This is a genomic window from Sphingomonas sp. (assembly GCF_965200135.1).
Classification (GTDB): Bacteria; Pseudomonadota; Alphaproteobacteria; order Sphingomonadales; family Sphingomonadaceae; genus Sphingomonas.
Genome location: NZ_CBDATK010000002.1, coordinates 1 through 56,037, shown reverse-complemented (window position 1 = coordinate 56,037; position 56,037 = coordinate 1). Strand labels below are relative to the sequence as shown.

General features: G+C 69.9%; 52 protein-coding genes, 1 tRNA gene and 1 riboswitch (1 of these 54 only partly in view). Of the genes, 24 read left to right on the top strand and 29 right to left on the bottom strand.

Annotated features, from left to right (window positions below; genetic code table 11):
• On the bottom strand, positions 1-135 hold the start of the coding sequence (locus ACOFKS_RS00745; protein WP_419807336.1) for a Tim44/TimA family putative adaptor protein. The gene continues 516 nt to the left of window position 1, outside the view; the window shows 135 of its 651 coding nt (coding positions 1-135); its start codon is at positions 133-135; the stop codon falls past the left edge of the window.
• 144 nt (positions 136-279) lie between these two features.
• On the opposite strand from ACOFKS_RS00745, the gene secB reads away from it, so the two are divergent.
• The 4 genes from secB (at position 280) to ACOFKS_RS00725 (ending at position 4,615) form a co-directional block, all read left to right on the top strand.
• Entirely contained in the window at positions 280-795 is a 516-nt protein-coding gene (gene secB / locus ACOFKS_RS00740) for a protein-export chaperone SecB (RefSeq protein ID WP_419807335.1), read from the top strand.
• 57 nt (positions 796-852) lie between these two features.
• Complete coding sequence (murJ, locus tag ACOFKS_RS00735; RefSeq protein WP_419807334.1) at positions 853-2,451, top strand: murein biosynthesis integral membrane protein MurJ; 1,599 nt, start codon at positions 853-855, stop codon at positions 2,449-2,451.
• Positions 2,452-2,453: 2 nt separating this feature from the next.
• On the top strand, positions 2,454-3,461 hold the full coding sequence (gene trpS, locus ACOFKS_RS00730; protein ID WP_419807527.1) for a tryptophan--tRNA ligase: 1,008 nt from the start codon (positions 2,454-2,456) through the stop codon (positions 3,459-3,461).
• A 104-nt stretch (positions 3,462-3,565) separates the two neighbouring features.
• The gene (locus ACOFKS_RS00725; RefSeq protein ID WP_419807333.1) at positions 3,566-4,615 is read left to right on the top strand and encodes a CAP domain-containing protein; all 1,050 of its coding nucleotides are present in this window, start codon (positions 3,566-3,568) and stop codon (positions 4,613-4,615) included.
• Between the two features lie 17 nt (positions 4,616-4,632).
• On the opposite strand, the gene dnaA is transcribed toward ACOFKS_RS00725, so the two are convergent.
• The 3 genes from dnaA to mutM all read right to left on the bottom strand — a co-directional run bounded on the left by dnaA (position 4,633) and on the right by mutM (position 7,623).
• Positions 4,633-6,003, bottom strand: coding sequence for a chromosomal replication initiator protein DnaA (gene dnaA / locus ACOFKS_RS00720; protein WP_419807526.1), 1,371 nt, complete (start codon positions 6,001-6,003; stop codon positions 4,633-4,635).
• Between the two features lie 434 nt (positions 6,004-6,437).
• The gene (gene rpsT / locus ACOFKS_RS00715; RefSeq protein WP_419807332.1) at positions 6,438-6,701 is read right to left on the bottom strand and encodes a 30S ribosomal protein S20; all 264 of its coding nucleotides are present in this window, start codon (positions 6,699-6,701) and stop codon (positions 6,438-6,440) included.
• A 106-nt stretch (positions 6,702-6,807) separates the two neighbouring features.
• Complete coding sequence (gene mutM, locus ACOFKS_RS00710; protein WP_419807331.1) at positions 6,808-7,623, bottom strand: bifunctional DNA-formamidopyrimidine glycosylase/DNA-(apurinic or apyrimidinic site) lyase; 816 nt, start codon at positions 7,621-7,623, stop codon at positions 6,808-6,810.
• A gap of 65 nt (positions 7,624-7,688) precedes the next feature.
• Here mutM and ACOFKS_RS00705 point away from each other — a divergent pair, with 65 nt between their 5' ends.
• The 6 genes from ACOFKS_RS00705 to ACOFKS_RS00680 are packed head-to-tail and all read left to right on the top strand — an operon-like array spanning position 7,689 to position 13,451.
• Positions 7,689-8,420, top strand: coding sequence for a class I SAM-dependent methyltransferase (locus tag ACOFKS_RS00705; protein ID WP_419807330.1), 732 nt, complete (start codon positions 7,689-7,691; stop codon positions 8,418-8,420).
• Positions 8,421-8,427: 7 nt separating this feature from the next.
• A complete protein-coding gene (gene ubiB, locus ACOFKS_RS00700) occupies positions 8,428-9,963 on the top strand; it encodes a 2-polyprenylphenol 6-hydroxylase (RefSeq protein ID WP_419807329.1) in 1,536 nt (511 codons plus the stop codon).
• Positions 9,964-9,977: 14 nt separating this feature from the next.
• Complete coding sequence (locus ACOFKS_RS00695) at positions 9,978-11,081, top strand: hypothetical protein (RefSeq protein ID WP_419807328.1); 1,104 nt, start codon at positions 9,978-9,980, stop codon at positions 11,079-11,081.
• Positions 11,078-12,253, top strand: a complete 1,176-nt coding sequence (coaBC, locus tag ACOFKS_RS00690) for a bifunctional phosphopantothenoylcysteine decarboxylase/phosphopantothenate--cysteine ligase CoaBC (RefSeq protein ID WP_419807327.1) — start codon at positions 11,078-11,080, stop codon at positions 12,251-12,253. The genes ACOFKS_RS00695 and coaBC overlap by 4 nt, the downstream gene beginning before the upstream one ends.
• Entirely contained in the window at positions 12,250-12,687 is a 438-nt protein-coding gene (dut, locus tag ACOFKS_RS00685) for a dUTP diphosphatase (protein ID WP_419807326.1), read from the top strand. The genes coaBC and dut overlap by 4 nt, the downstream gene beginning before the upstream one ends.
• Positions 12,684-13,451 carry a HesA/MoeB/ThiF family protein gene (locus ACOFKS_RS00680; protein ID WP_419807325.1) on the top strand — a complete coding sequence of 256 codons (768 nt, stop codon included), beginning with the start codon at positions 12,684-12,686 and terminating at the stop codon, positions 13,449-13,451. Before dut ends, ACOFKS_RS00680 begins: the two co-directional genes overlap by 4 nt.
• Positions 13,452-13,463: 12 nt before the next feature.
• On the opposite strand, the gene galU is transcribed toward ACOFKS_RS00680, so the two are convergent.
• The gene (gene galU / locus ACOFKS_RS00675) at positions 13,464-14,330 is read right to left on the bottom strand and encodes a UTP--glucose-1-phosphate uridylyltransferase GalU (protein ID WP_419807324.1); all 867 of its coding nucleotides are present in this window, start codon (positions 14,328-14,330) and stop codon (positions 13,464-13,466) included.
• 108 nt (positions 14,331-14,438) lie between these two features.
• On the opposite strand from galU, the gene wecB reads away from it, so the two are divergent.
• The 4 genes from wecB to ACOFKS_RS00655 all read left to right on the top strand — a co-directional run bounded on the left by wecB (position 14,439) and on the right by ACOFKS_RS00655 (position 18,028).
• Positions 14,439-15,563, top strand: a complete 1,125-nt coding sequence (gene wecB, locus ACOFKS_RS00670) for a non-hydrolyzing UDP-N-acetylglucosamine 2-epimerase (RefSeq protein ID WP_419807323.1) — start codon at positions 14,439-14,441, stop codon at positions 15,561-15,563.
• Positions 15,547-16,839 carry a UDP-N-acetyl-D-mannosamine dehydrogenase gene (wecC, locus tag ACOFKS_RS00665; RefSeq protein WP_419807322.1) on the top strand — a complete coding sequence of 431 codons (1,293 nt, stop codon included), beginning with the start codon at positions 15,547-15,549 and terminating at the stop codon, positions 16,837-16,839. Before wecB ends, wecC begins: the two co-directional genes overlap by 17 nt.
• A 44-nt stretch (positions 16,840-16,883) precedes the next feature.
• Positions 16,884-17,642: a metallophosphoesterase family protein gene (locus tag ACOFKS_RS00660; protein WP_419807321.1), complete on the top strand. Its 759-nt coding sequence runs from the start codon at positions 16,884-16,886 to the stop codon at positions 17,640-17,642.
• A 161-nt stretch (positions 17,643-17,803) separates the two neighbouring features.
• The gene (locus tag ACOFKS_RS00655) at positions 17,804-18,028 is read left to right on the top strand and encodes a hypothetical protein (protein WP_419807320.1); all 225 of its coding nucleotides are present in this window, start codon (positions 17,804-17,806) and stop codon (positions 18,026-18,028) included.
• A 793-nt stretch (positions 18,029-18,821) separates the two neighbouring features.
• Here ACOFKS_RS00655 and ACOFKS_RS00650 read toward each other — a convergent pair.
• Together ACOFKS_RS00650 and rpsU are read right to left on the bottom strand one after the other, a co-directional pair.
• The gene (locus ACOFKS_RS00650) at positions 18,822-19,418 is read right to left on the bottom strand and encodes an FKBP-type peptidyl-prolyl cis-trans isomerase (protein ID WP_419807319.1); all 597 of its coding nucleotides are present in this window, start codon (positions 19,416-19,418) and stop codon (positions 18,822-18,824) included.
• 84 nt (positions 19,419-19,502) lie between these two features.
• Complete coding sequence (rpsU, locus tag ACOFKS_RS00645) at positions 19,503-19,709, bottom strand: 30S ribosomal protein S21 (RefSeq protein WP_007404630.1); 207 nt, start codon at positions 19,707-19,709, stop codon at positions 19,503-19,505.
• A 233-nt stretch (positions 19,710-19,942) separates the two neighbouring features.
• On the opposite strand from rpsU, the gene ACOFKS_RS00640 reads away from it, so the two are divergent.
• On the top strand, positions 19,943-20,080 hold the full coding sequence (locus ACOFKS_RS00640) for an LPXTG cell wall anchor domain-containing protein (RefSeq protein WP_419807318.1): 138 nt from the start codon (positions 19,943-19,945) through the stop codon (positions 20,078-20,080).
• A 365-nt stretch (positions 20,081-20,445) separates the two neighbouring features.
• Positions 20,446-21,879, top strand: coding sequence for a cysteine--tRNA ligase (gene cysS, locus ACOFKS_RS00635; RefSeq protein WP_419807317.1), 1,434 nt, complete (start codon positions 20,446-20,448; stop codon positions 21,877-21,879).
• 34 nt (positions 21,880-21,913) lie between these two features.
• On the opposite strand, the gene ACOFKS_RS00630 is transcribed toward cysS, so the two are convergent.
• Complete coding sequence (locus ACOFKS_RS00630; protein ID WP_419807316.1) at positions 21,914-22,888, bottom strand: M48 family metalloprotease; 975 nt, start codon at positions 22,886-22,888, stop codon at positions 21,914-21,916.
• Between the two features lie 62 nt (positions 22,889-22,950).
• On the opposite strand from ACOFKS_RS00630, the gene ACOFKS_RS00625 reads away from it, so the two are divergent.
• The gene (locus ACOFKS_RS00625; protein WP_419807315.1) at positions 22,951-23,889 is read left to right on the top strand and encodes a D-2-hydroxyacid dehydrogenase; all 939 of its coding nucleotides are present in this window, start codon (positions 22,951-22,953) and stop codon (positions 23,887-23,889) included.
• A gap of 12 nt (positions 23,890-23,901) precedes the next feature.
• Here the strand turns inward: ACOFKS_RS00625 and ACOFKS_RS00620 are convergent, their stop codons facing one another.
• Positions 23,902-24,927, bottom strand: a complete 1,026-nt coding sequence (locus ACOFKS_RS00620; RefSeq protein ID WP_419807314.1) for a UDP-glucuronic acid decarboxylase family protein — start codon at positions 24,925-24,927, stop codon at positions 23,902-23,904.
• Positions 24,928-25,069: 142 nt separating this feature from the next.
• Between ACOFKS_RS00620 and ACOFKS_RS00615 the strand changes: the two genes are divergently transcribed.
• Together ACOFKS_RS00615 and ACOFKS_RS00610 are read left to right on the top strand one after the other, a co-directional pair.
• Entirely contained in the window at positions 25,070-26,440 is a 1,371-nt protein-coding gene (locus tag ACOFKS_RS00615; protein WP_419807313.1) for a class II 3-deoxy-7-phosphoheptulonate synthase, read from the top strand.
• A gap of 41 nt (positions 26,441-26,481) precedes the next feature.
• A tRNA-Glu gene (locus tag ACOFKS_RS00610) sits at positions 26,482-26,556 on the top strand.
• A gap of 15 nt (positions 26,557-26,571) precedes the next feature.
• Here the strand turns inward: ACOFKS_RS00610 and ACOFKS_RS00605 are convergent.
• The 4 genes from ACOFKS_RS00605 to ACOFKS_RS00590 form a co-directional block, all read right to left on the bottom strand.
• Positions 26,572-27,522: a phage major capsid protein gene (locus tag ACOFKS_RS00605; protein ID WP_419807525.1), complete on the bottom strand. Its 951-nt coding sequence runs from the start codon at positions 27,520-27,522 to the stop codon at positions 26,572-26,574.
• A gap of 18 nt (positions 27,523-27,540) precedes the next feature.
• Positions 27,541-27,825 (bottom strand): hypothetical protein, encoded by a 285-nt coding sequence (locus tag ACOFKS_RS00600; RefSeq protein WP_419807312.1) that lies wholly within the window; start codon positions 27,823-27,825, stop codon positions 27,541-27,543.
• 83 nt (positions 27,826-27,908) lie between these two features.
• Positions 27,909-28,313, bottom strand: a complete 405-nt coding sequence (locus ACOFKS_RS00595; RefSeq protein WP_419807311.1) for an ATP-dependent Clp protease proteolytic subunit — start codon at positions 28,311-28,313, stop codon at positions 27,909-27,911.
• Positions 28,314-28,693: 380 nt separating this feature from the next.
• A complete protein-coding gene (locus ACOFKS_RS00590) occupies positions 28,694-29,749 on the bottom strand; it encodes a GNAT family N-acetyltransferase (protein ID WP_419807310.1) in 1,056 nt (351 codons plus the stop codon).
• 44 nt (positions 29,750-29,793) lie between these two features.
• Here ACOFKS_RS00590 and ACOFKS_RS00585 point away from each other — a divergent pair, with 44 nt between their 5' ends.
• Both ACOFKS_RS00585 and ACOFKS_RS00580 read left to right on the top strand, forming a co-directional pair.
• Positions 29,794-30,279, top strand: a complete 486-nt coding sequence (locus ACOFKS_RS00585) for a DUF2721 domain-containing protein (RefSeq protein WP_419807309.1) — start codon at positions 29,794-29,796, stop codon at positions 30,277-30,279.
• On the top strand, positions 30,276-30,668 hold the full coding sequence (locus tag ACOFKS_RS00580) for a DUF4345 domain-containing protein (protein WP_419807308.1): 393 nt from the start codon (positions 30,276-30,278) through the stop codon (positions 30,666-30,668). The genes ACOFKS_RS00585 and ACOFKS_RS00580 overlap by 4 nt, the downstream gene beginning before the upstream one ends.
• A 106-nt stretch (positions 30,669-30,774) precedes the next feature.
• Here the strand turns inward: ACOFKS_RS00580 and ACOFKS_RS00575 are convergent, their stop codons facing one another.
• The gene (locus ACOFKS_RS00575; protein ID WP_419807307.1) at positions 30,775-32,367 is read right to left on the bottom strand and encodes an amidase; all 1,593 of its coding nucleotides are present in this window, start codon (positions 32,365-32,367) and stop codon (positions 30,775-30,777) included.
• Positions 32,368-32,519: 152 nt separating this feature from the next.
• Between ACOFKS_RS00575 and ACOFKS_RS00570 the strand changes: the two genes are divergently transcribed.
• Positions 32,520-33,689 carry an MBL fold metallo-hydrolase gene (locus tag ACOFKS_RS00570; protein ID WP_419807306.1) on the top strand — a complete coding sequence of 390 codons (1,170 nt, stop codon included), beginning with the start codon at positions 32,520-32,522 and terminating at the stop codon, positions 33,687-33,689.
• 8 nt (positions 33,690-33,697) lie between these two features.
• Here ACOFKS_RS00570 and ACOFKS_RS00565 read toward each other — a convergent pair whose 3' ends face one another.
• A complete protein-coding gene (locus tag ACOFKS_RS00565) occupies positions 33,698-35,065 on the bottom strand; it encodes an MFS transporter (RefSeq protein ID WP_419807305.1) in 1,368 nt (455 codons plus the stop codon).
• Between the two features lie 322 nt (positions 35,066-35,387).
• Here ACOFKS_RS00565 and ACOFKS_RS00560 point away from each other — a divergent pair, with 322 nt between their 5' ends.
• Positions 35,388-36,545 carry a sterol desaturase family protein gene (locus ACOFKS_RS00560; protein ID WP_419807304.1) on the top strand — a complete coding sequence of 386 codons (1,158 nt, stop codon included), beginning with the start codon at positions 35,388-35,390 and terminating at the stop codon, positions 36,543-36,545.
• A gap of 44 nt (positions 36,546-36,589) precedes the next feature.
• Here the strand turns inward: ACOFKS_RS00560 and ACOFKS_RS00555 are convergent, their stop codons facing one another.
• From ACOFKS_RS00555 to ACOFKS_RS00495, 13 genes are all read right to left on the bottom strand, one after another.
• Positions 36,590-37,039 carry a hypothetical protein gene (locus ACOFKS_RS00555; RefSeq protein WP_419807303.1) on the bottom strand — a complete coding sequence of 150 codons (450 nt, stop codon included), beginning with the start codon at positions 37,037-37,039 and terminating at the stop codon, positions 36,590-36,592.
• Entirely contained in the window at positions 37,036-37,893 is an 858-nt protein-coding gene (locus ACOFKS_RS00550) for a glycoside hydrolase family 19 protein (protein WP_419807302.1), read from the bottom strand. The genes ACOFKS_RS00555 and ACOFKS_RS00550 overlap by 4 nt, the downstream gene beginning before the upstream one ends.
• Before the next feature lie 222 nt (positions 37,894-38,115).
• A complete protein-coding gene (gene mmsB, locus ACOFKS_RS00545; RefSeq protein ID WP_419807301.1) occupies positions 38,116-38,988 on the bottom strand; it encodes a 3-hydroxyisobutyrate dehydrogenase in 873 nt (290 codons plus the stop codon).
• Positions 38,989-39,080: 92 nt separating this feature from the next.
• Positions 39,081-39,854: an enoyl-CoA hydratase gene (locus ACOFKS_RS00540; RefSeq protein ID WP_419807300.1), complete on the bottom strand. Its 774-nt coding sequence runs from the start codon at positions 39,852-39,854 to the stop codon at positions 39,081-39,083.
• A gap of 10 nt (positions 39,855-39,864) precedes the next feature.
• Entirely contained in the window at positions 39,865-41,391 is a 1,527-nt protein-coding gene (locus ACOFKS_RS00535; RefSeq protein ID WP_419807299.1) for a CoA-acylating methylmalonate-semialdehyde dehydrogenase, read from the bottom strand.
• A 379-nt stretch (positions 41,392-41,770) separates the two neighbouring features.
• A complete protein-coding gene (locus tag ACOFKS_RS00530; RefSeq protein ID WP_419807298.1) occupies positions 41,771-42,826 on the bottom strand; it encodes an enoyl-CoA hydratase/isomerase family protein in 1,056 nt (351 codons plus the stop codon).
• A 52-nt stretch (positions 42,827-42,878) separates the two neighbouring features.
• Positions 42,879-44,033 carry an acyl-CoA dehydrogenase family protein gene (locus tag ACOFKS_RS00525; RefSeq protein ID WP_419807297.1) on the bottom strand — a complete coding sequence of 385 codons (1,155 nt, stop codon included), beginning with the start codon at positions 44,031-44,033 and terminating at the stop codon, positions 42,879-42,881.
• A 31-nt stretch (positions 44,034-44,064) separates the two neighbouring features.
• Positions 44,065-47,172: a DEAD/DEAH box helicase gene (locus ACOFKS_RS00520; RefSeq protein WP_419807524.1), complete on the bottom strand. Its 3,108-nt coding sequence runs from the start codon at positions 47,170-47,172 to the stop codon at positions 44,065-44,067.
• Between the two features lie 117 nt (positions 47,173-47,289).
• A complete protein-coding gene (locus ACOFKS_RS00515) occupies positions 47,290-48,042 on the bottom strand; it encodes an ABC transporter ATP-binding protein (protein ID WP_419807296.1) in 753 nt (250 codons plus the stop codon).
• A complete protein-coding gene (locus tag ACOFKS_RS00510; protein ID WP_419807295.1) occupies positions 48,033-48,989 on the bottom strand; it encodes a FecCD family ABC transporter permease in 957 nt (318 codons plus the stop codon). Before ACOFKS_RS00510 ends, ACOFKS_RS00515 begins: the two co-directional genes overlap by 10 nt.
• Entirely contained in the window at positions 48,986-49,858 is an 873-nt protein-coding gene (locus ACOFKS_RS00505; RefSeq protein ID WP_419807294.1) for an ABC transporter substrate-binding protein, read from the bottom strand. The genes ACOFKS_RS00510 and ACOFKS_RS00505 overlap by 4 nt, the downstream gene beginning before the upstream one ends.
• On the bottom strand, positions 49,855-51,855 hold the full coding sequence (locus tag ACOFKS_RS00500; RefSeq protein ID WP_419807293.1) for a TonB-dependent receptor plug domain-containing protein: 2,001 nt from the start codon (positions 51,853-51,855) through the stop codon (positions 49,855-49,857). Before ACOFKS_RS00500 ends, ACOFKS_RS00505 begins: the two co-directional genes overlap by 4 nt.
• Positions 51,856-51,951: 96 nt before the next feature.
• A riboswitch (cobalamin riboswitch) is annotated at positions 51,952-52,148 on the bottom strand.
• A 4-nt stretch (positions 52,149-52,152) separates the two neighbouring features.
• Complete coding sequence (locus ACOFKS_RS00495) at positions 52,153-54,138, bottom strand: TonB-dependent receptor (protein WP_419807523.1); 1,986 nt, start codon at positions 54,136-54,138, stop codon at positions 52,153-52,155.
• A gap of 141 nt (positions 54,139-54,279) precedes the next feature.
• On the opposite strand from ACOFKS_RS00495, the gene ACOFKS_RS00490 reads away from it, so the two are divergent.
• Positions 54,280-54,708: a DUF3597 family protein gene (locus tag ACOFKS_RS00490; RefSeq protein WP_419807292.1), complete on the top strand. Its 429-nt coding sequence runs from the start codon at positions 54,280-54,282 to the stop codon at positions 54,706-54,708.
• A gap of 33 nt (positions 54,709-54,741) precedes the next feature.
• On the opposite strand, the gene ACOFKS_RS00485 is transcribed toward ACOFKS_RS00490, so the two are convergent.
• Positions 54,742-55,968 carry an NAD(P)/FAD-dependent oxidoreductase gene (locus ACOFKS_RS00485; RefSeq protein ID WP_419807291.1) on the bottom strand — a complete coding sequence of 409 codons (1,227 nt, stop codon included), beginning with the start codon at positions 55,966-55,968 and terminating at the stop codon, positions 54,742-54,744.
• Between the last annotated feature and the right edge of the window lie 69 nt (positions 55,969-56,037).

Here is a 56,037-nt window from a genome sequence, read left to right as displayed (position 1 = left end):
CAGCGGCAGCGACCGATCGTCGGCGGCGCGCGCCAGCGGGCGCTGCTCGTGCCCCGTGCGCTTGCCGAGCACGCTATAGAGCCGGAGCGCCGTGAAGCCGGCGACCATGGCGAGGATCACGATGAAGAAGGTCATACAAGGCCGATATAGGCGAAGCGCGCGCGGTTTCAAAGCGCCGGCCGTTGAAACCTGCCCGCCCCCCTGCTAGCGGCGGCGCTTTCCGGGTAGCGGCTCGTTTCGACGCGCCCGCAGCCCCTTGCACGAAGGACCGATGATCCCATGGCAGACGAAGGCCAGATGCCCGGCGACCAGCCGTTCGGCCAGCCGCTCGCGAACGGTGCCGACACCGCGCCGTCGGCGGGGATGATCTCTCAGTACGTCAAGGACCTGTCCTTCGAGAACCCGAACGCGCCCAAGATCTTTCAGTCGCAGGAGCCGCCGGCGATCGACGTCCAGTTCAACATCGGCGCGGGCCAGGTCGGCGAGGACGTCCACGAGGTGTCGCTGAAGATCGAGGCGCGCGCCGAGGTGCAGGGCGAAGCCGCGTTCGTGGTCGAGCTGACCTATGCCGGGCTGTTCGGGTTCCGCAACGTTCCCGCCGAGCAGATCCAGCCCTTCCTGCTGGGCGAGGCGCCCCGCCTGCTGTTCCCCTTCGCCCGGCGGGTGCTGGCGGACGCGGTGCGCGACGGCGGCTTTCCGCCGCTGCTGCTGGAGCCGATCGATTTCGGCCAGCTCTTCCTGCAACAGCAGCAGGCGCAGGAGCAGGCTCAGGCCGGCACGATGGGGACGTCGTAGCGGCAATCCTCCCCGTTCCGGGGAGGAGCTGATAGACGAGCCTGTGAGCATTTTTCCTTGAACCTCGCGCGCGCGCTCGGCTCCGTCGGTGGCCTAACGCTCGCCAGCCGCGCGCTGGCGCTCGTCCGCGACACGCTGTCGGCGAGCTATATCGGCGCGGGCTTTGCCTCCGACGCCTTCTTCGTCGCGTTCCGGCTGCCCAACATGTTCCGCTCGCTGTTCGCGGAAGGCGCGTTTTCGGCCGCGTTCATCCCGATGTTCAACCGCAAGGTGGCCGATGGCGGGCCGGACGCGGGCATGGCCGCCGGGGTCGATTTCGCCGAGCGCGCGCTGTCGGTACTATTCCCGGTGCTGGTGCTGTTCACCGTCGCCATGCTGATCGCGGCCTATCCGCTGACCTGGGCGCTGTCGGGGGGGTTCGAGCGGCAGCACCCCACGCCCGCGCAGTTCGATTTTGCGGTGTCGCTGTCGCGCTGGACCATCCCGTACCTGTCGCTGATCTCGCTGGTCTCGCTGCTCGGCGGCATCCTCAACTCGCTCAACCGCTTCTGGGTCAACGCCGCCGCGCCGATCCTGCTGAACGTCGCGATGGTGGGGATGCTGCTCTTCTTCCACGGGCCGGACCCGTATGCGACGGCGCGGACGCAATCGATCGCGGTCACGGTCGGTGGGGTCTTGCAGCTGGTGTGGCTGTTCTGGGCGTGTCGGCAGGCAGGCGTGAACCTGAAGTTGCGGATGCCGCGCCTCGATGCCGACATCAAGCGGCTGCTGTCGCTGATCGTCCCCGCCGCCGCCGGGGCCGGCGCGGCGCAGATCAACCTCGCCATCTCCACCGCGCTCGCCGGTGGGCTGCTGTCCGCCGGGTCGATCTCCGCGATCTATTACGCCGACCGCCTGAACCAGCTGCCGCTCGGGATGATCGGGATCGGCCTCGGCACCATCCTGCTCCCCGTCGTGTCACGGCTGCTGAGCGAGGGGCGCGAGGCGGAGGCGATGGAGACGCAGAACCGCGGGCTGGAGCTGGCGCTGTTCCTGACGCTGCCCGCCACCGCCGCCTTCGTTTTCGCCGCCGAGCCGATCGTGCGCGGGCTGTTCCAGCACGGCCAGTTCACCAGCGCGGACTCGCGCCGCGCCGCGCTGGCGCTCGCCGCCTTTTCGATCGGTCTGCCTAGTTACGTGCTGGTCAAGGTGCTGACGCCCGGCTTCTACGCGCGCGCCGATACGCGCACGCCGGTGCGACTGGCGCTGTGGTCGGTGGCGCTGAACCTCGTCGGCAACGTCGCGCTGATCCCGTTGCTGGGGCGGTGGGGCGTCGGGCAGGTCGGGCCGCCGCTCGCCACCGCGCTGGCGTCGACGGTCAACGTCGCCAGCCTCTATATCGTGCTCGCGCGGCGGGGGCATTTCACGATCGACGCGCAATTGCGGCGCAAGGTGCCACGCCTGGCGATCGCGGCGCTGCTGATGGGTGCGGCGCTGCTGCTGGTGAAGCCGCTGTTCGAGCCGTATCTGCTCGGCTCCTTTCCAGTGCGCGCGGCGGCGCTGTCGCTGCTGGTCGGATCGGGCGTGCTGGTCTACGGCCTCGCCTGCTTCGCGACCGGTGCGTTCCGCATCGCCGACATCCGGAGCCTCCTCAACCGCAGGGCGAGTTCGCGATGACCATGCGCGTCGTTTCCGGCATCCAGCCGACCGGCAATCTCCACCTCGGCAACTATCTGGGGGCGATCAGGCAGTGGGTGCGGCTGCAGGACGATGCCGCCGCGCAAGGGGGGCAGGCGCTGTTCTTCCTCGCCGATCTGCACGCGCTGACGCAGCCGGTCGTACCGGCGGAGCTGGCAAACGCGACGGTCGAGATGGCGGCGACGCTGATCGCGTGCGGCGTCGATCCCGAGCGCGCCATCCTGTTCAACCAGGCGCGCGTGCCGCAGCATAGCGAGCTGGCGTGGCTGCTCGGCGGCACCGCGCGGGTCGGCTGGCTCAACCGCATGACGCAGTGGAAGGACAAGGCCGGCAAGAACCGCGAGGGTGCGAGCGTCGGCCTGTTCACCTACCCGGTGCTCCAGGCCGCCGACGTGCTGCTCTATCAGGCGACGCATGTCCCGGTCGGCGACGATCAGAAACAGCATCTGGAGCTGGCGCGGGACATCGCGACCAAGTTCAACCTCGATTTCGGCACGGAGCTGTTCACGCTGCCCGAGCCCTATGTCTCACCGGCGGCGCCGCGGATCATGTCGTTGCGCGACGGCGCGGCGAAGATGTCGAAGTCCGATCCGTCGGACGCCAGCCGCATCAATCTGATCGACGACGACGACGCGATCGCCGCCAAGTTCCGCAAGGCGCGCACCGATGCCGAACCGCTGCCGGAGACGCCGGACGGGCTCGCCGGCCGCGACGAAGCGCGCAACCTGGTCACCATCTACGCCGCGCTGGCGGAAGAGCCGGCGCAGGCGGTGCTCGATCGTTTTGCGGGCCAGGGATTCGGTGCGTTCAAGCCCGCGCTCGCAGACCTCGCGATCGCGCGGCTCGGGCCGATCCGTACCAAGTTGACGCGGCTGCTGGACGATCGAAACGCCGTCGGCGCGACACTGGCCGCGGGAGCGGAGCGGGCACGGGCGCTTGCCGCGCCGACGTTGCTGGCGGCGCAGCGGGCGGTAGGGCTGCAGGTCTGATCGAGCCGACGCCCGGCGGCGGTTGATCGCGGGCAAAAAGAACGCGCGATCGCAGCATGTTACCCTTCACCGGACCGTAACCATTCGCGGCGAGGGTGCGGTCCATGACCAGGTCCGCTTCCGCACTGCTGCCGCTCCTCGCCCTCGTCGCCGGTTGCGGCGGCGGCGGTAGCAGCGGATCGGCCGCGGTCGCCGTCGTATCCTCGCCATCGCCGACCGCGGCCATGACGCCGACACCCGCAGCGACCGCGACGCCCGCGCCGACGCCGGCCCCTTCCCCCGCCCCGACCGGTTTCACCGCGCAGGCGGCGGCGCTCTATACGACGCAGCCCGATATCGCAGGATGCCGCTCGGGCCAGCTGTCGAACGCGACGACCACCGCGCTGCTCGCCAGCCTCAACGCGATCCGCGCGCTCCACAAGCTGCCGCCGGTGACCTATTCATCGACCGACGAAGCCGCCGCGCAGGCGTCCGCGCTGCTTCAGGCGGCGAACGACTCGCTCAGCCACACGCCGCCGACGACGTGGAAATGCTACACCGCGTCGGGTGCGACCGGCTCGGGATCGAGCAACCTCTATGGCGGGTTCGGCAACGGCCTGGGTCTCATCACCGACGATCAGGTGCTGGCGGGGTGGTTGATCGAGACCAACAACGTCGTCGCCGACAGCGTCGGGCACCGCCGCTGGCTGCTCCATCCGTTCCTGGGCAGCGTCGCCTATGGCCGTGTCGCTGGCGCGTCGCCGACCAGCACGCGCGCCGACGCCGCCGCGCTGAAGGTCTTCAACAATGCCGGGCCGGGGTTCGGCAACGCCGCGCTGCCGCCCTATGTCGCTTATCCGTACGAAGATTACCCGGCGCGGTACTTCACGCCGGGCGCGCTGCTGTCGTTCGGGGTGATCGCGAGCGCCAATCCGAACGCTACAGCGAATCGCACCGTCAACTTCTCGGGCGCGGTGGTGACGGTCAGGCAGCGCGGCGGCGGCACGCTCGCGGTGTCGAAGCAGGCGTACGACAATGACGGCTATGGCCTCGCCAACAACCTGCAGTTCGCGGTCGCCGGGCTACAGGCCGGGATCTATTACGACGTCACCATCACCGGCGTGGTCGTGAACGGCGCGACGCAAAGCTACGGCTACTTCTTCCGGATCGTCTGACGCGGGCCTGCGCGGCCTCAGCCCTCCAGCTCGCGCAACAGCACCCGCACCGCATTGTCGATGTCGCGATCCGAGTCGCGCAGCTGCTCGACCTTGCGGACCGCGTGGATGACGGTGGAGTGATCGCGGCCACCGAACTTGCGGCCGATCTCCGGCAGCGAGCGCGTGGTGAGCCGCTTGGCGAGATACATCGCGATCTGCCGCGGGCGCGCCACCGCGCGGGCACGGCGGGCGGAGACGAGATCGAGCGGCTTCAGCTCGAAATGCTGGATGACCAGCTTCTGGATCTCGTCGATCGTCACCCGCCGCTGGCTCCCGCGCAGCGCATCTCCCAGCGTCGCGACCGCGAAGTCGAGATCGATCGTCTCGCCGGTCAATTGGGCGTAGGCGAGGATGCGGTTGAGCGACCCCTCCAGTTCGCGGATGCTGCCGGTGATCCGGCCTGCGAGGAGGTCGAGCACCCCGACCGGCACCGCGGCGTCGAGATCGCCGACGCGGCGCTCCAGCACCTGACGACGGAGGTCGAGGTCGGGTGCCTTGATATCGGCGACCAGCCCGACGCCGAGTCGCGACAGGATTCGCGCCTCGACCCCGTCGAGCGCCTGCGGGCAGCGATCGGCGGAGATGACCAGCCGTTTGCCCGCCGCCATGATCTCGTTGATCGTGTGGAAAAACTCCTCCTGCGTCGAATCCTTGCCCGCGATGAATTGCAGGTCGTCGATCATCAGCAGGTCGGCGGCGCGCAGCCGCGCCTTGAACGCGAAGGTGTCGCGCGCGCGGACGGCGGCGACGAAGTCGAACATGAACCGTTCGGCCGACATGCACAGGATGTTGGCGTCGGGCTGCGCGGCCAGGAACGCATGCCCGATCGCGTGCATCAGGTGGGTCTTGCCCAGTCCGGTCGTCGAATGGAGGAACAGCGGCGAGAACCGCGGCGTCCCCGGCTCGGCGAGCGCGCGGGCGGCGTTGACCGCGACGCGGTTGGACGGCGCGACGACGAAGCGGTCGAAGGTCAACCGCTCGTCGAGCTGCGGGCGCGGCGCGGGCGGGCGGCCGGGTGCCGGGGCCGGGACGGGATCGGCGGTCAGGATCACCGGCTGCGGCCCGGCCGCGCGGGTCTCGATACTGACGTCGCGGACCTGGGGCAGATGGCTGCGGAACTCGAGCAGCAGGCGGTCGGCATAATGGCTTCGGACCCAGTCGGCCATGAACTGCGACGGCAGCGCCAGCCGGACCGAGTCGCCGACGATATCGCCGTTAACGTCGAGGACGAGCGCGATCGGCTTGAGCCACTGATCGAACAGCCGCGCCCCAGCGGATTCGCGCAGCGAGGATCGGATGCGCGCCCATGCACGCTCCTGCTCGCTGCCGCCCGCCGGCGCGCCCATCACCGCTGTCGTCCGCTGCCCGTGGCTCACGCACATCTCTCCCGTGCCCGTGCGCGACATGCGCGCACGGGGTTGCTGTTCTTGCGACGACGATGCTCCTCCGTGCCCCCCGGCTCTTCGGTTTTCGCCCGATACCTACTGGTGCCGCGACCGCTGGTCCCGGCAGACAGCGGTTATGGAAGCGGGCGGTTGAGTCGTTCAAGTCCGGCCCGTGACGCTTTTGTTAAATAAAGCGGATTGACACGTCCCCGCCCACGGTAAACCGTCAAACTTTCGGACAAGCTGTTGTTTTTGTTGATCTTTATCGAAATATGCACAGCTGTCGGCAACGCGAATCGCGCTTTGACCTGTGGTTTCCATTCCGTTCCAACCACACAGGAAAAAGCCCGCCGGACCGGGTGGTCCGACGGGCCATAAACCTTCCTACAGGCGTATCAGGCGAGCGCCGATACCGCCTTGGTCAGGCGAGCGAACTTGCGCGAGGCGGTATTGCGATGGAGCACACCCTTGGCGACGCCGCGCGCCAGCTCGGGCTGCGCCTGCTGCAACGCCGTCGCGGCGGTCGACTTGTCACCAGCCGCGAGCGCCGCCTCGACCTTCTTGACGAAGGTGCGGATGCGGCCGACGCGGGCACCGTTGATCTCGGCGCGGCGCTGGTTGCGACGGATACGCTTCTTGGCTTGCGGCGTGTTCGCCATTCGACTTAAACCCTCGTTCAACGGTAAAGGGAGCGCGGAAGCGGCCTCCACGCTCGATGTGGCACGCGCCCTACCGAACCGGCCCGCTCAGGTCAACCACGCCGCGCTATCCCCTCTGGCAGCGCGGGCACCAGAAGGTGGAGCGCCCCGCCTCTACGCGGCGGCGAACGGTGCCGCCGCACGTGCAGGCCTCGCCCTCGCGGCCATAGACGAGGAACTGCTTGGAGAAATAGCCGAGCGCGCCGTCGGGATGCGCGAAGTCGCGCAAGCTCGAGCCACCCGCCGCGATCGCGTCCTCCAGCACCGCCTTGATCGCCTCGGCCAGCCGCTCCAGCCGGGGCAGCGCGATCCGACCGGCCGCGCGCGACGGCGCGATGCGCGCGCGGTGCAGCGCCTCGCAGACATAGATGTTGCCCAGCCCGGCCACGATCCGCTGATCGAGCAGCATCGCCTTGATCGGCGCGGTCCGCCGGTCGAATGCGCCGAGCAGGTATGCCGCCGTCAGCTCCGGTCCCAGCGGCTCCGGCCCCATCGCCGCGAACGGCGGATAGGCGTCGAGCGCGTCGGTGCGGAGCAGGTCCAGAAAGCCGAACCGGCGCGGATCGTTGAGCGCCAGCCGCCGGCCCGCGTTGGTCGCGATCAGCAGGTGATCGTGCGGCTCGACCTCGCTCGGATCGACCCGCCACCGGCCCGACATGCCGAGGTGGAAGACCAGCGTGTCGCCGCGATCGGTGTCGATCATCCCGTATTTGGCGCGGCGCCCGAGCGCGACGACGGTGGCGCCGGTCAGCCGCTGGCGCAGATCGACCGGGATCGCCTTGCGGAGGTCGGCGCGGCGCGGCTCGACCGTGGCGAGGCGCTGGCCGTGGAGCACGGGGGTGAGCCCGCGCACGGTGGTCTCGACTTCGGGGAGTTCGGGCATCTGCATCAAATAAGCGCCGCTCGCGCCTTTGCCACCGCCCGTTCCCGACACTACAGGCGGGCGGCATGAACGATATCGTCTCCTTCGGCTATGAAGAGGTCGCGCGCGACGAGAAGACGCGTCGGGTCGGCGGGGTCTTCTCCTCCGTCGCCTCGCGCTACGACCTGATGAACGACGCCATGTCCGGAGGCATGCACCGGTTGTGGAAGGACCGCTTCGTGCGCCGGGTGAAGCCGCGCGCGGGCGAGACGATCCTCGATATGGCGGGCGGCACCGGCGACATCGCCTTTCGCCTGGCGAAGAACGGCGCGGCGTTGACGGTGGCCGACATCAACCCGGCGATGCTCGGCGTCGGCATGGAGCGGGCCCGCAAGCGCGGCATCGAGGCGCTCGTCTGGACGGAGGCCAACGCGGAGACGCTGGCGTTTTCGGACAAGAGCTTCGACGCCTATACGATCGCGTTCGGCATCCGGAACGTGACGGACATCCCGGCGGCATTGCGCGAGGCGCATCGGGTGTTGAGGCGCGGCGGCAGGTTCTTCTGCCTGGAGTTCTCGACCACGCAATGGCCGGGCTTCGCCGAGGTCTACGACGCCTATTCGCACAGGCTGGTGCCGCAGCTAGGCAAGCTGCTCGCCGGCGATGCGGACAGCTATCGCTATCTGATCGAATCGATCCGCCGCTTCCCGGACATGCCGGCGTTCGAGGGCATGATCCGCGACGCCGGCTTCACGCGCACCGCCGTCGAGCCGATCGCGGGCGGGCTGGTGGCGATCCATTCGGGGTGGAAGATCTAAGCCGCCCGTGACGTCCCCCACGACCCATATCTGGCGGCTGCTGCGCTGGGGCCGCATCCTGGCCAAGCACGGCGCGCTGCGTGGGATCGAGCGCGACCCGAACACGCCCGCGCCGGTGCGCCGCCTCGTCCGGCTCGCGCGGGTCGGGACGCGGCAACCCGCCGCGCCGCGCTACGCCGATGCCTTTCAGGCGATCGGGCCGGCGGCGATCAAGTTGGGGCAGACGCTGGCGACGCGGCCCGATCTGGTCGGCGAGGCGGCGGCGCAGGACCTGTTGCGGTTGCAGGACCGCCTGCCCTCGCTTCCTTTTCCGATCATCCGCCAGGCGGTGGAGGCGAGCCTGGGGCGTCCGCTGACCGCCGCGTTCGCGAGCTTCGAGGAGGAGCCGGTCGGCGCCGCCTCGATCGCGCAGGTCCATCGTGCGGTGACGCCGGACGGCCGGACGGTGGCGGTGAAGGTGCTACGCCCCGGCGTCGAGGACGATTTCAAGCGCGCGATCGACACCTATCAATGGGCGGCGGCGCAGCTGGAGGCGATGAGCATCGAGGCGCGCCGCCTGCGCCCGCGCCTGACGATCGAGACGTTCAAGCGCTGGACAGCGCGCGAGCTGAACTTCCGGCGCGAGGCGGCGTCGGCGAGCGAGCTGGCGGAGGCGATGACCGCCGAGCCCGATTTCGTAGTGCCCGGCATCGACTGGCAGCGGTCGACCGCCAAGGTGCTGACGGTGGAGTGGGTGGACGGCGTCAAGCTGACCGACCGCGCCGGGCTCGACGCCGCCGGCTTCGACAAGCGCAAGCTCGCCCGCACGCTGATCCAGGCGTTCCTGCGCCAGGCGATCGCGGAGGGCTTTTTCCACGCCGACCTTCACCAGGGTAATCTGTTCGCGCTGCCCGGAGATCGGATCGCGGCGATCGACTTCGGGATCATGGGCCGGATCGACCGGCGTGCGCGGGTGTGGCTGGCGGAGATCCTCTACGGCCTCATCACCGGCAACTACAAACGAGTCGCCGAGATCCATTTCGAGGCCGGCTATGTTCCCGGCCACCACAACGTCGCCGAGTTCGCGACCGCCTTGCGCGCGGTCGGCGAGCCGATGCGCGGGCTGCCGGTCAAGGACATGTCGATCGGGATGATGCTCGACGGGCTGTTCTCGATCACCCGCGACTTCGACATGGTGACGCAGCCGCACCTGCTCCTGCTCCAGAAGACGATGGTGATGGTGGAGGGCGTGGCGACGGGCCTCGATCCCGATATCAACCTGTGGGAGACCGCCGCGCCGTTCGTGCGCGAGTGGATCAGGACCGAACTGGGGCCGGAAGCGGCGCTGGCGGATCGGCTCATCATGGACCTCCGCACCCTGGCCGGGCTGCCCGATCTGGTGCGCCGGATCGAGGCACGCTTCCCTGCGCCGGGCGGCGAGCCCCCTGCCCCGCCGCTGGTCGAGGTGGAAGTGGTTCGGATCGGCGGCGGCTGGCGCTATGCCGCGACGGCGGTCGTGAGCGCGGCGGCCGGGATCGGGGCGGCGTGGATGCTGCTGCATTGAGCAGCGTCCCGCCCTTGCGGCCGCGCCAGCCGCTCTGGCTCGCGACACCGTCGCGTTGGGCGGGACTGGCGCGCGGACAGGCGCGGCTGATACTGGGCACGCTGGCGGTGCTCGTTCTCCTTAGCCTCACCGCGCTGATCGCTGCCGACCCGACCGCCGCCGGTGCGGCGGCGCGCGACGGCAGCGACCTTCAGCTCTACTCCGGCGTCGTCGAGGCGATCCGGCATGGCGGCAGCTATTACCCGGTGACCGCGGAGGCGCTCCGCATCGGCCACTATCCGCTGCGGCCGTTCGTGACGTTTCGGCTGCCGACGCTGGCCGTCGCGCAGGCGTGGTTGCCGGCCGCGATGGTGCCGATGCTGCTCTATGCGCTCGCGATCGGCGTGGTGCTGGCCTGGTACGACCGATTCCGGGAGGCGTTCACGCGACCCCTGCCGCGCGTGGTCGCGCTGCTGTTGCTGGCGGGCGGGTCGATCGCGTGCTGGCAGGCGGAACTGGCGCCGTTCCATGAGATCTGGGCCGGGCTGCTGATCGCGCTGTCGCTGGCGCGGTATCGGACGGGCGCGTGGCTGGAGGCGGTCGGCTGGGGACTGACGGCGGCGCTGATCCGCGAGACGTCGGCACTGTATCTGCTGGTCATGGCGACGCTCGCCTGGCGCGAGAGCGACCGGCGGCAGGCGGCGGCCTGGGGCGCAGCGATCCTCGTCCTGCTGACCGTCGTGGCGGCGCACGGCTATGGCGTCGCGCAGGTGGTCACGGTCGCCGATCCGCGCTCGCCGGGTTGGGCGGGACTGCTCGGGCCGGGCTATGTCGTGCGGACGTGGCAGGCGTCGACCGCGCTCAGCCTGTTGCCGCTGGCGCTCGCCGCACCGCTGGTCGCGCTGGCGCTGGCGGGGTGGACCGCCTGGGCCTCGCCCGTCGCGACGCGCGCTGCCACGACATTGGGGGCCTATGCGCTGTTGCTGGGCGTCGCGGGGCGGCTCGACACCTTCTATTGGGGGCTGCTGACCGCACCGGTCTTGCTGATCGGACTGGCCTTCGCACCCGATGGCCTGCGCGACCTGATCGCGGCGGCGCTCGACAGGCGGCGGATCGTCGTGCGACGGGTCAGCCTGTGAAGCGCGTCCTGCTCATCGTCGGCGGCGGCATCGCGGCCTACAAGGCGTGCGAGCTGATCCGCCTGCTCCGCCGCAGCGGCCACGCGGTGCGCTGCGTGCTGACCGAGGCGGGGGCGCACTTCGTGACGCCGATGACGCTAGCCGCGCTGTCCGAGGACCAGGTCTATACGAGCCTGTGGAACCTGAAGGACGAGGCCGAGATGGGGCATATCCAGCTCAGCCGCGAGGCCGACCTGCTGGTCGTCGCGCCCGCCACCGCCGACCTGATGGCGAGCATGGCGGCGGGACGGGCGCACGACCTCGCGACGACGGTGCTGCTCGCCACCGATAAGCCGGTGCTGGTCGCGCCGGCGATGAACGTCAGGATGTGGCAGCATGCGGCGACGCGGCGCAACATCGCGCGGCTGCGGGCGGACGGCGTGACGGTGCTGGAGCCCGATGTCGGCGCGATGGCCTGCGGCGAGTTCGGCCCCGGCCGCTTGCCCGAGCCGGTGGCGATCGCGGCGGCGATCGAGGCGGCGCTCGCGCCCGCCGCGACGCCGCTGGCGGGCCGCCATGTCCTCGTCACCGCCGGGCCGACGCACGAACCGATCGATCCGGTGCGCTACATCGCCAACCGCTCGTCGGGGCGGCAGGGCTATGCCATCGCCGCCGCCGCAGCACGGGCCGGCGCGCGGGTGACGCTGGTGTCCGGCCCGGTCGCGCTGCCTACTCCTGCGGGCGTCGATCGGATCGACGTCGAGAGTGCCCGCGACATGGCGGCGGCGGTCGATGCCGCGCTGCCCGCCGACGCGGCGGTGATGGTCGCGGCCGTCGCCGACTGGCGGGTCGAGGCGGCGGGACAGAAGGTCAAGAAGGGCGAGGTCATGCCGGCGCTGACTTTGGTGGAGAACCCCGACATCCTCGCGATGCTCGCCAAGTCGCCCGCGCGGCCACGGCTGCTGATCGGCTTCGCGGCGGAAACCGAGCAGGTCGTCGAGCACGCCGTCGCCAAGCGGGCGCGCAAGGACTGCGACTGGCTGGTCGCCAACGACGTCTCCGGCGACGTGTTCGGCGGCGACGCGAACACCGTCCACCTCGTCACCGCCGAGGGCGTCGAGGATTGGGAGCGACTGCCGAAGGAAGAGGTCGCGCGCCGGCTGGTGGCACGGATCCCGGGGGCACTGGCGTGATCGACATCCGGCTCAAGCGGCTGCCGCACGGCGAGGGGCTCCCCTCCCCCACCTACGCTACCGAGGGCGCGGCAGGGATGGACGTGGTCGCGGCGGAGGAACTGGTCCTCGCGCCCGGCGCGCGGCACGCTGTCGCGACCGGCTTCGCGGTCGCCATTCCGGACGGCTACGAGGTGCAGGTGCGGCCACGTTCCGGTCTCGCGCTCAAGCACGGCGTCACCTGCCTCAATACGCCGGGCACGATCGACAGCGACTATCGCGGCGAGGTGAAGGTGATCCTCGCCAACCTCGGCGACGCGCCCTTCCCCATCCGACGCGGCGACCGCATCGCCCAGCTGGTCCCGGCGCCCGTGCTCGGCGCGCGGCTGGTCGATGTGGCCGAGCTGGACGACACGGCGCGGGGGAGCGGCGGCTTCGGCTCGACCGGGGTGTGATGCTCTCCGACGAGGAGCTGGCGCGTTACGCCCGCCAGATCGTGCTCAAGGAGATCGGCGGGGCCGGGCAGGTCCGGCTCAAGGCCGCGACCGTCGCGGTCGTCGGCGCGGGCGGAATCGGGTCGCCGGTCATTCAATATCTCGCGGCGGCCGGCGTCGGGCGGCTGGTCGTCATCGACGATGATGCGGTCGATCTGTCCAATCTTCAGCGGCAGGTGCTGTTCTCGACCGAATCGATCGGCCTCCTCAAGACGAACGAAGCGGTTGAACGGGTCGGCCGGCTCAATCCGCTCGTCGACCTGGACGCCCACGCCGTCCGGGTCGGCGCGGAGAACGCGAACGACCTGCTGGCCGCTGCCGACGTCGTCGTCGACGGCTGCGACAATTTCGCGACGCGGCTGGCGGTCGCCGACGCGGCGCTGGCGTTGCGCGTACCGCTGGTATCGGCGGCCGTCGGCCAATTCGAGGGGCAGCTGGCCGTCTATCGCGGCTGGGAAGCGGACAAGCCGTGCTACCGCTGCTTCGTCGGCGACGTGCCCGATCGCGGCGACGCGAGCTGCGCCGAGCAGGGCGTGCTCGGGCCGGTCACTGGTATGCTCGGCAGCCTCGCCGCGCTGGAGGCGATCCGCGCGATCGTGCCGTTCGGCGACGATCCGGCGGGGAAGCTGCTGCTGGCGGACCTGCTGGGCTGGCGGTTCAGGACGCTGACTTTGCCGAAGGATCCGGGGTGCCGGGTCTGTGCTCCTGCGAAAGCAGGAGCCTAGACGAGCACATCCTTATCCCAACAACCCTAGGGCAAAGGCCCGCACCGCCGGGCCGATATCTTCCCGCGCCAGCGCCAGCGCCAGGTTGGCCTGAATATACCCCGCCTTGTCCCCGCAATCGTAGCGCGCGCCGTCGAAGGTATAGCCATGAAACGGCTGCCGCCCGATAAGCTGCGCCATCGCGTCGGTCAGCTGGATCTCCCCGCCGGCGCCCGTCACCGGGTTGTCGAGCACCCGCATCACCTCGGGCTGGAGGATGTAGCGACCGGGGATCATCAGGTTCGACGGCGCCTTGCCCTTCGGCTTCTCCACCAAACCGGTGACCTCGGTCAGCCGACCATCCACCCGGCCCGGCGAGATGATGCCGTACTTGTCGGTCTCGCTGTCCGGCACCTCCAGCGCACCGACGACGTTGCCGCCGACCTGTTCGTAGGCCGCGACCATCTGCGCCAGAAAGTTGGGCGCGCCGACCATCAGCTCGTCGGGCAGCAGCACAGCGAACGGCTCGTCGCCGACGATCTCGCGCGCGCACCACACCGCGTGGCCGAGCCCCAGCGGCTCCTGCTGGCGGACATAGACGGGTGAGCCGGGCTTCTGCCGGATGCCCTCGACCGCGGCTAGGCTCTTGCCGCGCGCGCGCATCGTATCCTCCAGCTCGTAGGAGATGTCGAAATGATCCTCCAGCGCCGCCTTGCCGCGCCCCGTCACGAAGATGATCTGCTCGATCCCGGCGGCGAGCGCCTCCTCGACCGCATATTGGATCAGCGGCTTGTCGACGACGGTCAGCATCTCCTTGGGCATCGCCTTGGTCGCCGGCAGGAAGCGCGTACCCAACCCCGCCACCGGAAACACCGCCTTGCGAACGCGCTTGATCGTCACCGTTTCACCTTTTTTGCTGATTGGCGCGTAGCGAGGGCCGCGTGTCGGCGCAAACACCTGCCGCAATCCGATTAACGGCGCCTCAAGCGGGTCGCGGTAAGGAGTGCCATGGCCACCATCCTCGTCGTGTTCGGCACCCGCCCCGAGGCGATCAAGCTGTTCCCCGTCGTCCGCGCGCTCGCCGCTATGCCGGAGCTGCGCGTGCGGACGTGCGTCACCGCGCAGCATCGCGGGCTGCTCGATCAGGTGCTCGCGGTCGCCGGCCTGACACCTGACATCGATCTCGACATCATGGAGCCGGGACAGACGCTCGACCGGCTCACCGCGCGGCTGCTGACCGGCTTGGGCGAGGTGATGGATCGCGAACGGCCCGACTGGGTGGTCGTCCAGGGCGATACCGCGACCGCGATGGCGGGGGCGCTCGCCGCCTATTACCGCAAGGTGCCCGTCGCCCATGTCGAGGCCGGCCTGCGCTCGGGCGATATCTATCACCCTTGGCCCGAGGAGGTGAACCGCCGCATCGTCGCGCCGATCGCGCGGGCGCACTTCGCGCCTACCGACACGGCCGCGGACGCGCTGCGTCGGGAGAACATCGACCCCAAACTGATCCACGTCACCGGCAACACCGTCGTCGACGCGCTGCAATGGACGCAGGCACGGGTCGCGGCCGAGCCGGCGCTGGCGGCGGGGCTCGACGATGTGCTGGCACCGCTCGCGGGCAAGCGGCTGGTGCTGGTAACGACGCACCGGCGCGAGAACTTCGGCGGCGGCATGGCGGCGATCGCTCGCGCGCTGGTGCGGATCGCCGATCGTGGCGACACCGCGCTGCTGTTTCCGGTCCATCCCAATCCGCAGGTCGGGCCCGTGATGGACGCGATCGTGGGGGATCGGCCGGAGATCGTCCGCATCGCGCCGCTCGATTATCCGCACTTCGTCCGCGCACTCGCCGCCTGCGACCTGGTGCTGTCCGATTCGGGCGGGGTGCAGGAGGAGGCGCCGGCGCTGGGCAAGCCGGTGCTGGTGATGCGCGAGACGACCGAGCGACCGGAGGGCGTCGCCGCCGGCACCGCGCGGCTGGTGGGCACGGACGAAGACCGCATCGTCCACGAAGTCTCAACGCTTCTCGACGATAGCGACGTCTATGCCGCCATGGCCCGCGCCCACAATCCGTTCGGCGACGGCCATGCTGCGGCCCGGATCGCGGAGCTGCTAGCGGATGCTTGCCGACACTGACCTTTCCGTCTGCGTGCTTGGGCTGGGCTATATCGGCCTGCCCACCGCCGCCGTCATCGCCCGCACCGGTGCTCGGGTGCTGGGCGTCGATGTGACCGCCAGCGTCGTGGAAACGATCAACTCCGGCAAGGTGCATATCGAGGAGGTCGATCTCGACGCGCTCGTTTCCGGCGTCGTCGCGCGGGGCACGTTGCGTGCCTCGACGCAGATCGCGGCGGCGGACGTGTTCGTGATCGCGGTGCCGACGCCGTTCGTCGACGATCACCGGCCCGACATCGGCTATGTGCTGCGCGCCGCGACGACGGTCGCGACGGTGCTGAAGCGCGGCGATACCGTGATCCTCGAATCGACTTCGCCGGTCGGCACGACCGAGCAGGTCCGCGACCTGCTGGCGGAGCTTCGCCCCGACCTGACGATGCCCGGCAGGGGCGCCGATGCGGATGTCTCGATCGCCTATTGTCCCGAACGCGTGCTGCCCGGCCGTATCCTCCACGAGCTGATCGCCAACGACCGCGTGATCGGCGGCGTCACGCCGCGCTGCGCGCGCAAGGCGCTCGCCTTTTACCGCCGCTTCGTGCGGGGTGCCTGCGTGACGACGACGGCGAAGGCGGCGGAAATGACCAAGCTCGCCGAGAACGCCTTCCGCGACGTCAACATCGCCTTCGCCAACGAGCTAAGCCTCGTCGCGGACCGGATGGGGGTCGACGTGTGGGAGGTTATCCGCCTCGCCAACCGCCACCCGCGCGTATCGATCCTTCAGCCCGGACCGGGCGTCGGCGGGCATTGTATCGCCGTCGATCCCTGGTTCCTGGTCGCGGCCGCGCCGGAGGTCACGCCGCTGATCCGCACCGCACGCGAGGTCAACGACGGCAAGGTCGCGCACGTCGTCGAGCAGGCCGCCAGACTGATCGAGGCGCATCCGCAGACGGCGGTCGCGTGCCTGGGTCTCGCGTTCAAGGCCAACATCGACGATTTCCGGGAAAGCCCGGCGCTCGCCGTCAGCCTGGCGCTGGCGCGGCGGTTCGGCGCGCGGGTGCGGGTGGTGGAGCCCTATGCGGCCACGCTGCCCGACGCGTTCGCCGGCACGGGCGCCACACTGATCGACCTCGACACGGCGCTGGCGAGCTGTGCGACGATGGTGGTGCTGGTCGACCACGACCTGTTCCGCTCGGTGCCCGTCGAAGAGCGCGCCGGCATCGCGGTGCTCGACACGCGCGGCATCTGGCCGGACCAGCCACGCGCGCCGGTGACGGTGCCGCTCCGCCTCGCAAGCTGACCGCCTTCCCTTTCGCGGATGCGCGCCCTATCTGGCGCTCTTCCATGCTTGCCAAGTTCCTGAAAGCGCGCCGTTCGCCGGTAGCCGCGCCGGCGATCCCGCCCGGCCAGCGCATCTATGCGATCGGCGACGTGCACGGCTGTCTGGAGCAGCTCGACACGTTGTTGGCGATGATCGCGGCGGACGACCGGGCACGGGGCGACGCCGATACCACGACGATCTTCCTCGGCGACCTGGTCGATCGCGGCCCTGCCTCGGCCCAGGTGGTCGACCGGGTGCGCGGGTTGATGGCGAACGGGCGGACGCGCTGTCTGCTGGGCAATCACGAGGAGATCTTTCTCCAGGCACTGGACGGCGAAGCGAGCGCCATGAAGCTGTTCTGCCGGATCGGCGGGCGCGAGACGGCGCTGAGCTATGGGCTGAGCGAGCGCGAGTATGAGCGTCTCGACTATCGCGAGTTGCACGCCGCGCTGGATCAGCGGGTGCCTGCCGCGGATCGCTCCTTTCTCGGCGCTTGCGAGGACATGATCGCGGTCGGCGATTACCTGTTCGTCCACGCCGGTGTCCGACCGGGCGTGCCGTTGGATCAGCAACGCCCGTCGGACCTGCGGTGGATCCGCGACGCCTTCCTCGATCATGGTCGGGTGCTGGAGAAGATGATCGTCCACGGGCACACCATCGCCGACACGGTCGAGACCCTGCCGCACCGCATCGGCATCGACACCGGGGCGTTCGCGACCGGCCGACTGACGGCGCTGGGACTTGAAGGTCAGTCGCGATGGGAGTTGCACACCGGCGCTTAAAGGAGCGTTCACCCCTGTGGTGCAATAGCCACGATGCGGCGAAATGATGACCGGGGTCGGCAAGACCCTGTTACTCGGTTGCCAGCGGAGCGTCGCCATGGCATTGGCGACGCTAGAGTTTCGTTGAGGGAGTGTATTTAATGCGTCTTGGGAAGTATCTCATGGCCGCCGCGGTCGCCACGATGGCGGTTGCTCCGGCCTTCGCGGCGCCGGCCAACCCGGCCGCCAGCCTTTCGGTCGCGAAGTCGGCCCGTGCCGGCTCGGCGACCACCAAGGACAGCGACCTGGCCGGTGGCGGCGTGTTCGTTGCCCTGATCGCGGCAGCTGCCGTGATCGCGGGCATCGTGATCGTTGCTCAGGAAGACGATTCGCCCGACAGCAACTGAGCTGGCGAACGAGTATGTAAACGGGAATGGCGGTCGGTGACGGCCGCCATTCTTCGTTTTGGGCTTGCTGAGTGGCTCATGACCGCCCGGCGGGGTCGAGGTCGATGCCCATGTCCTGGTGACACTGTTGTTCTGGCATTCGGTGCGGGGATGGCAGTTCAACGTCGCTGATTGCGAATTCGATCGGTCGGCTTGGCGGCCGGCCAGCGCTGTCTCCGATTTGGAATCGGCGTGATACGTCCAAGACCCCGTTGCAACGCCTGCAACCGACGTAAAGCCACGGTACTCCGTAATCGGCTCGGAATGTTGCCTATTTCGACGGGTCGGTGACGATGGGCGACCTAGCGGGTGTGGCGGGTCAAGACAGGCTTCGATGGTCCCTTTTGTGGAGCCATGCTGCTGGCGAGACTAGAAGCTTGCAGCGATCATGCATCTCTCGACCGCAAGATCGCGCGCCGCCTTCCATGCTCGCGACGAACCACCCGCCTCGAGAGCACCTGAAAGACTGAAGGTCGAGTTCGTCCGGGCATCATCCTGCGACCACGTCGCCTGTCGCGATAGCTCTCGTCTGCGGATAACAGGCCGGGTTGAGTTCCGGCCGGCGACGTCCATGCGGCCAGCCCATGCACGCGACGCCGCGCCGCGACCCCTGCGGTACGCGCCATCGGCTCTGGCCGACGATGCGCGATCGAGAAGAGATTGCAACGCGAGTGTAGTTTAAACCGGCGACCACGATCCTGATCGGCAGGCAATTGGCAGGCGCGGACGCACCGTCAGGCGGTGGTCGCGGCTTCTATTGCCCGCCTGGGACTGGCGGTGGCATCGCCCCGCCGGGAACGCCGCCGGGAGCACCGCCACCGGGCATTCCCATGCCCTGCTGTGCCTGCATCTGGCGGAGCACGGCTTCCGGGATGAAGTCGATCAGTTCGACGTCGAACACCAGCGTCGCGTTGGGCGGGATCGGGGCGCCGGGGGGCGGTGTCGCGCCGTACCCGAGCCGCGACGGCATCCAGACACGGTACTTGGCGCCCTTGGTCATCAGCTTCAGGGCCTCGGCGAAGCCGGGCACGACCCCCGCCAGCGGCAGCGGTGTCGGGCGCTCTGACTTGTCGAAGGTGGTGCCATCGAGCAGCCGGCCCTGATACTGGATCAGCGCCACGTCCGTCGCGGTCGGGTGCGCGCCGTTGCGGTCGCCCAGCTTGACGATCTTGTACTGCAGCCCGGACGCGGTGGTGACTACGCCCGACCCGCGCGATTCGCGTACCAGCGCCGGATCGCCTTGCCGCGCCAACGCATAGGCCGACACGCAAGCGAGCAGGATGCCCAGCCACAGCCAGACGAGATAGCCGCGCTTGACGGGCTGGAGCGGCACGGCGGTCACGGTCGACATCAGGCGGTTCGGCTCCGACCCGTCAGGGCAAAGGTAACGAAAGGTAACACCAACGCGCGTCGCCGAGCGTCGAGAAGCGCGTGCTTACCGCGCCCCGTCGCGCTCGGCGCGCTTGCGCTCCAGCTTGCGGGCGCGGCGCACGGCAGCGGCCCGCTCGCGCGCGCGCTTTTCCGACGGCTTCTCATAGTGACGGCGCAGCTTCATCTCGCGATAAACGCCCTCGCGCTGCAGCTTCTTCTTGAGCGCGCGCAGGGCCTGGTCGACGTTGTTGTCGCGAACGATGATCTGCATGGGTAGTACGATGCTCCGGGCACGAATAGCCGTCTCGCGAGACGCGCTGAAAAGATAGAAGCAGGGTCGCTAGCAACGCGGGGCTCGAATGGCAAGAGTGAAGCCGCCGCCGCCGTCCCGCCCCAATCTTGCGTATCGCCCCCGCTTGCCGTTAACGATGCCGACAAATTGCGCGAGATCGGTCGCAGCCGTTGGAGCAACGCCGCCCGTCGGGCGAATGGCAAGGATCGTGGATGGAAGCTCGAATTATTGTGGCCCTCACGCTCATCGCCATCAGCGGTATCGGCGCGCTCGCCGCGCTGGCGGTGTATCTGCCGCGCCGCCGCCGCGAGAAGCTGCGCCGACGTGGAATCAAGTCGTCCGGCCACTGACCGACCTGTTGCAGCATTGCCACAGGTCCGCGGCAAGCGACGAATGTTTCAGCTCCGCAACGTCCCGGATACGCAAATCGCGCACCGCCGAGGGATGTCGCCGCCAGCCGCCCCTGCCATGGACCTCGTCACCCGCCTCCTCGTCGTCGATAACGACCCGGTATCCGGGAGCTGACCGCCGGGTTCCTCGCGCAGCATGGCTATCAGGTCGCTACCGCCGGACGGCGTGTTCGGCGACAGAACGGCCACGGAGCAGGCCCCGGCGCTGAGCGGCAGCCGGCCAGCCGGCGATACGGCAACCGCGCTGGTCGGCGTCGCGCGGTAAGGTGGCGGGCGTCGCCGCCGGTCGCTAAGGCTCGGCGGCGATGACCCCCCTCACCTTCTACAACAGCCTGTCGCGCTCGCTCGAAGAGTTCCGGCCGCTCGACCCCGCCGACGTCCGCGTCTATTCGTGCGGGCCGACCGTCTACAACTACGCCCACCTCGGCAACCTGCGCGCGTACGTGTTCACCGACACGCTGGCGCGGGTGCTGAAATGGCGCGCCGCAGAAGCCGGGTGGGGGGCGCTGACGCACGTCATCAACATCACCGATGTGGGCCACCTCCAGTCCGACGCCGACGCGGGCGAGGACAAGATGGAGGCGCGCGCCAAGGCGACCGGGCAGGACATCTGGGCGATCGCGGCGCACTATACCGCCGCGTTCAAGCAGAACCTGCGCGATCTCAACATCGCCGACCCGACCGCCTTTCCGCTCGCGACCGATCACATCGTCGAGATGATCGCGTTCGGCGAGACGATCGCGGCGAAGCATTGCTACCAGCTGGACGGCGGGCTGTATTTCGACGTGTCGACGGTGCCGGACTACGGCCGCCTCGCCCGTGCGCGCGAGGACGAGGGCGAGAGCCGGATCGACCCGGTCGCGGGCAAGCGGCACCCACAGGACTTCGCGATCTGGCGCGCGTCCGATCCGGGCGAGCACCGGCAGATGGAATGGGACTCGCCGTGGGGTCGCGGTGCGCCGGGCTGGCATCTGGAATGCTCGGTGATGAGCCGGAAATATCTGGGCGCGTCGTTCGACATCCACACCGGCGGCATCGATCACCGCGAGATCCACCACCCCAACGAGATCGCGCAGAACCAGGCGTTCTGCGGGTGTGCGGCGACGGGCGCGACCTTCTGGATGCACAACAACTTCCTGGTGGATCGCACGGGGAAGATGGCGAAATCGTCGGGGGATTTCCTGACGTTGCAAGCGGTGGTGGACCGGGGGTTTCATCCGCTCGCCTATCGGTTGATGTGCCTCCAGGCGCACTATCGCAGCGAGATGGAGTTCAGCTGGGATGGTCTTTCGGCGGCGTCGGTGCGGTTGAAGCGGTTGGTGCATGCGGTCGACGCGTTGCGCGCGCGGGCGATGTCTCCGGGCGTCTCGGCGGCCTCCTATCGCGAACGGCTGGATGCGGCGCTGGCGGACGATCTGAACACGCCCAGGGCGCTGCCGGTGCTGGACGAACTGCTCGCCGACAAGAGGGTCGCGCCGGCCGACCGCTTGGCGACCGTGGCGGGGGTGGACGCGGTGCTGGGTCTCGGCCTGTTGTCGCTCCGCCGCGAGGATCTGCGGGTCCGGCCCGCCAGCGCGACGCTGGACGAGGCGGCAGTGGCGGCGCGGCTGATGGAACGGCGAGAAGCGCGCGCGGCCAAGGACTTCCCGCGATCGGACGCGATCCGCGACGAGCTGGCGGCGGCGGGGGTCGAAGTGATGGACGGCGACCCGCTCGGGTGGGACTGGAAACTGGCCTGAAACCAAGTGCTCCTGCCTTCGCAGGAGCACGCGGCTAGCGCAGCGGCTGGTCCCGCGTCGCGAGGACCGCCGGCGCAGCGTCCGGTTGCCCCACCGGCGGCAGCGTCGCCACCTCCGCAGCGATCGCGTCGGCGCGGGCCTGCGACGACGGGTGCGTCGGACTGCGGAACAGGCCGCCGTCGATCTTGCCCCCCTGCTCGCGCCAGAACCTGACCGCCGCCTGCGGATCGTAACCGGCGTTGCGGAGCAGGTGGACGCTGAGGCGGTCGGCGTCCTCTTCCGTCCGCCGGAACAGCCGCGCGTTGCGCCCGAACTGCGCCGCCAGCCCCCATTTCACCCCCGCCGCCTCCAGCCGCGCGCGGTGGCGCAGGATCGTGTGCGATAGCTCATGCGCGACGATCGCGGCGATCGCCTGATCGTCGAACAGCTCGAAGAAGCGGACGCCGACCTGCACGACCCGGCCGTCCGACGACGCCTTCAGCCCCGGTCCGAGCAGCACCTCGAACTGCGAGCGGCAGCCGGGGCTCGCGGGCACCGTCACCGTCCGCCGCGCGCCGCCATGCTCGACGGTCAGCACCAGCGGCTGGTCGGCGGGTGCGGCGGCGATCATCGCCTGTGCGGCGTCGCGCGTGCGGCTGGTGCCCGCCTTGTCACTGGCGGGCGGGGGCACCGGGTGTCCGTCGATCGCGACCAGCGCGTCATCGGGGGTCAGGCCCGCGCGCGCGGCGGGGCTGTCGGGGGCGACCACCTCCACCTGCACGGGGCGGGCGAAGCCGAAGGCGACGCGCGCGGCGGGCTGGCTGGCCGTGTCATACTGGTCGATCGCGTGGAGCTGAACGCCGGTGGCGGGCTGGAGGTCGCGGCACAGCGCCGCGTTGGCGGTGGTGAGCCGATAGGCGATCGTCGCCATGCGGGCATCGACGGTGCGCATCGCCGTCCAATAGGCCGCGTCCTGCGCCCCCGCGGGTGCCGCCGCGAGCAGCGCCGCCATGATCCATCCGAACTTCATGCGATCGCCTTAATGCAACGGCCCCTCGCCTCAAACCGTTGCGGCGGGTAGATGAGCGCACGATGAAGGCCGTCCTCCCCGCGCTCGCCCGCCCGCTGCTCGAACCGCAGCTTCCCGCCGAGCTGGAGGTCGCCTGGTTCGCCAAGCCGGCGGAGGCGAACGCCGCGATCGTCGATGCCGACATCGCCTGGGTCGATATGCAGCCGACGCGGCTGGTGACCGAGGCGATCCGCGCCGCCGGGCCGACGCTGAAATGGGTGTCGACCATCTATGCGGGGCTCGACGCCTTCCCGCTCGACCTGCTGCGCGAGCGTGGCGTGACGCTGACCAACGGTGCGGGCATCAACGCCTATGCGGTCGCCGAATACGCGGTGCTGGGCGTGCTCGCCGCCGCCAAGCGGTTCGACGAGGTGGTGCGCGCGCACGATCGCCACGAATGGCCGAGCGACTCGCCGGGCAAGGTCGAGCTGTTCGAGACCCGCGCGCTGGTGATCGGCTATGGCGCGATCGGGCGGCTGATCGGCGAGCGGCTGGCGGCGTTCGGGGTCGAGGTGACGGGCGTCACGCGATCTGGCCGTGATGGGACGGTCACGCCGGACGCATGGCGCGCGCGATTGGGCGAGTTCGACTGGGTGGTGCTCGCCGCGCCCTCGACCGACGACACCAAGGCGCTGATCGGCGCGGCGGAGCTGGCGGCGATGAAGCCGGGCGCCTGGCTCATCAACATCGCGCGCGGCGACATGATCGAGGAGGCCCCGCTGCTGGCGGCGCTGCACGAGAAGCGGATCGGCGGCGCGTTCCTCGATCCGACCAGCCCGGAACCGCTGCCGCCGGAGCATCCGCTGTGGTCGGCGCCGAACTGCATGATAACGATGCATCTGTCGGGGCGCAGCCAGACCAAGATGTTCCGGCGCGCGGCGGCGCTGTTCCTGGACAATCTCGCCGCGTTCCGGGCAGGCGAGCCGATGAAGAACGTCGCGGACCTGAACGCGGGGTATTAGACGCTCGCCTGCCTAGGCCGACAGCGCGACCATCTCCGCCCCGCGCGGCGCATCGGACAGCAACGCGTCGAAATAGGCGATCGTCCGGCCGAGCCCCTCGCGCAGCTTCACCTTGGGCGTCCAGCCCAGCGTCTCGCGCGCGGTGGCGATGTCGGGCTTGCGTTGCCGGGGGTCGTCCGCCGGCAGCGGGCGATGCACGATCGGCACCGCGCTGCCGACCAGCTCGCGCACCATGTCGGCCAGCTCGCGCATCGTGAACTCGTCGGGATTGCCCAGATTGACCGGCCCGGTCGTCTGGCTGGCCGACCCCATCATCCGCATCAGCCCGTCGACCAGATCGTCGACGTAGCAGAACGACCGCGTCTGCGTGCCGTCGCCATACAGCGTGATCGGCTGACCGGTCAGCGCCTGGACGATGAAGTTCGACACCACGCGCCCGTCCTCCGGGTGCATGTGCGGACCATAGGTATTGAAGATCCGCACCACCTTGATGTCCACGCGGTGCTGGCGGTGATAGTCGAAGAACAGCGTTTCCGCGCAACGCTTGCCCTCGTCGTAACAGGAGCGGATGCCGATCGGATTGACGTTGCCCCAATAGCCCTCCTGCTGCGGGTGGACGGCGGGATCGCCATAGACCTCGCTGGTCGAGGCTTGCAGGATCGGCACCTTCAGCCGCTTCGCCAGCCCCAGCATGTTTACCGCGCCGAGCACGCTGGTCTTCGTCGTCTGGACCGGATCGAACTGGTAATGGACGGGGCTCGCCGGACAGGCGAGGTTATAGATGCGGTCCACCTCCGTGTAGAGCGGGAAGGTGACGTCATGGCGCAGCACCTCGAACGAGGGATCGTCGAGCAGCGCGCGGATGTTGTCACGTCGGCCGGTATAGTAATTGTCGACGCACAGCACCTCGGCGCCCTCGGCCAGCAGCCGCTCGCACAGGTGCGACCCGATGAACCCGGCCCCGCCGGTGACGAGCACGCGCTCCTTCGTGTAACCCACCTGCTGCGGCTCCCCTGGACGTTGTTCTACAAAGTTCATGCAGCAAAGCCTCGGTCGGGCAAGCGGTTCCGCCATCGCGTTGACCCAGGTTATCTACTTCGCTTCGGCGGCGGGCGGATTGCGAAACCCGCCTATCCGGCGCATGGGCGGCGGGACCGTCAGATCATTGGAAAATAGCACCATGCCCGCCTGGGCCCCCGACAGCTGGACCAGCCAGCAGGCGCTGCAGCAGCCTGACTATCCCGACGCGCGCGCGCTCGACGAGGCGACCGCGACGCTGAAGAACTTTCCGCCGCTCGTCTTCGCGGGCGAGGCACGCAACCTGACGGCGGCGCTGGCGGAGGTGGCGGCGGGCCGCGCCTTCCTGCTCCAGGGCGGCGACTGCGCGGAAAGCTTCGCGGAGTTCCATCCCAACAACATCCGCGACACGTTCCGCGTCATCCTGCAGATGGCGGTCGTCCTGACCTATGCGTCCAAGCTGCCGGTGGTGAAGGTCGGGCGGATGGCGGGCCAGTTCGCCAAGCCGCGCTCCGCCCCGACCGAGACGATCGGCGGGGTCGAGCTGCCCAGCTATCGCGGCGACAACGTCAACGATATCGGCTTCACCGCCGAGAGCCGTCATCCCGATCCCCAGCGGATGATTCGCGCCTACAGCCAGTCGGCGGCGACGCTGAACCTGCTCCGCGCCTTCGCGCAGGGCGGGTATGCGAACCTGCATCAGGTGCATCGCTGGACGCACGATTTCCTGGGCTCCAGTCCCTGGTCGAAGAAATACCGCGAGACCGCCGACCGGATCGGCGACGCGCTGGAATTCATGCGCGCCTGCGGGATCGACCCGGAGACGGTGCCGCAGCTGGCGCAGACCTCCTTCTACACCAGCCACGAGGCGCTGCTGTTGCCGTTCGAGCAGGCGATGGCGCGGCAGGACTCGCTGACCGGCGACTGGTACGATACCTCCGCGCATTTCCTTTGGATCGGCGACCGGACGCGGTTCCAGGGGTCGGCGCATGTCGAATTCCTGCGCGGCATCGGCAATCCGATCGGCCTGAAGTGTGGCCCGAACCTCGACCCGGACATGCTGCTGCGCCTGCTCGACACGCTCAACCCGGCGCGCACGGCAGGGCGGATCACGCTCATCACACGCTACGGCGCCGACAAGATCGAGGCGCACCTGCCCAAACTGGTCCGCACCGTGACGCGCGAGGGGCATCCGGTGGTGTGGTCGTGCGACCCGATGCACGGCAACACGATGCAGGCCGTCACGGGCTACAAGACCCGCCCGTTCGAGCGTATCCTGGCGGAGGTGCGCGGCTTCTTCGCGGTCCATCGCGCCGAGGGGACGCATGCGGGCGGCATCCACGCCGAGATGACCGGGCAGAACGTCACCGAATGTACCGGTGGCGCGGTCGACGTGACCGAACAGTCGCTCGCCGACCGCTATCACACGCATTGCGACCCGCGTCTCAACGCGTCGCAGTCGCTGGAGTTGGCGTTCCTGTTGGCCGAGATGCTCAACGAGGAGATGGCGGAGCGCCGCCGCGCGGCGGCTTGACGCCCGCCGCCGCCTCCCCTACCGCGCCGACTTCCGCGCGCGGCCCCTTCGTCTAGCGGTTAGGACGTCGCCCTCTCACGGCGAAAACACGAGTTCGATTCTCGTAGGGGTCACCAAGCATTTACAGCCACTTAGCAGTCGACAACTACCGTTTTCCAGGTCGCTTGGGAAACGCGCGCTGAAACAGCGTGAACTGAGCGGGAACAGTCGGCGACTCTGGCGCGAACATTCGCGCGGTTCTTGCGCTCCTCGGCCCGCTCAGCCATCATGATGGTTCGCCCGATGCTGGACCGACCGGCCGACGAAGTGGCCGCCGATGACCAGCGACCCCTCTTTCGCCAGGTCGTTGATGCGACGGACGCTCGGCCCTCTCGAGCGTCGTCGGTCGAGAAGCCCGGGAGCCAGAGCGGCCGACCCTGGCTGTCCTTCAGCTTCTTCAGCTGACGCAGCGTGGTGTCGTGCCACATCCAGCCGACGCCGGGCATCGAGCGGTAGGCCGGATCGACCGAGTGCTCGAGGTCGACCAGGTCGTCCGGCAGCACCGCCGCCGTCTGACCGGTGAGGCCGACCTTGCCGATGCCGGTCGCCGTGACGATGCCCTGCGGCTGGCCGGTTCCGGTCCCGGTCGTGAACAGCCGGTTGGTGATGCGTGCGATTCGCGTCGCCAGCGCGCGGCGGGTGAACGCCTCGATATCGAAACCCGGGCCCTGATCCTGGAGCAGCTCGAACGGGATCGTGACGATCTTCGAGCTGAACTTGTAGGCGCCGATGTTGGTGGTGCCGAAATTGAAGTCGCCGGTCGTGGCGGCGGTGTTCTCCGGGACGATCTCGCCCTCGACCGCCGTCTCGTCGACCGTGGGCCAGGGGATCATGTTGCCGCCGCTCGTCTGCATCACGGTCGCCACCGCGCGCATGCCGCCGAACAGCGCCAGCGCCTCGAGCAGCTCGCCACCCCAGCCGGTCGGAACCAGGAAGCCGCCGGCCGCGCCGTTGCTCTGCTGGCCGGACTGGGCGTTCTGGACCGAGCCATCGCGCAGGGCCTGTGCGTCCTCGCTGGTCAGGCCGCGCTCGCCGTTGAGGATCCAGTTGCGGAAGGCGGCCTAGTATCGCTCCTGCTGCTCCCGCTGCTCGGGAGGCAGCTGCGAGCGGGCGCGATCGCCGGCCTCGCGCGAGCGGTCGTCCGAGGCGGCGTCGCCGTCGATCTTCGCCTGCTTCTCGGCGCGGGCGATCTGCGCGTCGATGCGGTCGATCTCCTCGTACAGCGCATCGATCTGCGCTTCGACCTCCTTGGTGAAGTCGGCGCCGTTCTCGGTGTCGAGCAGGTTGCGGGCGTTCTTTGCCTTTTCGGCGCGCTCGTCCCGAAGCGCCTTGATGTTGACGGCCATGGTGGTTCCTCACGAAAAAGGCCCCGCGAAACGCGAGGCCTGGGAAAGGCGTCCGGACGGCCGGCGCCGGTTGGGCGGGTGGGTTAAGCGGCGGACCGCTCGTAGAGCCGAGCGCGCGCCTGGCGGCGGGACGCCGCGGCGTCCCAGTCGGGCAGCTGCTCCGGCTCGGTCAGCGCCTTCGGCGCGTTCGCATAGGCGGCGACGTTGAACGCGCGCGCCGCGGTGTTGCTGGCGCCGATCGTCACGAGGCTGTTCGCGAAACCGGCGGCAATCGCCTCCTCGGCCGTGAACCGGGTCTCCGCCTTCATCAGCGCGGTGACGACCTCGGCCGACTTTCCGGTCTTCTTCGCGTAGCCGGCGACCAGCACGCCATCGACCTTGTCGAGCAGCCCGGCCGTGGTCCGCATGTCGTCGGCGTTGCCGAGCGCCAAGGTCCACGCCTGGTGGATCAGATTAAACCATTGCTGAATGGCGGATTGAACGAACATCGGCTTTCGCCGTCTGGCACCTGAAAGCGGACGGGCTAAAGCCACCGTCCTTGCTATATCCCGATTTCGTTCGAGAGACGGTGATTACCCGGTGATTACCTGGGCAATCGCATACCCCCGGATCAGCATGATTCTCGACTTCTGCTCAATATCTTACGAGCGATTGACCGCTAAGGTGTGGTATTTCAGATACGTGCGGGTTTAGCGATCCGTTCACCTTTTCCGGATAATCTTACCTGATCAGGTTCGGGGGAACGGATGATGGACGAGGACAAGCAGGCTACGGAACGGCGCGAACGATCGGATCGCCGGGGCGCGGACGACGCGGGTTATCAAGGACCCGAGCGTCGGGTCGGGCCGCGTCGCGAGACCCCCAAGCCTTAACGCCAGAGCCAGCGGGCGAGCAGCCGCCCCGCCAGCGCGGGCAGGCCGGGCCTGAGCAACAGGCGATCGACGAACGCCGGGCCGGGCACCGCGCCGAGCGTCGCCTTGTAGCCGCCATCGCCCATCCCCCAGTCGACGCAGCTGATGCCGCGCGCACGCGCGTCGAGCAGGTTGCGATAGTGGAGCAGCTTGCCGGGCGAATGCTTGGCCAGGTCGGCGCGGTAGCTGTTGGCGATGGCATAGCGGTGGCTGCCGACATCGAGATCGAACGAAAAGGCGGCGGGGGCGCCGTTCACCGTCAACAGCGCGGCGCGTAGGCAACGGGCGAGCACCGGGTCGGCGGCGGCGGCGCGCCAGAAGCGGCCGTGGCCGGTCGCGGTGAACTTCGCGTCGCAACCGTCGGCGACCCAGCTCGCCCGTTCGACCGTGGCGAGCAGGTCGAACGCATGCGGCCAGTCGTCACCGGAGAGAAAGCGCCAATCGAGCGCGCCATGGGCGGCGAGGTGCTTTGCGTGGAAGCGGTTCTTCTTGAGCGTGGAGGCGCGCGGCCAATCGGGATCGGTCAGGTCCTGCACCCAGCTCTGCCCGAGGACGCGGTCGAGCACGGCCCAGCCCCGCGCGCGGGCGGCGGACGCGAGCGCGGCGGCGGCGGGATCGTCGGCGAGGATGGGGCCGATACGGAGCGCGCGGACCTGCCCTGCGAGCGCATCCAGGGCGGCGGCGAGCGCGGGGTCGGCGGCCTCGAGCGCGAGTGGAAAGCCGCGGAACGGCCAGTAGCTGCCCGGCACCTGACCCAGCCCCGCCCATGCCGGCCCGGACGGCGTGAAGGGCAGTGCCAGGACGGCCACGCCCTCCTGCTCGACGACCAGCGTGCGAACGGCTCCGCCATAAGCGGCGAGCGCGGCGGCGTACCAGCCGTGGCGGAGGAAGCGATGCGGCTCGGCCGCGCGGGCCGCGACCGCGTCGATGCGCGCGTCGAGTCCGTCCACCACGCCCGCGCGCGCAGACGGCGGCAGGCGGTCGAAGGCGGCGAGGCTGAGCGGCGCGGTCACTCGGACAGGTTAGCGGATCGGCGTTACCGAAGCGTGGAGCAGGGATGACGAGCGGCGTCCCGCACGTCATAACCCCTGCCGTGATCCCCTCCCCCGCCGTGTCCACGATCGCGCAGACGATCCAGCTGTCGCTGTCGCCGGTGTTCATGCTCGCCGGCATCGGCGCGCTGCTGAACGTGCTCGCGGGGCGATTGTCGCGGGTGGTCGATCGGGCGCGGGCGCTGGAAGAGCTGCACCCGGCGTCGACCGGGCCGGCGCACGACCGCCATGTCTGGGAGCTCCGCATCCTGGACAAGCGGATCAGGATCATCAACGCCGGCCTGGCGCTGGCGGTGTCGAGCGCGGTGATGACCTGCGCGGTCGTGGCGCTGCTGTTCGTCGCGGAACTTGCCGACCTGCATCTGGGCCGAATCGTCGCGATCGCCTTCATTCTCGCGATGGTGCTGCTGATCGCGGCGCTGGTGAGTTTCCTGTTCGAGGTCCGCACGTCCTTGCGCGCGATCCGGATCAGGGCGGAGCTGTTGCGATGATCGAGAAGCGGGCGTTGCAGGTGATGGTGTCGGTCGCGTGCCTGGTGCCGCTGTTGACGGGGGGCGAGTCGATCGTGCGCGGCGCGGCGTGGATGGCGCACGGGCCGGTATCGCGCGATCTGGACAGCCACTTCCGCTATGTGTCGGGCATCTTCTTCGCGCTGGGCGTGGCGTTCACGACCTGCGTGCCCGCGATCGAGCGCAAGGGCGCGCGGTTCCGGCTGCTGGGGGCGATGGTGGTGTGCGGGGGACTGGCGCGGGTCGTGTCGCTGGTCGAGGTCGGCGCGCCGTCGCGGGGGCATCTGTTCGGGCTGGCGATGGAGCTGGGCGTCGTGCCGCTGTTGATGCTGTGGCAGTGGAGAGTCGAAGGTCGCGCGCGACCAGCGTAGCTGGACGCGAGACGATCGAGACCGGCCGGGCTCGGCCTCAGCCGAGCTTCGACGTCACGCGATTTACTCGCGTGCCGGCCGATCCGGGAAGAAGCGGGACCCCGGCTCAAGGCCGGGGTGACGAGCTTCCCTCCAAGCCCGGCCCGACATCCGCCGTCGGCAGGTAACGTGGCGCGGAGCGGGCGTGGGCGCGTTGTTCGTAGGCGTAGCCGGCGCCCAGCACGGTCGCTTCGCCGTATTTCGTCGCGATGAAACTGAGCCCCACCGGCAGGCCGCGCACCAGCCCCATCGGCACCGTCAGATTGGGATAACCGGCGATCGCGGGCAGTTCGGACGAACTCGGACCGCTATATTGGTCGCCATAGACGGGATCGGTGAGCCACGCGCCGCCATAGGTCGGCTCGACCAGCACGGTCGCCCGCGCCCGCGCCAGCAAGCCGTCGATCGCCTCGCTCGCCGCCTTGAGCGATTTGGCGCGCGCGGCGAGATAGCCGGGGTCCTGAAGCCCGCGCGTCCGCACCGCCGCCTCGAACGTCTCCTGCCCGAAGAACGGCATCTCGGCGGCGGCGTGGGCGCGGTTGAAGGCGATCACCTGGTCGAGCGTGCGCGCGGTGACCGCCGGCGGCGTCGTCGCGAGATAGGTGTCGAGGTCGGCCTTCAGCTCGGTCTGGAGCACGGTCAGTTCGGCCGCGCCGATCCCGTCCGGCTTGGGTGCCTCCACCTCGACCAGTTCCGCGCCCGCGTCGCGAAGCACCTGGAGCGCGCGGTCATAGGCGGCGGCGAGGTCGGGGGTCATCTCCGGTCGCAGCACCGCGACGCGGGTGCCCGACAGCGCACTCGTCGACAGCCCGGCGACGTAATCGCGCCGGTATGCCGCCGCCCCCGCCGTCGCCTCATCCTGAGGATCGACCGCGACCATCGCGGTGAACAGCGTCGCCACGTCGCGCACCGAGCGCGCCATCGGGCCGGGCGTGTCCTGCGAATGGCTGATCGGCACGACATAGGTGCGGCTGACGAGTCCGACCGAGGGCTTCAGCCCGACCAGCCCGTTGATCGATGACGGACACACGACCGAGCCGTCGGTCTCCGTCCCCAGCGCCGCCGCCGCGAAGCTGGCCGCCACCGCCGCGCCGGAGCCAGACGACGAGCCGCAGGCGGTGCGATCGAGCGCATAGGGATTGCGGACGAGCCCGCCGACCGCGCTCCAGCCGCTCATCGACCGGGTCGAGCGGATGTTCGCCCATTCGCTGAGGTTGGTCTTGCCCAGGATCACCGCACCCGCCGCGCGCAGCTGTGCCACCACCGGCGCGTCGCGCCGCGTCAGGTTGCCCGCGAGCGCGAGGCTGCCGGCGGTGGTCGGCACGTTGTCGGCGGTCTCGATATTGTCCTTGATGAGCACCGGGACGCCGTGGAGCGGCCCGCGCACGCGGCCGGCGCGGCGCTCGGCATCGAGCGCGCGCGCCTGCGCGATCGCATCGGGGTTGAGCGCGATCACCGCGCGCAAGGTCGGCCCGCGCCGGTCCATCGCGGCGATCCGCTTCAGATAGGCGCGCACCAGGTCCTCGCTCGACGCGCGGCCCTGCGCCATCGACGTCTGGAGTTGCTCGACCGAACGCTCCTCGACCACGACGGTGCGGGCGACGACGGGGGTGGCCGGCATGGCGGCGGCGAGCAGCAGCGGAACGGCGAAGCGGCGCATGGGACCTCCCTCAATGACTTCAACGTCTTGCGGGAGTGACGACAGCGCGGCAAGCGGGCGGTCGCGAAATTATCACGGGTTATCGTCGAAGACGGCTGAACCCTGACGTCCAAGGGACGTTAGTAGCCCTCAATGTCACCGTGTTCCCTCCCATGACGACGGTCCTCAAGATCGTGGGTGCCGTCGTGTTGCTGCTCGTCATCCTTTTCGGGCTGGCGGTGACTATCGTGCCGCGCTTCCTCGACCGCATCTATTATCGCGGCGAGGCGAGCGACCATTTCGATGGGGCACGTTTCTTCAATCCGGGAGTGGAAGACGACACGATCCGGCCGCCGACGGGCGGCAGCCGGGCGGGGTTCTTCTGGCGCTATCTGACTGGCAACGACGGCCGGCCGCCCTGGCCCGAGGCCGTCGCGGTCACCCCTTCCAAGCCGCCCGCGCGGGTCGATGGCGAGCGGATGCTCGTGACCTGGGTCGGGCACGCCACGGTACTGGTGCAGACCCAGGGGCTGAATATCCTGACCGACCCGATCTGGAGCGACCGTACCGGGCCGTTCGGACGCGGACCACGGCGGGTGGCGGCACCCGGCGTGCGGTTCGAGGATCTGCCCAGGATTGACCTCGTGCTGGTCAGCCACAATCATTACGACCACATGGACAAGCCGACGATCGCGCGGCTGTGGGCGCGCGACCGGCCGCGGATCGTGACCTCGCTCGGCAACGACAGCGTGATCGGACAGACCGGCGCGGAGGCGACGGCAGCGGACTGGGGCGGACGGGTCGCCGTGCGCCCCGGTGTCGAGGTGATTGTCACCCGTGTCCAGCATTGGGGCAGCCGCTGGTTCACCGATCGCAATCGCGCGCTGTGGTCTGGCTTCGTGGTGCGGCTGCCGAGCGGCGGCAACCTGTTCTTCGCGGGCGACACCGGGTTCGGCGACGGCAAATGGCCCGCCGAAGCGGCGGCGCACGGGCCGATCCGGCTGGCCATCCTGCCGATCGGCGCGTTCCGCTTTACGCCGGGACAGATGCGGATCGGTAGCCATATGGGGCCGGTCGAGGCGGTACGTGCGTTCGATTCGACGGGCGCGACCACCGCGCTACCTGTGCATTGGGGGACGTTCCGGTTGAGCTATGAGGGCTACGACACGCCGCCGAAGATGCTGGGGCTGTTGATGCGCTGCACCGGCGGAGACCCGGCGCGATTTGCGGGGCATCGGATCGGGGTGCCGTTCGACGTGCCGGTCGCGGGGGCGCGGGAGCCGCTGGACCTGAGCAGGCTTGACGCTTGCGCGCGGAGCGATGAAGTGCGGGCGCTACCCTGACGCTTCCGTCATCCGGCCTCGATCCGGGATGACGGGGAGGGGTCATCCAGACCCCACCACGTTACCACCAGCGCCATCGCCACGACCGCTTCGGTGTACCAGAGGCCCGAATACGCGTCCCCCGTCTTCGCGATCACCGCAGCGCTGATGAGCGGCAGGAAGCCGCCGAAATACCCCGTCCCGAAATGGTACGGAATCGACAGCGACGAATAGCGGATGCGCGGCGGAAACATCTCCGACAGCAGCGCCGCGACCGAGCCATAGGTCATGCCCGACAAGGCCATCAGCCCCAGGATACCGAGCAGGATCAGCGCCGTCTGGCCGCCGGTCGGCACGAAGCCCTTGGGCGACAGCCCCTCGCCCGCCGCGCCGCCGATCAGCCAGAACAGCGGGAACAGCAGCAGCAGCGTCAGCGCATAGCCGATCACGATCGGCTTCTTGCGCCCGACCCGGTCCGACCAGCTGCCCGTCAGGAAATAGAACGCCAGCCCCAGCAGCGCGCCCGCCGCGACGATCAGCTGCGCCGCCGTCTCGTTCATGTGCATCGCGCCGGTCAGGAACGACAGCGTCGAGAACAGCGCGGTGTACCATATCACCGTCAGCCCGGCGGCGATGCCGAACATCGCCACGAACAGCCGCTTGAGGTTGCCGGGGTAGGTGAAGCTCTCGCGGAACGGGTTGGCCGCCGCCTCGCCCGCCTCGCGCATCGCGCGGAACACGGGCGATTCCGACAGCTTGAGCCGCATCCACAGCGACACCGCGAGCAGCAGCAGCGAGAACAGGAATGGAAAACGCCACCAGCCGCGCGTCCACGCATCGGCGCTGACCGACTCCTTGGTCGCGAGCACGACCGCGAGGCTGAGGATGAAGCCGCCGACGACACCCGCCTGGATGAAGCTGGTGTAGAACCCGGCCTTGCCCGGCGGCGCGTGCTCCGCGACGTAGATCGCGGCACCGCCATATTCGCCTCCCAGCGCCAGCCCCTGCGCGATACGGAGCAGCACGATCAGCAGCGGCGCGGCCGCACCCAGCGTGGCATAGGTCGGCATGACGCCGATCCCCGCCGTCGCGACGCCCATCAGGGTGATCGTGACGAGAAAAGTGTATTTGCGCCCGAGCCGGTCGCCCAGATAGCCGAAGATCACCGCGCCGAGTGGGCGGAACGCGAACCCGACCGCAAAGGTCGCCCAGCTGAGCAGCGTCGCCAACAGCTCGTCGCCCGGCGGGAAGAAGCTGCGCTGGAGGATGCCCGACGCGGTCAGCGTGCCCCAGATGAAGAAGTCGTACCATTCGAACACGGTGCCGAGCGACGACGCCGCGATGACGAGGCGGATCTGCTGCGGCGATGGCGCCGCGCCGGCGATGTTCTCTCCCATGCCGGCACCGTAGCGCGGGTGTGCGAGGGGGCAAGCGGCTGCTAAATCCTCCCCGCTTGCGGGGAGGGGACTGCCGCTCGCAGAGCGGTGGTGGAGGGGGTTCTCCACAAGCGTTACACACGCGGCCACCCCCCTCCGTCACGCGCTCCGCGCGCGCCACCTCCCCGCAAGCGGGGAGGATTTTGCGTCGGTACGGCCCGCTCCTGCACACGAGAAACCGTTTATTCGCGCAACCGGGGGCCCTGCCTTCGGTCCCTACGCCCTGAATAGTGCAGGAAAATCCAATCTTTCTGGGGTAAGGACCGGTCGAGAGGATTACCCGATGCGTTTTCTCGACAAGCTCGAACACGACCTGTCCGCCCCGATCGAGGTGCGCGGCTTCGGGTCGGGATGGTTCGCGGGCTTCTTCGCGCTGGTGATGGCGATCGCCGGGCTGTGCCTGGTCGCGGCGCTGCGCTGGCCGGACTGGTTCTCGACGCCGCAGCTGGCCGCACTGGAGGGCGGGCGGTCGTTGCGCGTCGTCGTCCACCTGCTGCTGATCGGCGCCTATGCGCTGGCGCTGCTCAGCCTGTTGCTGCGCCCGCGCAAGGTGATCGGGTTCACCGCGCTGGGCGTGGCGCTGCTCGCGACGCTGCTGGGCGGGGCCGGCGTGTCCCCGCGCGAGACGCACGACTGGGGCATTTTCTTCGGGATCGATTTCTTCGCGATCAACATGGTCGCGACCGGCCTGATGTTCGCGCCGATCGAGCGGTTGCTGCCGAAACACGGCAAGCAGCGGCTGTTCCGGCCGGAGTGGCAGGAGGACCTGTTCTATTATCTCGTCAGCTCGATGATGGTGCAGCTCATTACGTTTCTCGCGCTGACGCCGTCGACCTTCATCATGGCCAAGACGGGCAGTTTCGCGGACTTCCGCGCGCTGGTCGGCGGGCAGCCGTGGCTCCTTCAGTTCCTGGAGGTGATGCTGCTCACCGATCTGGCGCAATACTGGTTTCATCGCGCGTTCCACCGCTTCGAATTCCTGTGGGGTTTCCACGCGGTCCATCATTCGGCCAAGCACATGGACTGGCTGGCGGGGGCCAGGATGCATTTCGTCGAGATCGTGCTGCTGCGTGGCGTGACGTCGCTGCCGCTGATGACGCTGGGGTTCGCGCCGTCGGTGATGCAGGCGTATATCGCGTTCGTGTACGTCTATTCGTCGCTGGTCCACGCGAACCTGCGCGGCGACTTTCATGGCCTCGGGCGGTTCCTGGTGACGCCGCGCTTCCACCATTGGCACCATGGCATCGAGGAAGAGGCGATCGACAAGAATTTCGCGATCCACTTCCCGTGGCTGGATCGGCTGTTCGGGACGCATCACTTCCCGAAGGGGCGCTGGCCGACTGGCTATGGCGTGCCCGAGCAGGTGCCGAACGGCTATCGCGCGCAGATGCTGTACCCGTTCCGGCGGAAGCGGCTGATCGCGGCGGACAAGAGCAGCTGATTCATCCACCGTTGCGACCGGCCGGGTGCAGCCGATTTATGCGGTTAGATCGCCGACCAGTCCTCGCCATCCTCCGCAATGGGCCAGCTCTCGAAAGCGCTCGGGTTCAGCTCGGTCCAACGTCGGCAGGTAAACTCGGAGACGGTCCGCTGTCCGTCGAACACCGTCAGTCCCGAGACGCCCCGCGCGCCCACGCCCGGATTGCCGGCCAGGCTGAACACCACGTAGCTGAAGCGCCCGTTGGTGAAGCGAAGTTGGTGTTCGATGCCCGCGAAGCGCGCGGAACGGTAGAACAGATTGCGCCGGGCGACACTGCCCGCGATCGTGAGTTCGGCTCGGCTTTTCGTACCGAAACGGTAAACCAGCTGATCACCGGCGGCAGTGACCTCGACCTGCTTCGCGCCCAGCGAGCACTTAAAGACATCTTGGTTGTCGGGCGGGCGATGGCCCGCACCCGCTGCCAACATAGCGAGTACGGAAACGAGAACTTTCATTTTCTGGCCTTTCGCCCGCCGAGCACGTCAAGCGCTCGCTGATACGCCGCCCACCGCGAACCCACCTCCAGATGCCTGCGATTGACGACGCCGACTACACCGAAGAATTGGTTATAGTTCAGCTCAGTCGTCGTTCGGTCGATCAGCCGATTGTTGCGCCACCATCGCGCCGCGGAGATGGCCGCGAACCGCGGTTGCGCCACCACGTCCGGATTGTCCTCGAAGCCCGCGCCGCGGAAGTTGGCGCGACCCGTGATCTGAATCAGCCCCCTGCCGCGATACAGCCAACCATCGCCGCTAGCCTCGTCACCATTGCCGTTAATGTTGGAATAAACATGGTTGGCCAGCCCTTCCGGGTTACGGAGGTAGGGCTCTGCCGCCTTCGCCGTCCCGATCCGGCTGAAGGTGTCCGCCAGCCGCGACGCCGTGGTGTATCTCAGCCCTTCGGTGGTGTGGTGCAGGTTCTGGCTCTCCACGCCGAGTTGCGCCAGAAACGCTGCGCGCTGGGTCGGCGATCTGATTCCTGATGCCGTCATGGCCTCATCCAGCAACGGTGCATAGGTCTCGGCCTGCTGACCGGCACCAGGCAAAATGCTACGCAATTGATCAGCGGTGAGCCCGAGCGATTGTGCAAGCGTCTGCCGGAAAAATTGGACCGCCGCTGCTTGCTGGGCCAGATTGCCGCTCGGCAGGCGGTCCAGCGTCCCCGCCGCTTGCAGCGCCTGCGCCAACGCGCGCGCAAGGCCGGCGCGAACCGCTGGCGGTTGGCCTTGACTCACGTCCTGCAACAGCCGGAACGCTGCGTCGAGATCGCCGCCGATCTGCTCGACGAGCGCTGCAGCGACCTCGTGCATCGCCGCGGGCGTAAGCGCTCGCGGACCGCCAGGCGGCGGCGTTCCGAGACGGGGAGGAATCGCTACGCTGACGTTATGACCGTGTCGTCCGCCTGCCGGCGCGGCGCTTGCCATTGCCCGACTTCCCCTGATCACCGGGTTATTTGAACGCGGCTGTCGCTATAATCCCCTCGCTCGCTCTTTGTTGCGTGGCTCCACCGTTTCGAGGTGCGCCCGCCCGGATCAGGCGAGCTGTTCGATGATCCCGCTGAAATCCCTGCCGCCCTGCCCGTCCGCGACCATCGCCTCGTACAGCCCCGCCGCCTTCGCGCCCATCGGAGTCTGCGCGTGCGCCTCGCCCGCCGCCTGCATCGCGAGGCGCAGGTCCTTGAGCATCAGCGCCGCCGCAAAGCCGCCTTCGTAGTCGCGGTCGGCGGGGGTTTCCGGGCCGACGCCGGGGACGGGGCAATAGCTGGTCATGCTCCAGCTCTGGCCCGAGGAGACGCTGGCGATGTCGTAGAATGCCTGCGCGTCGAGGCCCAGCTTGCCGGCGAGCAGGAACGCCTCGCAGGTCGCGACCATCGTCGCGCCCAGGATCATGTTGTTGCAGATCTTCGCCGCCTGCCCCGCGCCAGAGCCGCCGGCGCGGATCACCGCCTTGCCCATCGCCGACAGGAACGGCTCGGCGCGCGCGAAGGCGTCTTCCGGGCCGCCGACCATGAAGGTCAGCGTCCCCGCCGCCGCCGCCGCGATGCCCCCCGACACCGGCGCGTCGACCGCCATGAAGCCTGCCTGCATCGCCTGCGCGGCGACGCGCTTGGCGGTGGCGACGTCGATCGTGGAGCAGTCGATCAGCACCGCGCCGGGCGCCAGCGACGGCAGGATCGTGGCACAGGTCGCCTCGACATGCGTCCCGGCCGGCAGCATCGTCACCACCGCTTCGGCGCCGTCCACCGCCGCCACCGCATCGGCGGCGCGCAGGCAGCCCGCCGCCTCGGCACGGGTCAGCGCGGCGTCGCTGAGGTCGAAGGCGCGGACATCGTGGCCCGCCTTGGCGAGGTTCGCGGCCATGCCGCCGCCCATATTGCCCAGCCCGATGAATGCGACGCGTGCCATGGTCTTACCTCGTCATTCCCGCGCAAGCGGGAATCCATCCCTCCACCTGCGCTTGCCTATAGATGCATCCCCGCCGGCGCGGAGATGACGGACTACTTACCTATCCACGCCCCCGCCCGCTTCTCCACGAACGCGGTCATGCCTTCCTTCTGGTCCTGCGTGCCGAACAGGCCGTGGAACAGGCGGCGTTCGAAGCGGATGCCCTGCGTCAGCGGCGTCTCGAAGGCTGCGTTGACCATCTCCTTGCACGCGATCGCCGCCAGCGGCGCCATGCCGGCGATCGCGGCGGCGACCTTCAGCGCCTCGTCGAGCAGCTCGGCGGCGGGGACGACGCGCGACACCAGCCCGGCGCGCTCGGCTTCAGTCGCGTCCATGAAGCGGCCAGTGAGGCACATCTCCATCGCCTTGGCCTTGCCGACCGCGTGCGTCAGGCGCTGCGACCCGCCCATGCCGGGGCCGACGCCGAGCTTGATCTCGGGCTGGCCGAACTTCGCGGTGTCGGCGGCGAGAATGAAGTCGCACATCATCGCCAGCTCGCAGCCGCCGCCGAGCGCGAAACCCGCGACCGCCGCGATCACCGGCTTGCGCGTCGCCGTGAATTGCTCCCAGCCGGCGAAATAGTCGCCCGCGTACATTTCGCCGAACGACTGCGGCTGCATCTCCTTGATGTCCGCGCCCGCCGCGAACGCCTTGTCGGAGCCGGTCAGCACCGCGCAGCCCTGCGTCGGGTCGGCGTCAAAGGCGCGCATCGCCGCGACCAGCTCGCCCAGCACCTGATTGTTGAGCGCGTTGAGCGCCTGGGGGCGGTTGAGCGTGACCAGCGTCACGCCCCCGCGCTGTTCGACCAGCAGTGTCTCGTACGTCATGTCCGGCTCCCTAGCCCATGGTCGGGATGACGAACGCATCCTGTACGCGGCTCGGGCCGCCGTCTTCCGATCCGCGCGACAAGGCCGAGCCGTCCGGCCAGCGTTGGGTAACGGTCTTGACGCGGGTCCAGAAGCGGACGCCCTCCATCCCGTGCTGGTTGGTGTCGCCGAACGCGGAGCGCTTCCAGCCGCCGAAGCTGTGATAGGCGACCGGCACCGGGATCGGCACGTTGATGCCGACCATGCCGACGTTCACCCGCGCCGCGAACTCGCGCGCGGCGTGACCGTTGCGGGTGAAGATCGCGACGCCGTTGCCATATTGATGCTCGGACGGCAGCCGCACGGCGGTCTCGAAATCGGGTGCGCGGACGATCTGGAGGACGGGGCCGAAGATCTCCTCCTTGTACGCGCTCATCGACGGGGTGACGCGGTCGAACAGGCTGGGTCCGATGAAGAAGCCCTGCTCGTGCCCCTGCAACGTGAAGCCGCGACCGTCGACGACCAGCTCCGCGCCCTCGTCGACGCCGGTCTGGATCCAGTTCTCGACGCGCTGCTTGTGCGCGGCGTTGACCACCGGCCCGTAATGCGCGTCCTGGTCCGTGCTGACGCCAACGCGCAAGCCCGCCATCGCGGGGATCAGCTTTTCGCGAAGCGCATCCGCGGTCTTGTCGCCGACCGGCACCACGACGGGCAGCGCCATGCAGCGCTCGCCGGCCGAGCCGAACGCCGCGCCCGAGAGGTCGGCGACGACCTGATCGAGATCGGCGTCGGGCATGACGATGCCGTGGTTCTTGGCGCCGCCCATCGCCTGGACGCGCTTGCCCGCCTCGACCCCGCGCCGATAGACATAGTGCGCGATGTCGGACGAGCCGACGAAGCTGATCGCCGCGATCGCGGGGTGATCGAGGATCGCGTCGACCATCTCCTTGTCGCCGTGGACGACCTGGAGGATGCCGTCGGGCGCGCCGGCCTCACGCATCAGCTCGGCGAGGCGGACCGGCACCGAAGGATCGCGCTCGGACGGCTTGAGGATGAAGGCGTTGCCGCACGCGATCGCGACGCCGAACATCCACATCGGGATCATCGCCGGAAAGTTGAACGGCGTGATGCCGGCGCCGATGCCGAGCGGCGTCCGCATCGAATAGACGTCGATGCCGGGGCCGGCGCCTTGCGTGTACTCGCCCTTGAGGATGTGCGGGATGCCGCAGGCGAACTCGATCACCTCCAGCCCGCGCTGGATGTCGCCCTTGGAGTCCGCGATCACCTTGCCGTGCTCCGACGACAGCAGGTGCGCGAGCGCGTCCATGTTCTGCTCGACCAGCTCCTTGAACCGGAACATCACCCGCGCCCGGCGCTGCGGATTGGTCGCCGCCCAGCCCGGCTGCGCTGCCTGTGCCGCCGCGACCGCGCGATCCAGCGCCGCCTGCCCGCCGAGCCCGACGCGCGCCTGGATCTGCCCGGTATTGGGGTCGAAAACGTCGCCGAAGCGGCTGGCCGATCCGCCGCCACCCACGATCACATGGTCGATATCACGCATTGCTCACCCTCTACGACGTCCTCCCCTCGCTTACCCGTTGCGGAATCGCAGGCAAGCCGTGGTTTCGCAAATCAGGGTCGCATCGATGCAGACCGGCGGCTGGCCTGGAACGGGTCGCAGGACTACATGATCGTCGCGCAGCAGGGCAAGCTGAGCGACGCCGCCCGTGCGCTGGGCGTCGATGCGTCGGGCGGCGGCTGCGGCACCGTCGACGACCTGCTCGGCACCCGCTGATCGGCTACGTCCCCGACCTGCGCTATGCCCCAAAGCCGCGTGCTGCCCGATCGAACGATCACGCGGTCGTTCTGGGTGGTGACGCATCGCGACACGCGCCACCTGAAGCGCGTCGCCGCGTTTCACGACTGGCTCGCCGGGTAGGTCAGGGCAGCGGACGCCACGCCTCGTCATGCGGCAGGGGCGCGAAGAACGGGTCGGTGTCGGCCAGCGGCGCCCATCGCGGCGCGTTGTCCCTGTCGACCAGCAGCGCGCGGACGCCCTCGCGGAAATCGGGAAAGCGGATGGCGCGGACGATCAGCGCATATTCCATCCGCATCTCGTCTGCGAAGCGCGGCTGGCTGGGGCTCTCGACCAGCAGCCGCAGCGAGATCGCGCATGCGGTGGGGGACTTGGCGCGGATCGTGGCGGCGGTCTCCGCTGCCCATGGGTCCGACTCCGCGTCCAGGCTGGCGAGGATGGCGGGCAGCGTGTCGGCGGCGAAGCAGCGGTCGATCAGCGGCAGCCGCGCGAGGATCGGGATCGGCGGCAGCTCGTCCGCCTCCGCCTCGTCCAGGATCGCCTCGGCGCGATACGGATCGGCGATCAGCCGCGCCTTGACCTCGTCGAGCCGCGTCGACGCGATGTAATGCGTCGCGAGGCGGAGCTTGCGGCACTCCGCCCCCGACAACCGCGCGCCGGTCAGTGCCAGATACTGGCCGAGCCGCCCGCGCAGCCGCGATAGATAACGCCCGCCGCCGACATCGGGAAAGATGCCGATCGTCGTCTCCGGCATCGCAAACACCGTGCGCTCGGTCGCGACGCGGTAACGGCACGGGCAGGCGATGCCGACGCCGCCGCCCATCGTCACCCCGTCCATGAACGCGACGCCGGGCTTCGGGAACGCGTACATCAGGTGGTTGAGCCGGTATTCCTCGAAGAAGAACGCGCGTGCGGCCGGCTCGTCGCCAACGACCGCGCCGGCGATCGTCACCACGTCGCCGCCGGCGCAGAAGCCCCTGGACAGTTTGGGATCGCCGTCCGGCGACGGCGCGTGGTCGATCAGAATCAGGCTTAGATCGGGATCGGTGCGCCACTCCTGCAACGCCGCCGTCATCCGACGCACCATCGACAGGTCGAGGCTGTGCAGCGCCCTCGGCCGGTTGAGGCGCAGACGCCCGACGGCGCCGTCGTGGGTGGCGATGATCGTGTCCGTCGTCATCCCGGCGACCGGACCATGCGCGCTTCGCGACAGGCGACGGACTCGAGCCGGCTCACTGCCGCGTCAGCTCCCGCCCGACGATCATCCGCATCACCTGGTTGGTGCCCTCCAGGATCGAATGGACGCGCAGGTCGCGCCAGAACCGCTCGATCGGATAATCGCGCAGATAGCCATAGCCGCCGTGCAGCTGCAACGCGCGGTCGACGATGCTCGACCCGTTGTCGGTCGCCAGCCGCTTCGCCATCGCCGAGAAACGCGATTTGTCCGGCGCATTGGCGGTGACCTTCGCGGCGGCAAGATACAGCAGCGCACGCGACGCCTCCAGATCGGTCGCCATGTCGGCGAGCGTGAATTGCGTGTTCTGGAAGTCCGCCACCGCTTGGCCGAACTGATGCCGTTCCTTGGTATATTTGATCGACTCGTCCAGGCACCGCTGCGCGCCACCCAGCGAACAGGCGCCGATGTTGAGCCGGCCGCCGTCCAGCCCCATCATCGCGATCCGGAACCCCTCGCCCTCCGCGCCGACCAGGTTGGCGGCGGGGACGCGGCAATCCTCGAAGATCACCTGCGCGGTCGGCGAAGCGTTCCAGCCGAGCTTCTTCTCGGGCGCGCCGAACGACAGGCCGGGCGTGTCCTTCTCGACCACGAGGCAGCTGATGCCCTTCGACTTTTCGTCGCTAGTGCGGACCATGCAGACATAGACGTCGTTGTAGCCGGCGCCCGAGATGAACTGCTTGGTGCCGTTGATGACGTATTCGTCGCCCCCAGGCCCTTTAACGCGCCGCGCGACGGTCTTGAGCGCGGCGGCGTCGGAGCCGGAGCCGGGCTCGGTCAGGCAATAGCTGCCTATCTTCGCCATCCCGACCAGATCGGGCAGGAAGCGGTCCTTGATCGCCTGCCCGCCGAAGCGATCGATCATCCACGTCGCCATGTTGTGGATCGAGATGAACGCGCTCGTCGCGGGACAGCCATAGGCCATCGCCTCCATGATGAGCGCCGCCTCCAGCCGCCCGAGCCCGATCCCGCCCGACTCCTCCGCGACATAGATCGCGCCGAAGCCCAGCTCGCCCGCCGCCTTCCACACGTCGACCGGATAGTGCGCGGTCTCATCCCACTCGGCCGCGAACGGCGTGATCCGCTCGGCGGTAAAACGCTGCGCCAGCGCCTGAATCTCGCGCTGGTCGTCGGTGAGGTCGAATTGAGTCATGCCACGCTGCTGCCCGCGTCGCCCCAATGCGTCAACCGGGCGTCAGCGTGTCGAGCACCTCGCGCACGCGGGCGAGCCGGGCGGCAGGGTCTTCGATCCGTTCTGCCAACAGCAGGCGACCACCCTTGTCCGTCAGCCCGGCCGCCGCCGCGTCGCCGGCGAAGTCCCGGCGTGGCGTGAAGGCGATCGCGGCGGGACCGGCGTCGATCTTCGCGACCCGCGCGTCGGCGGCGGCGAGGCGGATGGCGGCGTGGTCGAACAGCGCCTGCGCCTCTGCCGGTGCCGGACCGAAGCGATCCTCAAGCTCGGCCGCGAACGCGTCGAGCCCCGCCTGATCGGCGATCCGCGCGAGGCGGACGTAAAGCGTGATCCGCGCCTCCGCTTCCGGCACCCAGGCGGCGGGCCAGCGCCCCGTATCGCCCAGGTTGAGCTCGGGCGTCCAGCGGTCGACCGCCTCGCCGCGCGCGGCGCGCAGCGCGGCGACCAGCAGGAACTGATAGAGGTCGACCCCGATCAGCTTCATGTGCCCGGCCTGCTCGTCGCCGACCAGATCGCCCGCGCCGCGCAGATCTAGGTCGCGCGCGGCGATCGCGAAGCCGGCGCCCAGCCGGTCGAACGCGGCGAGCGTCTTCAGCCGCTTCACCGTCGCATCCGCGATCGGGTGATCGGGGTCGGTCAGCAGCAACACCTGCCCGCGCCGACTGCCGCGCCCGACACGACCACGCAGTTGATGCAGCTGCGACAGGCCGAAGCGGTCGGCGCGCCACACGATCATGGTGTTGGCGCGCGGCACGTCCAGTCCCGCCTCGATGATGTTGGTGGCGAGCAGCACGTCGCCACCGCCCGCGTCCGGTCCTTGCGCGAACGACACCATCGCCTCGTCGATGTCGCCGACCGGCATCTTGCCATGCGCCTCGACCAGCGTCAGCTCGGGCACCAGCGTCCGCAGCCGCTCGCCGATCGGCGCCATGTCCTCGATCCGGCTGACGACGACGAAGCTCTGCCCGCCGCGTCCCTGTTCACGGAGCAGCGCGGTGCGGACGGTGGTGTCGTCCCATTCGGCGATGGCGGTGCGAATCGGCTGACGCCGTGCGGGCGGCGTGGCGATGATCGACAGCTGCTGGAGCCCGACCAGCGCGGTCCGCAGCGTGCGCGGAATCGGCGTCGCGGACAGCGACAGCGCGTGTGCCGCTCCGCCGCCGAGCGCGCGTAGCTTCGCCTTGTCGGCGGTGCCGAAGCGCTGTTCCTCGTCGATCACCACCAGCCCGAGGTTTTTGTAGGCGACGCCCTTCGCGGCCACCGCGCCGGTGCCGATCACGACGCCGATCGAGCCGTCCGCCAGCCCCGCCCTGACGCGCTTCTTCTCCGCCGCATTCGACAATCGCGACAGGCCCGCGACCTCGATGCCGGTGCCCTCGAACCGGCGGCCGAAGGTCTCCAGATGCTGGCGGACGAGCACGGTGGTCGGCGCCGCGATCGCGACCTGGGCGCCGGCGAGCGCGGTCAGCCCGGCGGCGCGCAGCGCGACCTCCGTCTTGCCATAACCGACGTCGCCGATGACCAGCCGGTCCATCGGCTTGCCGCTCGCGAGATCGGTCCGCGCCGCCGCGATGGCGCGGGCCTGATCGGGAGTCTCCGTAAAGGCGAAGCCGGCGGCGAACCGCTCGTACGCGGCGGCGTCGGGCACCAGCTTGGGCGCTGTCCGCGCGTCACGTTCGGCGGCGAGGCGGGTCAGCGCGCGCGCGCTCTCGGCGATCGCGGCGGCGATCTGGCCGCGACGCTTTTGCCAGCTCGATCCGTCGAGCCGGTCGAGCGTCACGGCGTCGCCGTCCGCGCCGTAGCGCCACAGCCGGTCGGCCTCGCCCACCGGCACCAGCCGGCGGTCGTCGCCCGCGTAGCGCAATGCGATCGCGTCTCCGTCCGGCAGTTCCTCGAGTCCGTCGACCACGCCGATGCCGAAGTCCTCGTGGACGACGGTGTCGCCGATCCGCAGCTCGGTCGCCTGCTGCGCGAAGGGATCGGCGGCGGCGCCCGTATCGGCGGTGAGTGCGCGGCTGCCGATCAGGTCGGCGGCGGCGATAACGGTCAGCCCGTCCGCGCGCCAGCCCCGCTCGACCGGCATCACCAGCGTCGACAGCGTGCCGGGCGCGGCGGCGAGCGCGGCGGTCCAGCCGTCGACCGGCTGCGCCTCGCGTTTCAACGTTGCCGCCACACGCGCGCCGAGGAAGCGCAGGTCGCGCTGCGATCCCGCCAGCAGGATACGCTCGCCGGCGTCCAGCAAGGGTTTGGCGAAGGTCGCGAAGGCGCGCGCGGGATTGCGGCGTTCGACGAAGCGCGGGACCGGCTCGCCCGCCTCCGGCCGTTCGATCGTGCGATCGGCCAGCGCCCCGTCCCACGCCGCGACGTCGAGTACGCCGGTGCGGCCCTTCACCTCGCGGGCAAGGACGACGAGGCGGTCGCGACGCTCCTCCGCGCCCGGATCGAGCAGCACCGTCGCGTCAGGCAGGTGCGCGAACAGCGTCACGCCGTCGGCGATGTCCGGCTCGCAGAGGCGCCCGACCTCCAGCCGCTCGATCTCGGCGGTGGCGAGCTGCGTCGCGGGATCATAGCGCCGGATCGCGGTGACCGCCCCGTCGCCGACCTCGATCCGCGCCGGTGCGCCCAGGTCGGCGGGGAACACGTCCACCGTCGCGCCGTGCGCGGCCATCTCGCCCGGCTCGTCGACACGCTCATCGGGGATGTAGCCGATCTCCGCCAACGTCGCCGCAAAGGCGACCGCGTCGATCGCGTCACCGACCGCGACGGCGGGTGCCGCCACACCATAGGACTCGGGCGAGCCCTGACACCGCGCCGCCGCCTCGGCGGTGGTGACCAGCGCCACGCGGGCGCCGGCGTCGCGGGCCATGAAGACGCGATGCAGCGCGGCGACGCGACGACCGATGTTCGCGGGCGACGCCGGGCTGACGTCGCCGGGCAACGCATCCGACGAGGGCAAATGCAGCACGCGCGCGGCGGGCGCGGCGGCGGTCAGCGCGGCGGCGACCGCCTCCGCGCGTTGCTCGTCGACCAGAACCAGCAGCACGTCGTGCACGTCCAGCAATTCCGCCGCCCGTGCGGCGACCGCGCCGACCGACGCCATTTCGATGCCTGCCAATCCGACCTCCCGTTCGCGCCGACAAACGGGGGTCACGGCGGCGCGTTCCGGTAGTCGGGGGCAAAACCGCGCCCCTGCAACCTGCGTCAATCAATCAGGCGATCAGCGGCCGACTGGCACCCATAGCCGGCGGCCATCCGCCTCGACCGACCCCAGGCGGATGCCGAACACCCGGGCGAGGTTGTCGGGGGTCAGCACCGCGCCTGCCGCGCCGGCGGCGACGATCCGGCCGCGATCCAGCAGCACCGCGTCGTCGGCGGCGAGCTGCGCCTGGATCAGGTCGTGGACGACGACGACCACCGCCGCGCCCGCCGCCGCGACGGCGCGCAGCCTGACGACGAGGTCGGCCTGATGCGCGGGATCGAGTGCGGCGAGCGGCTCGTCGGCGAGCAGGAAGCGCGGCGCGCCCGCCAGCACGCGCGCCAACAGGACGCGCGCGCGCTCGCCGCCCGACAGCGTGGCGATGCCGCGATCGGCGAAGTCGGTGGTGGCCGTGGCGGTCATCGCCTGCGCGATCGCAGCCGCGTCGTCGGTCGCCGAGGTCGCGTGGGGATGGCGCCCGAGCGCGACCACGTCGGCGACGCGCATGTTCCAGTGGACGGCGGCGTCCTGCGGCAGATAGCCGATCAGCCGGGCCCGCTCGCGCGGCGGCAGGCCGGCGACGTTCGTCCCATCCGCCTCGATCCTGCCGTCCGCACGGATCAGCCCGGCGGCGGCGCGCAGCAGCGTCGACTTGCCTGCGCCGTTGGGGCCGAGCACGGCGGTGACGCGGCCGGGCGCAAAGGCGCAGGTCACGCCGTCGAGCAGCAGCGCGCTCCCCGTGCGAACCGTCACGTCGGCGAGCGTCAGCGCCATTCGCGCCCCGCCCCTCGCCACAACAGCGCCAGAAAAAACGGCGCGCCGATCAGCGCGGTGACGATGCCCAGCCGCACCTCCCCCGCGCCGGGCGCCAGCCGGCACAGGCTGTCGGCGGCGAGCAACAGCGCCGCCCCGCCGAGCGCGCTCGGGAGCAGCAACGCGCCGGGCCGCGCGCCGACCAGCGGGCGCAGCAGATGCGGCACGATCAGCCCGACGAAGCCGATCACCCCCGTCGCCGCGACGCCCGCGCCGACCACCAGCCCCGCGCCCGCGATCACCAGACCCTGCGTCCGCGCCAGCGACACGCCCAGCGACCGCGCCGCCTCCTCGCCCAGCGCCAGCGCGTCGAGCGCACGGCGGGTGGCGAGCAACAGCGCGCCGCCGACCAGCATCGCCGGTGCGGCCCGCGCGACGTCGGGCCAGCCGCGATCGGTCAGCGCGCCGGTCAGCCAGTCGATCACCTCCGCGATGGCATAGGGATTGGGCGCGAGCGCGATCAGCAGCGCGGTCAGCGCACCGGCGAGGCTCGCGAGCACCGTGCCCGCGAGCACCAGCGTCACCGCCCCCGCCGCGCGCCACGCCAGCGCCGCGAGCAGCGCCATCGCGCCCATCGCGCCTGCCATCGCCGCGACGAAGCCGCCGGTCGCGCCCGCCCCCGCCAGGATCGCCGCGACGGCACCGAGCGCGGCGGTCGACGACACGCCGAGCACCGCCGGATCGGCGAGCGGGTTGCGGAGGAACCCCTGCAACACCGCGCCCGACAGCCCGAGCGACGCGCCGAGCAGCAACCCGAGCACCGCGCGCGGCAACCTCAGTTCCAGCACGATGCGGCCGACCGGGTCGGTGCCGAACCAGTCGGCGGGCGCGACCCACGCCTTCCCGGCGGCGAGCGACAGCACGAACAGCGCCACGACCAGCGCGGCGAGGATCAGCGTGCGCTTCACCCGAGCGACGCCCTGATCGCGCGCAACCGGGTCAGCGCAGGCACGATCGCCGGGCCGCCGCAATTGACGAGCGTGCGCGGGAAGGACGCCTGCGGCACGTGCGGGAGGAGATCGCGGCGCAGCACGGCGCTACGACCGCCCTCGTCGGGCGCGATCACGACGGCGGGCGGTCGCGCGGCGAGCAGCTCCAGCGGTACCCGGCCGCTGTAGGTCAGGCCGTAGCCGGCGGCGGCATTGCGGAACCCGGCGCGGCGGAGCAGCTCGTCGAGCAGCGTGCCCGAACCGTTGGCGAGGTCGCCCGAGATGTAGAGAAGGGCGCTCAACTCCTTCCCGGCACGGGGAGGAGGACCGCGACGCGACGCGCCGGGGTGGAGGGGGCGGGCGGCAAGCGCTTCGTTTCCCATCGCACCCCCTTCCCGTACCGGGGAGGATTTGAAGGCGTTCTCGATCTCTACCGCCAACGCCTCCCCCCGATCCCGCTCCCCCAAAACCGCCGCGACCTCACGCACCTGCGCGATGCTCGCGGCGACCGTGGTCGGCGAGTCGAGATACACCACCCGCAACCCCGCCGCCGCATAGGCCTGCCGCGTCGCGGGCAGCGTGAAGGACGACGCGAGCACCAGCGCGGGGCGGAGCGCGATCACCTCCTCCGCCGTCCCTGCCGTCGCGCGATAGCGTCGCGCGACGGCAGGCGGGATCGAGCTGGCGGCGGGGTCCTGCGAATAATGGCTGATCGCCGCGATCCGCTCAGGCGCGAGGCGAACGAGCAGCGCGTCGGCGCAGGGGTTCACCGACACGATCCCGCCCCGCGTCGCGGGCGGCGCCTGACAGCCCGCGACGACGAGCGACAGGGCCGCCGCGACCCTCAATCCAGCCGCACCCGAACGCCGCCATAGGCCGCGCGGCCATAGGTGCCGTAACCCGCCGCCGTCTGGTAGCGCTCGTTCGCGACGTTATCGACGCGGCCATAGACCTCGATCCGTTCGCCGAGCGGCAGCGACGCGCGCACTGACGCCAGCGCATATCCGTCCAGCCGGACGCTGTTGGCGGCGTTGTCGAAACTGTCGCCCACCATCGTCACCGTTCCGCCGACGCGCAGGCCGAAGGGGAAGCGGTAATCGGCATCGACGCTCGCCGTCTCGTGCGGCCGCCGCGCCAGGTCGCGCCCGAAGTTCGCGCCGGGCGAGCGGTTCTGCGCGTCGATATAGCTGACGTTGCCGGTCAGCGTCAGCGCGTCGCTCGGCCGCAGCGCCAGTTCCACCTCGACGCCATCGGCGCGGGTGCGCGCGATGTTGTCGTACAGCCCGAAGGGTTGCGCGGCGCATTCCGCGCCGACACAGCTGCGGAAGTCGATCTGGTTCTTCGTCCGGCGGTTGAAATAGGTCACACCGACGCTCGCCCGCCCGTCGAGCAGCCGCTGCTGGACGCCGGCGTCGAAGCTCCGCGCCGTCTCCGGCTCCAGCCCCAAATTCCCGTAGAAGGAATAAAGCTGGTACAAGGTCGGTGCCTTGAACCCCTCGCCGTAACTCGCGCGCAGCGTCGTGCCGGAGCCGAGCGCCAGCGCCGCGTCGCCGCCCAGCGTCGTGTGGCCGCCGAACGTGTCATGATCGTCGTAGCGGATACCGCCGGTCAGCGTCAGCGGCTGGACCGGCTTGACGATCGCCTGGCCATAGACGCTGGTGATGCCGGTATCGGCGAAGATCGAGCCGTCGTTGAAGCGGCTGTTCTCGCGCTCCGCCCCGGCGACGACGCGCACCGCGTCCGACGCGCGGAAGTCGCCCTGATATTCGTATCGCTCCGACCGGCCGCGCGCGATCGAGGAGAAGAACGGGTCGAAATTGTCGCGGTCGATATCGGCGATCGTGAACGCGATGCGGTTGCGGAACCGGCCCTCGGCGAGGTCGGCATGAACCCCGGCATAGCCGTACAGTTCCTGCGTCGTCCCCGACTGCGGCCCGTCGGCGGGGCCGAACGGCGGCGCGTCCGCGAAGCCGTCGTAGCGCAGGTGGCTGTCGGCGTAATAGCCGCGCAGGTCGATGCCGATGCCCTCGGCGATCTCCAGCCCGATGCGGCCGGTGGCGCCGATCTGGCGATAGCCGTCGCGCTCGGTGCCGCTCGCCGCCGACGAGATGCCGTCGGTGCGGAGGCAGCCGGCGGTCAGCGACCCCGACAGCGCGCCGGTGCGGCCGGACAGGCCGGCGGTGGCATAGGCCTGATCCGCATAGCCATATTCGGCGCTCGCCCGTGCCTTGACCGCACCGTCCGCGAGCTGCGCGGGGTCGGCGGTAAGGACGTTGACGACGCCGCCGATCGCCTGGCTGCCCCACGGCACCGACCCCGGCCCGCGCAGCACCTCGACCCGCTCGACCGAGGCGGCGAGCAGGTTGGCGAAATCGAACCCGCCGCCGGTCGACGACGGATCGTTGACGCGGATGCCGTCGATCACGACCAGCGTCTGGTCACCCTCCGCGCCTCTGATCCGCAACGTGGTCAAGCCGCCGACCGAGCCGTTGCGGCTGACGGTGACGCCGGGCGTGGTGGCGAGCAGGTCCGCGACGGAGACGGTCTGGCGCCGGTCGATCTCGGCGCGGTCGATCACGGTGACCGCCTGTCCGGTCTCGGACGCCTGCTGCGGCACGCGCCGGGCGGTGACGATAACGGGCAGGCGGGTGCCGGCCGGATCGACGTCGCAAAGGTCGCACGCCTCGGCCGGGGTCTGACCCGAATACTCGGGAACGAACGCCGCCGTCTGCGCGCGGGCGGGCGGAACGAGCGCCAGCGCGCTTGCCAGCACCGGTGCGGCGGCAAGCCAGGTGAAGCGGCGGGCTCCTGCTCGTGCAGGAACATGGAAGAGAAGATCGGACAACGGACATACCTTCGGTGCGCGAGCGGCCACAGCGGACGCTCTTCGGCGTCGCTCGCGCGAGGTTGCCCTCGTCCGCCCGCCACACCCCGTGCGCGCGAAGGATCGACCGTGACGGGCAGGTCTCCTGGCTTCCGGGTCGCCGCGTTCGTGCCGCCTTCCCGGAGCGGACCCCAGTGGCATCGTGGCACGACCGCTATCCGGTCACAGTTGCGGGGGCAGCGCCGGCCTGGCCTGAAAGGCACCGGACTTCCCTTTTGAGCCCGTCGCCGGGCACCCGTCACGGCCGCGCCTGTAGGCTCAACGCGGGCGCAGGCGCAACCCCAGCCACAGCGTGCGCGGCGTCGCGCGCTCGATCACACCGGCTGCGGGAATGCCCGCCTCGACACGCGTGTCCGTGACGTTCTCGCCGCGCAGCTCCACCGCCAGCGCGCCGGTGAGCGGCACCGCCAGATAGGCGTCCAGCGTCGTCGCCGGTGCCAGCGTCCGCGTATTGGCGTCGTCCTCGAACTGTCGCGCCTGATGCCGCAGCGTCAGCGCGGCGGCGGTCGCGTCGTGCCGCCAGTCGAGCGTCGCCGACAGCTGATCGCGCGCCACCTGCGCCGGGCGCAACCCGTCCAGCGCCGCCGCCGTGCCCGACGCCTCGACGCGCGCGTCGGTGTGCGCCCACGACAGCCGCGCGCCGACCGCGCCGGGCCGCCACTCGGCATCGACCTCGACACCCCGGCTGCGGATCGCGTCGAGGTTGCGGCGGACGCGATAGACGCCCGCGACGAAACCGACCTGCGGAAACATGCCCGGCCCCTGCCCCGCCGTGACGTTGGCGATCGCGCCGGTCAGGCGGTTGTCGAAGACCGTCGCCGCCAGCCGCGCGCCATGAAGCGGGCGCAGCTCGGCACCCGCCTCCACCCCGTCGAGATGCTCGGGCGTCAGGCCAGCGTTGGCGGCGGTCGCGTCCGCCCCCGCACGAAACGGCCGATACAGCTCGTTCAACGTCGGCAGGCGCCAGCCGCGATAGGCGGCGGCGCGCAGGCTGAGCGGCGACGCGACCCGCCACGCCAGCCCCGCGCGTCCGGTCGCCTCCGTGCCCGACCGGTCCGGATAGCGCGCGTCGGTCAGCGTCGCGCCGGTCGCTAGCGTCTGCTCGGACAGGAAACCGTCCGCGATCGTCCAGCGATCGACCCGCCCGCCCGCCGTGACGGTCAGCGCGCCGCGCTCCAGACTGCCGTCGGCGAACAGCCCCGCCGTCCGGTTCTCGCCCCCCGCCACGCGCCGCCGGGTCGGTGCACCGGCGACGAAGGTGAACAGCTCCTGCGTCCGCCCCTCCACGTCGCGCAGATCGGCGCCAAGCCGGAGCGTCACGCCGGTCCCGAGCGGCGGCTGCACCTCGATCCGCGCGCCCAGCCCTGTCGCGGGCGTGTTGTACTGGTCCAGCGTCGGCGTCGCTGTCGTGCGCGCCGCGTTGATCGCCGCGAAGCGCGACGCGAAGGTCCGCGTCTGGAGATAGGCGAGCGCCGACCACGCCCACCGCCCGCGTCCGACCACCCTGGCGCTGGCATCCGCGCCCTCGCTGCGGTTGTCGGTGAACGCCGTGCCGCGCTCGCGCCGGTCGGTGAAGCCGCTGGCGTTGACCTGCAGCTCGGTCGTCCCGAGCGACAGCACGGTCCGCGCCGCGATCGAGCCCTGTTCATAGGGTGCCGGCCGGTCGACCGGGCCGCGCTGGACCACCGGCACGAACCCGTCGCCGCGCGCATAGGCCGCCGACAGCGTCGCGAACCCGCCCGGCCGTACCAGCGCCGTACCCGCCGAGACGTCGAGCGAATCGCGGCTGCCATAGCTCAGGCGGGCGCTCGGCCCCTCCGGCCCGGCGCTGTCGATCTCCAACGTCCCCGCCAGCGCGCCCGGCCCCGCCACGCCGCTGCCGCCGCCGCGCGTCACGCGGATGCGGCCGAGCCGGTCGGGCGCATAGGCGGGGAACGCGACCCAACCGCCGAACGGGTCCGCCTGCGGCACCCCGTCGACCAGCAGCACCACGCGGCTCGCCGCATTGCCGCCGAGCCCGCGCAAGGTGATGCCCTGGCTGGTCGGGTTGGCCGAACGCGAGTCCGACCGCCGGAACTGTTGCAGCCCGGCGACGTCGGCGAGCACCGACTCCAGCCGGTCGGCGGGGTTCGCGGCGATCGTCGCCCGATCGACCGTGACGATGTCGAACGCCCGATCGCCCGGCGCATCGTCCAGCCCACGGCCGGTGACGACCACCTCCGGCGTCGTCTGGGCCGCCGCCATGGCCGGGCCAAGTGCGAGGATGGGCCCGAGGATGGGGATGAGGAGAGTGTGTCGCACGGCGGGCTCCCTCACCGATGCCCCGACCGCGTGCAACAACATAAGGCGGTGGCTCGTTCAGCCGCACACATCTGGAGAAGACCATTGAGCATCCTCGGCACGATCTTCGGCAAGATCTTCCATCCCGGTCAGGCACCGGCGGCGGCCCCCGCCGCGCCGCAGCCGCAGCCCGCCCCGACCGCAGCCGACGCCGGTGCCGCCGCCGGCGCGGCGATGGGCGCCGCCGTCGTGCAGCAGGCGCCCGCCGCGCAGCCGGTCGACGTCGAGGCGGTGCTGACGCAGATGGCCGCGACCAAGCCCGGCCATGGCGGCAACTGGAAGACCTCGATCGTCGATCTGCTCAAGCTGCTCGACCTCGACTCGAGCCTCGCCGCGCGCAAGGAACTGGCGCAGGAGCTGGGTGTCCATGCCGGCGACGACGGCACCGCCGAACAGAACATCGCGCTCAGCAAGGCGGTGTGGAAGAAGCTGGCGGAAAACGGCGGCAAGGTGCCCGCCGACCTGCGCGACTGATGGTGCCGGGCCGGGGCGTTAGCGTTCCCGGCCCTACCCGGCCAGTTCCTTCAGCGGGGTCGCCGCATCGGCGAGCGCGGCAGGATCGACGACGCTGCGCTCGACGACCAGCCGCCGGCCCTGCACATAGTCGCGCGTCGCGTTGACGCAGTCGAGCGCGATGACCGCGCCGCCCTTTAGGTAGACGACCGAGAAACTGCGTGCGGCGGGACTGCCGCGCACGACGAGACGGTCGTAGCCGATCGACAGCCCGACCGTCTGCAACTTCAGATCATATTGGTGCGACCAGAACCACGGCACCGCGTCGTAATCGACGGGCATGCCGGTCAGCGCCTTCGCGACCACCGCCGCCTGATCGGTCGCGTTCTGGACCGACTCGAGCCGGATGGCGGCACCATCGGCGAACCCGTTGGCGTGGAGCGCGCAATCGCCGATCGCGAACACGTCCACCAGCGACGTGCGGCACCGGCCATCGACCGCGACACCGTTATCGCCGTCCGCCCCCGCCGCCAGCAACGGCGCCACCGCCGGCTGGATGCCGATGCCGACCACCACCATCTCGCATGCCAGCACCTCGCCATCGGCCAGCCGGACGCCGGCGACATAACCGTCGCGCTCTTCGATGCACGCCACCCGCGCTTCGAGCCGCACCTCGACGCCATGGGCGCGGTGTTCGGCCTCGTAAAAGCGCGATAGCGGCTCGCCCGCGACGCGCGCCAGCACGCGGTCCAGCGCTTCCAGCACGATCACCCGCTTGCCCGCCTTCGCCAGCACCGCCGCCGCCTCCAGCCCGATATAGCCGCCGCCGATCACCACCGCACCGGCGACACCCGCCATTTCCGCGCGCATCCGGTCGGCATCGGCGCGCGTGCGAACGGTGTGGACGCCGACCAGATCATGGCCGGAACAGACCAGCCGGCGCGGCGCGCCGCCGGTGGCCCAGATCAGGTGGCGATAGCCGAGCGTCTCGCCGGTGTCGGTCGCGACCGTGTGCGCCACCGGGTCCATCGTCGTCACCCGCCGCCCGAGCAGCAACGCGACGTCGCGCTCCGCCCAAAACGCCACCGGGCGGATCAGCAGCCGCTCGAAGCTCTTGTCGCCCGACAGATACTCCTTGGACAGCGGCGGACGCTCATAGGGCGGGTCGGGCTCGTCGCCGACGATCGCGATCGAGCCGGCGAACTTCTGCTGGCGCAGCGCGATCGCAGCCTGGGCGCCGCCATGCCCGGCACCGACGATGAGGACATCGTAAGCTGTCATCGCGCGGCGGTAGCGCCGACCGGGGTGGTCGGGCAAGCCGCGCTCCGTCCTCACCGGGCGGCGGCGTCC

Coding starts and splice junctions, on each gene's coding strand:
- ACOFKS_RS00495 (WP_419807523.1), bottom strand. CDS start 54,138: ATGGCGGCGGCCCAGACGACGCCGGAGGTGGTCGTCACCGGCCGTGGG.
- ACOFKS_RS00705 (WP_419807330.1), top strand. CDS start 7,689: ATGAACGATATCGTCTCCTTCGGCTATGAAGAGGTCGCGCGCGACGAG.
- ACOFKS_RS00655 (WP_419807320.1), top strand. CDS start 17,804: ATGGCCGCCGCGGTCGCCACGATGGCGGTTGCTCCGGCCTTCGCGGCG.
- ACOFKS_RS00660 (WP_419807321.1), top strand. CDS start 16,884: ATGCTTGCCAAGTTCCTGAAAGCGCGCCGTTCGCCGGTAGCCGCGCCG.
- mmsB (WP_419807301.1), bottom strand. CDS start 38,988: ATGGCACGCGTCGCATTCATCGGGCTGGGCAATATGGGCGGCGGCATG.
- rpsU (WP_007404630.1), bottom strand. CDS start 19,709: ATGCAGATCATCGTTCGCGACAACAACGTCGACCAGGCCCTGCGCGCG.
- ACOFKS_RS00640 (WP_419807318.1), top strand. CDS start 19,943: ATGGAAGCTCGAATTATTGTGGCCCTCACGCTCATCGCCATCAGCGGT.
- secB (WP_419807335.1), top strand. CDS start 280: ATGGCAGACGAAGGCCAGATGCCCGGCGACCAGCCGTTCGGCCAGCCG.
- ACOFKS_RS00540 (WP_419807300.1), bottom strand. CDS start 39,854: ATGACGTACGAGACACTGCTGGTCGAACAGCGCGGGGGCGTGACGCTG.
- ACOFKS_RS00650 (WP_419807319.1), bottom strand. CDS start 19,418: ATGTCGACCGTGACCGCCGTGCCGCTCCAGCCCGTCAAGCGCGGCTAT.
- dnaA (WP_419807526.1), bottom strand. CDS start 6,003: ATGGGCGCGCCGGCGGGCGGCAGCGAGCAGGAGCGTGCATGGGCGCGC.
- ACOFKS_RS00525 (WP_419807297.1), bottom strand. CDS start 44,033: ATGACTCAATTCGACCTCACCGACGACCAGCGCGAGATTCAGGCGCTG.
- ACOFKS_RS00615 (WP_419807313.1), top strand. CDS start 25,070: ATGCCCGCCTGGGCCCCCGACAGCTGGACCAGCCAGCAGGCGCTGCAG.
- rpsT (WP_419807332.1), bottom strand. CDS start 6,701: ATGGCGAACACGCCGCAAGCCAAGAAGCGTATCCGTCGCAACCAGCGC.
- ACOFKS_RS00560 (WP_419807304.1), top strand. CDS start 35,388: ATGCGTTTTCTCGACAAGCTCGAACACGACCTGTCCGCCCCGATCGAG.
- ACOFKS_RS00515 (WP_419807296.1), bottom strand. CDS start 48,042: ATGGCGCTGACGCTCGCCGACGTGACGGTTCGCACGGGGAGCGCGCTG.
- ACOFKS_RS00530 (WP_419807298.1), bottom strand. CDS start 42,826: ATGACGACGGACACGATCATCGCCACCCACGACGGCGCCGTCGGGCGT.
- ACOFKS_RS00535 (WP_419807299.1), bottom strand. CDS start 41,391: ATGCGTGATATCGACCATGTGATCGTGGGTGGCGGCGGATCGGCCAGC.
- ACOFKS_RS00550 (WP_419807302.1), bottom strand. CDS start 37,893: ATGCACGAGGTCGCTGCAGCGCTCGTCGAGCAGATCGGCGGCGATCTC.
- ACOFKS_RS00580 (WP_419807308.1), top strand. CDS start 30,276: ATGATCGAGAAGCGGGCGTTGCAGGTGATGGTGTCGGTCGCGTGCCTG.
- ACOFKS_RS00595 (WP_419807311.1), bottom strand. CDS start 28,313: ATGTTCGTTCAATCCGCCATTCAGCAATGGTTTAATCTGATCCACCAG.
- ACOFKS_RS00570 (WP_419807306.1), top strand. CDS start 32,520: ATGACGACGGTCCTCAAGATCGTGGGTGCCGTCGTGTTGCTGCTCGTC.
- ACOFKS_RS00630 (WP_419807316.1), bottom strand. CDS start 22,888: ATGAAGTTCGGATGGATCATGGCGGCGCTGCTCGCGGCGGCACCCGCG.
- ACOFKS_RS00565 (WP_419807305.1), bottom strand. CDS start 35,065: ATGGGAGAGAACATCGCCGGCGCGGCGCCATCGCCGCAGCAGATCCGC.
- wecB (WP_419807323.1), top strand. CDS start 14,439: ATGGCCACCATCCTCGTCGTGTTCGGCACCCGCCCCGAGGCGATCAAG.
- ACOFKS_RS00520 (WP_419807524.1), bottom strand. CDS start 47,172: ATGGCGTCGGTCGGCGCGGTCGCCGCACGGGCGGCGGAATTGCTGGAC.
- ACOFKS_RS00585 (WP_419807309.1), top strand. CDS start 29,794: ATGACGAGCGGCGTCCCGCACGTCATAACCCCTGCCGTGATCCCCTCC.
- ACOFKS_RS00620 (WP_419807314.1), bottom strand. CDS start 24,927: ATGAACTTTGTAGAACAACGTCCAGGGGAGCCGCAGCAGGTGGGTTAC.
- ACOFKS_RS00575 (WP_419807307.1), bottom strand. CDS start 32,367: ATGCGCCGCTTCGCCGTTCCGCTGCTGCTCGCCGCCGCCATGCCGGCC.
- cysS (WP_419807317.1), top strand. CDS start 20,446: ATGACCCCCCTCACCTTCTACAACAGCCTGTCGCGCTCGCTCGAAGAG.
- wecC (WP_419807322.1), top strand. CDS start 15,547: ATGCTTGCCGACACTGACCTTTCCGTCTGCGTGCTTGGGCTGGGCTAT.
- ACOFKS_RS00485 (WP_419807291.1), bottom strand. CDS start 55,968: ATGACAGCTTACGATGTCCTCATCGTCGGTGCCGGGCATGGCGGCGCC.
- mutM (WP_419807331.1), bottom strand. CDS start 7,623: ATGCCCGAACTCCCCGAAGTCGAGACCACCGTGCGCGGGCTCACCCCC.
- ACOFKS_RS00600 (WP_419807312.1), bottom strand. CDS start 27,825: ATGGCCGTCAACATCAAGGCGCTTCGGGACGAGCGCGCCGAAAAGGCA.
- ACOFKS_RS00625 (WP_419807315.1), top strand. CDS start 22,951: ATGAAGGCCGTCCTCCCCGCGCTCGCCCGCCCGCTGCTCGAACCGCAG.
- ACOFKS_RS00725 (WP_419807333.1), top strand. CDS start 3,566: ATGACCAGGTCCGCTTCCGCACTGCTGCCGCTCCTCGCCCTCGTCGCC.
- trpS (WP_419807527.1), top strand. CDS start 2,454: ATGCGCGTCGTTTCCGGCATCCAGCCGACCGGCAATCTCCACCTCGGC.
- ACOFKS_RS00555 (WP_419807303.1), bottom strand. CDS start 37,039: ATGAAAGTTCTCGTTTCCGTACTCGCTATGTTGGCAGCGGGTGCGGGC.